The 54,201-nt window shown below is 68.3% G+C and carries 58 protein-coding genes, 1 other RNA gene and 2 pseudogenes (2 of these 61 cut by a window edge); 27 read left to right on the top strand and 34 right to left on the bottom strand.

Features of this window, described 5'->3' with window-relative positions; genetic code table 11:
• The 3 genes in view from ACZ522_RS16735 to ACZ522_RS16725 are tightly spaced (at most 4 nt apart) and all read right to left on the bottom strand, a layout consistent with a single transcriptional unit that may run on beyond the window.
• Nucleotides 1–170, bottom strand: the 5' end (the start) of a protein-coding gene (locus tag ACZ522_RS16735) for an ABC transporter permease (protein WP_379697046.1). 979 nt of this gene lie to the left of the window's left edge; the window shows 170 of its 1,149 coding nt (coding positions 1–170); the start codon lies at nt 168–170; its stop codon lies beyond the left edge, outside the window.
• Nucleotides 167–856 carry an ABC transporter ATP-binding protein gene (locus ACZ522_RS16730; protein ID WP_379697049.1) on the bottom strand — a complete coding sequence of 230 codons (690 nt, stop codon included), beginning with the start codon at nt 854–856 and terminating at the stop codon, nt 167–169. Before ACZ522_RS16730 ends, ACZ522_RS16735 begins: the two co-directional genes overlap by 4 nt.
• A gap of 4 nt (nt 857–860) precedes the next feature.
• A complete protein-coding gene (locus ACZ522_RS16725; protein WP_379697052.1) occupies nt 861–2,303 on the bottom strand; it encodes an NEW3 domain-containing protein in 1,443 nt (480 codons plus the stop codon).
• Between the two features lie 146 nt (nt 2,304–2,449).
• On the opposite strand from ACZ522_RS16725, the gene ACZ522_RS16720 reads away from it, so the two are divergent.
• Together ACZ522_RS16720 and ACZ522_RS16715 are read left to right on the top strand one after the other, a co-directional pair.
• Nucleotides 2,450–4,363: a DEAD/DEAH box helicase gene (locus tag ACZ522_RS16720; RefSeq protein WP_379697055.1), complete on the top strand. Its 1,914-nt coding sequence runs from the start codon at nt 2,450–2,452 to the stop codon at nt 4,361–4,363.
• A 144-nt stretch (nt 4,364–4,507) separates the two neighbouring features.
• Nucleotides 4,508–5,074: a DoxX family protein gene (locus ACZ522_RS16715; RefSeq protein WP_379697058.1), complete on the top strand. Its 567-nt coding sequence runs from the start codon at nt 4,508–4,510 to the stop codon at nt 5,072–5,074.
• Nucleotides 5,075–5,186: 112 nt separating this feature from the next.
• Here the strand turns inward: ACZ522_RS16715 and ACZ522_RS16710 are convergent, their stop codons facing one another.
• The 3 genes from ACZ522_RS16710 to ACZ522_RS16700 form a co-directional block, all read right to left on the bottom strand.
• Nucleotides 5,187–5,414, bottom strand: a complete 228-nt coding sequence (locus ACZ522_RS16710) for a hypothetical protein (RefSeq protein WP_379697061.1) — start codon at nt 5,412–5,414, stop codon at nt 5,187–5,189.
• Nucleotides 5,415–5,493: 79 nt separating this feature from the next.
• Nucleotides 5,494–5,787, bottom strand: coding sequence for a DUF7521 family protein (locus tag ACZ522_RS16705; RefSeq protein ID WP_379697064.1), 294 nt, complete (start codon nt 5,785–5,787; stop codon nt 5,494–5,496).
• Complete coding sequence (locus ACZ522_RS16700) at nt 5,787–6,161, bottom strand: helix-turn-helix domain-containing protein (RefSeq protein WP_379697067.1); 375 nt, start codon at nt 6,159–6,161, stop codon at nt 5,787–5,789. Before ACZ522_RS16700 ends, ACZ522_RS16705 begins: the two co-directional genes overlap by 1 nt.
• Before the next feature lie 134 nt (nt 6,162–6,295).
• Here ACZ522_RS16700 and ACZ522_RS16695 point away from each other — a divergent pair.
• Nucleotides 6,296–6,714: pseudogene (locus ACZ522_RS16695) on the top strand (succinylglutamate desuccinylase/aspartoacylase family protein); the annotation flags it as partial.
• 67 nt (nt 6,715–6,781) lie between these two features.
• The gene (locus ACZ522_RS16690; RefSeq protein WP_379697070.1) at nt 6,782–7,849 is read left to right on the top strand and encodes a flavin-containing monooxygenase; all 1,068 of its coding nucleotides are present in this window, start codon (nt 6,782–6,784) and stop codon (nt 7,847–7,849) included.
• A gap of 97 nt (nt 7,850–7,946) precedes the next feature.
• Here the strand turns inward: ACZ522_RS16690 and ACZ522_RS16685 are convergent, their stop codons facing one another.
• Nucleotides 7,947–8,462, bottom strand: a complete 516-nt coding sequence (locus ACZ522_RS16685; RefSeq protein ID WP_379697073.1) for a macro domain-containing protein — start codon at nt 8,460–8,462, stop codon at nt 7,947–7,949.
• Between the two features lie 108 nt (nt 8,463–8,570).
• On the opposite strand from ACZ522_RS16685, the gene ACZ522_RS16680 reads away from it, so the two are divergent.
• Both ACZ522_RS16680 and ACZ522_RS16675 read left to right on the top strand, forming a co-directional pair.
• Entirely contained in the window at nt 8,571–9,488 is a 918-nt protein-coding gene (locus ACZ522_RS16680) for an inositol monophosphatase family protein (RefSeq protein ID WP_379697076.1), read from the top strand.
• Nucleotides 9,489–9,585: 97 nt separating this feature from the next.
• On the top strand, nt 9,586–9,870 hold the full coding sequence (locus ACZ522_RS16675) for a hypothetical protein (protein WP_379697079.1): 285 nt from the start codon (nt 9,586–9,588) through the stop codon (nt 9,868–9,870).
• Between the two features lie 121 nt (nt 9,871–9,991).
• On the opposite strand, the gene ACZ522_RS16670 is transcribed toward ACZ522_RS16675, so the two are convergent.
• Nucleotides 9,992–10,294: a hypothetical protein gene (locus tag ACZ522_RS16670; protein ID WP_379697082.1), complete on the bottom strand. Its 303-nt coding sequence runs from the start codon at nt 10,292–10,294 to the stop codon at nt 9,992–9,994.
• Between the two features lie 124 nt (nt 10,295–10,418).
• On the opposite strand from ACZ522_RS16670, the gene ACZ522_RS16665 reads away from it, so the two are divergent.
• From ACZ522_RS16665 to ACZ522_RS16635, 7 genes are all read left to right on the top strand, one after another.
• Nucleotides 10,419–10,877, top strand: coding sequence for a copper resistance protein CopD (locus tag ACZ522_RS16665; protein WP_379697085.1), 459 nt, complete (start codon nt 10,419–10,421; stop codon nt 10,875–10,877).
• Between the two features lie 97 nt (nt 10,878–10,974).
• The gene (locus ACZ522_RS16660; protein WP_379697087.1) at nt 10,975–11,109 is read left to right on the top strand and encodes a hypothetical protein; all 135 of its coding nucleotides are present in this window, start codon (nt 10,975–10,977) and stop codon (nt 11,107–11,109) included.
• Nucleotides 11,106–12,176, top strand: a complete 1,071-nt coding sequence (locus ACZ522_RS16655) for a metallophosphoesterase family protein (RefSeq protein WP_379697090.1) — start codon at nt 11,106–11,108, stop codon at nt 12,174–12,176. Before ACZ522_RS16660 ends, ACZ522_RS16655 begins: the two co-directional genes overlap by 4 nt.
• The gene (locus ACZ522_RS16650; RefSeq protein ID WP_379697093.1) at nt 12,167–12,931 is read left to right on the top strand and encodes a DUF7260 family protein; all 765 of its coding nucleotides are present in this window, start codon (nt 12,167–12,169) and stop codon (nt 12,929–12,931) included. Before ACZ522_RS16655 ends, ACZ522_RS16650 begins: the two co-directional genes overlap by 10 nt.
• A 120-nt stretch (nt 12,932–13,051) precedes the next feature.
• Complete coding sequence (locus tag ACZ522_RS16645; RefSeq protein ID WP_379697096.1) at nt 13,052–13,519, top strand: PH domain-containing protein; 468 nt, start codon at nt 13,052–13,054, stop codon at nt 13,517–13,519.
• A 1-nt stretch (nt 13,520) separates the two neighbouring features.
• Nucleotides 13,521–15,236, top strand: coding sequence for a PH domain-containing protein (locus ACZ522_RS16640; RefSeq protein ID WP_379697099.1), 1,716 nt, complete (start codon nt 13,521–13,523; stop codon nt 15,234–15,236).
• Between the two features lie 259 nt (nt 15,237–15,495).
• Nucleotides 15,496–16,194 carry a carbonic anhydrase gene (locus tag ACZ522_RS16635; protein WP_379697101.1) on the top strand — a complete coding sequence of 233 codons (699 nt, stop codon included), beginning with the start codon at nt 15,496–15,498 and terminating at the stop codon, nt 16,192–16,194.
• On the opposite strand, the gene ACZ522_RS16630 is transcribed toward ACZ522_RS16635, so the two are convergent.
• Complete coding sequence (locus tag ACZ522_RS16630) at nt 16,191–16,847, bottom strand: bifunctional 4-hydroxy-2-oxoglutarate aldolase/2-dehydro-3-deoxy-phosphogluconate aldolase (protein ID WP_379697104.1); 657 nt, start codon at nt 16,845–16,847, stop codon at nt 16,191–16,193. The two genes, ACZ522_RS16635 and ACZ522_RS16630, sit on opposite strands and share 4 nt — an antisense overlap.
• A gap of 183 nt (nt 16,848–17,030) precedes the next feature.
• Between ACZ522_RS16630 and ACZ522_RS16625 the strand changes: the two genes are divergently transcribed.
• Both ACZ522_RS16625 and ACZ522_RS16620 read left to right on the top strand, forming a co-directional pair.
• On the top strand, nt 17,031–18,188 hold the full coding sequence (locus tag ACZ522_RS16625) for a S1C family serine protease (protein ID WP_379697106.1): 1,158 nt from the start codon (nt 17,031–17,033) through the stop codon (nt 18,186–18,188).
• A gap of 55 nt (nt 18,189–18,243) precedes the next feature.
• Nucleotides 18,244–19,275 (top strand): DUF7972 family membrane protein, encoded by a 1,032-nt coding sequence (locus ACZ522_RS16620; protein WP_379697109.1) that lies wholly within the window; start codon nt 18,244–18,246, stop codon nt 19,273–19,275.
• A 38-nt stretch (nt 19,276–19,313) separates the two neighbouring features.
• On the opposite strand, the gene ACZ522_RS16615 is transcribed toward ACZ522_RS16620, so the two are convergent.
• Nucleotides 19,314–20,075, bottom strand: a complete 762-nt coding sequence (locus tag ACZ522_RS16615; protein WP_379697111.1) for an ABC transporter permease — start codon at nt 20,073–20,075, stop codon at nt 19,314–19,316.
• The gene (locus ACZ522_RS16610; protein ID WP_379697114.1) at nt 20,072–21,055 is read right to left on the bottom strand and encodes an ABC transporter ATP-binding protein; all 984 of its coding nucleotides are present in this window, start codon (nt 21,053–21,055) and stop codon (nt 20,072–20,074) included. Before ACZ522_RS16610 ends, ACZ522_RS16615 begins: the two co-directional genes overlap by 4 nt.
• A gap of 121 nt (nt 21,056–21,176) precedes the next feature.
• On the opposite strand from ACZ522_RS16610, the gene ACZ522_RS16605 reads away from it, so the two are divergent.
• A complete protein-coding gene (locus ACZ522_RS16605) occupies nt 21,177–22,514 on the top strand; it encodes a PQQ-dependent sugar dehydrogenase (protein WP_379697116.1) in 1,338 nt (445 codons plus the stop codon).
• 21 nt (nt 22,515–22,535) lie between these two features.
• Here ACZ522_RS16605 and ACZ522_RS16600 read toward each other — a convergent pair whose 3' ends face one another.
• Nucleotides 22,536–23,582, bottom strand: a complete 1,047-nt coding sequence (locus ACZ522_RS16600; RefSeq protein ID WP_379697119.1) for a Gfo/Idh/MocA family protein — start codon at nt 23,580–23,582, stop codon at nt 22,536–22,538.
• A gap of 317 nt (nt 23,583–23,899) precedes the next feature.
• Between ACZ522_RS16600 and ACZ522_RS16595 the strand changes: the two genes are divergently transcribed.
• Nucleotides 23,900–24,928, top strand: coding sequence for an aldo/keto reductase (locus ACZ522_RS16595; protein ID WP_379697122.1), 1,029 nt, complete (start codon nt 23,900–23,902; stop codon nt 24,926–24,928).
• A 1-nt stretch (nt 24,929) separates the two neighbouring features.
• On the opposite strand, the gene ACZ522_RS16590 is transcribed toward ACZ522_RS16595, so the two are convergent.
• The 4 genes from ACZ522_RS16590 to cyoE all read right to left on the bottom strand — a co-directional run bounded on the left by ACZ522_RS16590 (nt 24,930) and on the right by cyoE (nt 27,687).
• Nucleotides 24,930–25,343: a hypothetical protein gene (locus ACZ522_RS16590; RefSeq protein ID WP_379697124.1), complete on the bottom strand. Its 414-nt coding sequence runs from the start codon at nt 25,341–25,343 to the stop codon at nt 24,930–24,932.
• Between the two features lie 4 nt (nt 25,344–25,347).
• Nucleotides 25,348–25,578, bottom strand: coding sequence for a SelT/SelW/SelH family protein (locus tag ACZ522_RS16585; RefSeq protein WP_379697126.1), 231 nt, complete (start codon nt 25,576–25,578; stop codon nt 25,348–25,350).
• An 82-nt stretch (nt 25,579–25,660) separates the two neighbouring features.
• Nucleotides 25,661–26,338: a DUF7546 family protein gene (locus tag ACZ522_RS16580; protein WP_379697129.1), complete on the bottom strand. Its 678-nt coding sequence runs from the start codon at nt 26,336–26,338 to the stop codon at nt 25,661–25,663.
• The gene (cyoE, locus tag ACZ522_RS16575; protein ID WP_379699872.1) at nt 26,335–27,687 is read right to left on the bottom strand and encodes a heme o synthase; all 1,353 of its coding nucleotides are present in this window, start codon (nt 27,685–27,687) and stop codon (nt 26,335–26,337) included. The genes ACZ522_RS16580 and cyoE overlap by 4 nt, the downstream gene beginning before the upstream one ends.
• Before the next feature lie 173 nt (nt 27,688–27,860).
• Between cyoE and coxB the strand changes: the two genes are divergently transcribed.
• Entirely contained in the window at nt 27,861–28,670 is an 810-nt protein-coding gene (coxB, locus tag ACZ522_RS16570; protein ID WP_379697131.1) for a cytochrome c oxidase subunit II, read from the top strand.
• An 88-nt stretch (nt 28,671–28,758) separates the two neighbouring features.
• Here the strand turns inward: coxB and ACZ522_RS16565 are convergent, their stop codons facing one another.
• The 3 genes from ACZ522_RS16565 to ACZ522_RS16555 all read right to left on the bottom strand — a co-directional run bounded on the left by ACZ522_RS16565 (nt 28,759) and on the right by ACZ522_RS16555 (nt 30,283).
• Nucleotides 28,759–29,268, bottom strand: a complete 510-nt coding sequence (locus tag ACZ522_RS16565; RefSeq protein ID WP_379697134.1) for a GNAT family N-acetyltransferase — start codon at nt 29,266–29,268, stop codon at nt 28,759–28,761.
• A gap of 104 nt (nt 29,269–29,372) precedes the next feature.
• Nucleotides 29,373–29,804, bottom strand: a complete 432-nt coding sequence (locus ACZ522_RS16560) for an FAD synthase family protein (RefSeq protein ID WP_379697137.1) — start codon at nt 29,802–29,804, stop codon at nt 29,373–29,375.
• Nucleotides 29,801–30,283, bottom strand: coding sequence for a Mov34/MPN/PAD-1 family protein (locus tag ACZ522_RS16555; protein ID WP_379697140.1), 483 nt, complete (start codon nt 30,281–30,283; stop codon nt 29,801–29,803). Before ACZ522_RS16555 ends, ACZ522_RS16560 begins: the two co-directional genes overlap by 4 nt.
• A 139-nt stretch (nt 30,284–30,422) precedes the next feature.
• Here ACZ522_RS16555 and ACZ522_RS16550 point away from each other — a divergent pair, with 139 nt between their 5' ends.
• Complete coding sequence (locus ACZ522_RS16550; protein WP_379697143.1) at nt 30,423–31,307, top strand: fructosamine kinase family protein; 885 nt, start codon at nt 30,423–30,425, stop codon at nt 31,305–31,307.
• A gap of 135 nt (nt 31,308–31,442) precedes the next feature.
• Nucleotides 31,443–33,371, top strand: coding sequence for a DHH family phosphoesterase (locus ACZ522_RS16545; protein ID WP_379697146.1), 1,929 nt, complete (start codon nt 31,443–31,445; stop codon nt 33,369–33,371).
• Nucleotides 33,372–33,377: 6 nt separating this feature from the next.
• Here the strand turns inward: ACZ522_RS16545 and ACZ522_RS16540 are convergent, their stop codons facing one another.
• From ACZ522_RS16540 to ACZ522_RS16510, 7 genes are all read right to left on the bottom strand, one after another.
• The gene (locus tag ACZ522_RS16540; protein WP_379697149.1) at nt 33,378–35,105 is read right to left on the bottom strand and encodes a phospholipase D-like domain-containing protein; all 1,728 of its coding nucleotides are present in this window, start codon (nt 35,103–35,105) and stop codon (nt 33,378–33,380) included.
• Nucleotides 35,106–35,156: 51 nt separating this feature from the next.
• A complete protein-coding gene (locus ACZ522_RS16535) occupies nt 35,157–36,536 on the bottom strand; it encodes a TIGR00366 family protein (RefSeq protein WP_379697152.1) in 1,380 nt (459 codons plus the stop codon).
• A gap of 13 nt (nt 36,537–36,549) precedes the next feature.
• Nucleotides 36,550–37,959 carry a short-chain fatty acid transporter gene (locus ACZ522_RS16530; RefSeq protein ID WP_379697155.1) on the bottom strand — a complete coding sequence of 470 codons (1,410 nt, stop codon included), beginning with the start codon at nt 37,957–37,959 and terminating at the stop codon, nt 36,550–36,552.
• A gap of 116 nt (nt 37,960–38,075) precedes the next feature.
• Nucleotides 38,076–38,852 carry a sulfite exporter TauE/SafE family protein gene (locus ACZ522_RS16525; RefSeq protein ID WP_379697159.1) on the bottom strand — a complete coding sequence of 259 codons (777 nt, stop codon included), beginning with the start codon at nt 38,850–38,852 and terminating at the stop codon, nt 38,076–38,078.
• 103 nt (nt 38,853–38,955) lie between these two features.
• Nucleotides 38,956–40,251 (bottom strand): hypothetical protein, encoded by a 1,296-nt coding sequence (locus tag ACZ522_RS16520; RefSeq protein WP_379697161.1) that lies wholly within the window; start codon nt 40,249–40,251, stop codon nt 38,956–38,958.
• 159 nt (nt 40,252–40,410) lie between these two features.
• Nucleotides 40,411–41,748, bottom strand: coding sequence for a HEAT repeat domain-containing protein (locus ACZ522_RS16515; RefSeq protein WP_379697163.1), 1,338 nt, complete (start codon nt 41,746–41,748; stop codon nt 40,411–40,413).
• Nucleotides 41,749–42,109: 361 nt separating this feature from the next.
• On the bottom strand, nt 42,110–42,277 hold the full coding sequence (locus ACZ522_RS16510; protein ID WP_379697166.1) for a hypothetical protein: 168 nt from the start codon (nt 42,275–42,277) through the stop codon (nt 42,110–42,112).
• 134 nt (nt 42,278–42,411) lie between these two features.
• Here ACZ522_RS16510 and ACZ522_RS16505 point away from each other — a divergent pair, with 134 nt between their 5' ends.
• The 3 genes from ACZ522_RS16505 to ACZ522_RS16495 all read left to right on the top strand — a co-directional run bounded on the left by ACZ522_RS16505 (nt 42,412) and on the right by ACZ522_RS16495 (nt 45,135).
• Complete coding sequence (locus ACZ522_RS16505) at nt 42,412–43,500, top strand: NADH:flavin oxidoreductase/NADH oxidase (RefSeq protein WP_379697168.1); 1,089 nt, start codon at nt 42,412–42,414, stop codon at nt 43,498–43,500.
• 43 nt (nt 43,501–43,543) lie between these two features.
• Nucleotides 43,544–44,626 (top strand): DUF7547 family protein, encoded by a 1,083-nt coding sequence (locus ACZ522_RS16500; protein WP_464391784.1) that lies wholly within the window; start codon nt 43,544–43,546, stop codon nt 44,624–44,626.
• Nucleotides 44,627–44,712: 86 nt separating this feature from the next.
• The gene (locus tag ACZ522_RS16495) at nt 44,713–45,135 is read left to right on the top strand and encodes a winged helix-turn-helix transcriptional regulator (RefSeq protein ID WP_379697174.1); all 423 of its coding nucleotides are present in this window, start codon (nt 44,713–44,715) and stop codon (nt 45,133–45,135) included.
• Here the strand turns inward: ACZ522_RS16495 and ACZ522_RS16490 are convergent.
• The 3 genes and pseudogenes from ACZ522_RS16490 to ACZ522_RS16480 form a co-directional block, all read right to left on the bottom strand.
• Nucleotides 45,132–45,850: pseudogene (locus ACZ522_RS16490) on the bottom strand (TenA family protein). The gene ACZ522_RS16495 and the pseudogene ACZ522_RS16490 sit on opposite strands and share 4 nt — an antisense overlap.
• 72 nt (nt 45,851–45,922) lie before the next feature.
• Nucleotides 45,923–46,816: an ABC transporter permease gene (locus ACZ522_RS16485; RefSeq protein ID WP_379697176.1), complete on the bottom strand. Its 894-nt coding sequence runs from the start codon at nt 46,814–46,816 to the stop codon at nt 45,923–45,925.
• The gene (locus ACZ522_RS16480; protein ID WP_379697179.1) at nt 46,813–47,811 is read right to left on the bottom strand and encodes an ABC transporter ATP-binding protein; all 999 of its coding nucleotides are present in this window, start codon (nt 47,809–47,811) and stop codon (nt 46,813–46,815) included. The genes ACZ522_RS16485 and ACZ522_RS16480 overlap by 4 nt, the downstream gene beginning before the upstream one ends.
• Nucleotides 47,812–47,872: 61 nt before the next feature.
• On the opposite strand from ACZ522_RS16480, the gene ACZ522_RS16475 reads away from it, so the two are divergent.
• Entirely contained in the window at nt 47,873–48,487 is a 615-nt protein-coding gene (locus ACZ522_RS16475; protein WP_379697182.1) for a TetR/AcrR family transcriptional regulator, read from the top strand.
• 12 nt (nt 48,488–48,499) lie between these two features.
• Here the strand turns inward: ACZ522_RS16475 and ACZ522_RS16470 are convergent, their stop codons facing one another.
• From ACZ522_RS16470 to ACZ522_RS16460, 3 genes are all read right to left on the bottom strand, one after another.
• Nucleotides 48,500–48,631: a hypothetical protein gene (locus ACZ522_RS16470; protein WP_379697185.1), complete on the bottom strand. Its 132-nt coding sequence runs from the start codon at nt 48,629–48,631 to the stop codon at nt 48,500–48,502.
• Between the two features lie 105 nt (nt 48,632–48,736).
• Nucleotides 48,737–49,129 (bottom strand): OB-fold domain-containing protein, encoded by a 393-nt coding sequence (locus ACZ522_RS16465; protein ID WP_379697188.1) that lies wholly within the window; start codon nt 49,127–49,129, stop codon nt 48,737–48,739.
• Complete coding sequence (locus tag ACZ522_RS16460; RefSeq protein ID WP_379697191.1) at nt 49,126–50,280, bottom strand: thiolase family protein; 1,155 nt, start codon at nt 50,278–50,280, stop codon at nt 49,126–49,128. Before ACZ522_RS16460 ends, ACZ522_RS16465 begins: the two co-directional genes overlap by 4 nt.
• Before the next feature lie 88 nt (nt 50,281–50,368).
• Between ACZ522_RS16460 and ACZ522_RS16455 the strand changes: the two genes are divergently transcribed.
• The 3 genes from ACZ522_RS16455 (at nt 50,369) to ACZ522_RS16445 (ending at nt 52,603) form a co-directional block, all read left to right on the top strand.
• Complete coding sequence (locus ACZ522_RS16455) at nt 50,369–50,785, top strand: DUF7548 family protein (protein ID WP_379697193.1); 417 nt, start codon at nt 50,369–50,371, stop codon at nt 50,783–50,785.
• A gap of 93 nt (nt 50,786–50,878) precedes the next feature.
• Nucleotides 50,879–51,189, top strand: an RNA gene (gene ffs / locus ACZ522_RS16450) — signal recognition particle sRNA.
• A 118-nt stretch (nt 51,190–51,307) separates the two neighbouring features.
• Nucleotides 51,308–52,603, top strand: coding sequence for an MFS transporter (locus ACZ522_RS16445; protein ID WP_379697196.1), 1,296 nt, complete (start codon nt 51,308–51,310; stop codon nt 52,601–52,603).
• A 120-nt stretch (nt 52,604–52,723) separates the two neighbouring features.
• Here the strand turns inward: ACZ522_RS16445 and ACZ522_RS16440 are convergent, their stop codons facing one another.
• On the bottom strand, nt 52,724–52,996 hold the full coding sequence (locus ACZ522_RS16440; protein ID WP_379697199.1) for a Sec-independent protein translocase subunit TatA/TatB: 273 nt from the start codon (nt 52,994–52,996) through the stop codon (nt 52,724–52,726).
• A 135-nt stretch (nt 52,997–53,131) separates the two neighbouring features.
• Nucleotides 53,132–54,201, bottom strand: partial view of a PAS domain S-box protein gene (locus ACZ522_RS16435; protein ID WP_379697201.1) — the end only. The gene runs 1,564 nt beyond the window's last position; the window shows 1,070 of its 2,634 coding nt (coding positions 1,565–2,634); the start codon falls outside the window, past its right edge; its stop codon occupies nt 53,132–53,134.

The following is a 54,201-nucleotide window of genomic DNA, read 5'->3' as shown; positions in this document are numbered from 1 at the left end:
GTCGCCCCGGCGCGGAGCGTCGTGCCGAACATGCCGAGCGACGCGATGGCGACGACGCCGATGATGATGCCCAACGCCGCCAGCGCCGAGCGGAGTCGGTTCCGAGAGAGGTTGCGCCGGGCCATCAACAGCGACGGGAACCGCCGGTAGAGGCCGTCGAGCCGGCTCATGTGGCGAACTCCTCCGTCGCCTCCTCGGTGAGGCGCCCGTCCACGAGGTTCACCACGCGATCGGCGTACTGCCGCAGTTGGTCGTCGTGCGTGACGGCGATGATGGCGACGTCCTCCTCGACTTTGAGCTCCGTGAACAGTTCGAGGACGTCCCGCCCCGTCTCCCGGTCTAAGTTCCCCGTCGGTTCGTCCGCGAGGAGGATGCGCGGCGAGTTGATGAGCGCTCGGGCGACTGCGACGCGTTGCTTCTGCCCGCCCGAGAGTTGGTCGGGCCGGTGGTGGAGCCGTTCCCCGAGGCCCACCCGGTCGAGCAACTGCGTCGCTCGCTCTCTCGCCGTCGGGTCGTCGCCGAACAGCGTCGGTATCTCGACGTTCTCGACGGCGGACAGCGTCGGAATCAGGTGGAAGTTCTGGAAGATGAAGCCGATGGAGCGCTTTCGCTCCCGCGTCATCTCCTCGTCCGAGAGGTCGGTCACGTCGCGCCCGTCGAGGCTGACGACGCCCTCGGAGGGCACGTCGAGGAGTCCGAGGACGTTGAGCATCGTGGACTTCCCGCTCCCGGACGGTCCCATGACCGCGACGAACTCCCCGGGTTCGGCGGCGAAATCGATCTGTTTCAGCGCTTCGACGGTCTCGGAACCGCTTTCGTAGCGCTTCCACACGTCTGCGAGTTCGATTATCGGCATCGGATTACCGCCGTCTGTACGCGTACGCTCCCACGCCGACGACGAGGAGGAGGGCGACGACGCCGCCGACGAGGAGGGCCGTCCCCGGCAGCGAACCGCCGCCGCCGCTCTGCGCCGGTTCGGCGGGTTGCAGGTCGCGCACGTCCACCTCGGTGCGCCTCGTCTTCCGTTCGCCGTTCGAGAGGTACGACACCTCAAGCGGCACGGAGGAGGCGTTCTCGTCCACCTCCGCGTACACGTCGAACGAGACGAAGTCGCTGGACGGTATCGACCCGACGAAGTACTCCCTGGGGCGGGCGGGCGTGACGTTCTCCGTCGGCAGGACGCGGACCACGACGCTATCGACCTGCGAGAGGCCGACGTTGCTCGTGCTCCCGGAGATGTGGAGTCGCCCGCCTTCCATCTCGTAATCGACGCCCGTCAGTTCCACCGCGCCGGGGTTGGCCGTGTAGTCGAGCGTCGTCGTCGCCTCGCCCTCTCGCCCGCCCGTCTCGTATCTGAGGCGCACGTCGAGGGGGCCGCCGGAGACGCCCGAGACGTTCACCTGCGTCGTCGCGGACGCGTCGGAACCTATCGCGCCCACCGGTCGCCGGAAGACGACGGTCCCGTTTCTGACGCCCTCGACCACGGCGTCTTCGAGGGGGGCGTTCCCGAGGTTCGAGACGTCGGCGACTATCGGCGGCGACGCCCCGGACGCGGCGACGCTGGCATCGACGCGGACGTCCTCGCGGAGGGGGTCGGACCGCAGCGTCGTCGTGTCGGCGACGACGCGCGTGTTCCCGCCCCGCGTCGTGTACTGGAGTCGCGCTTCGAGTTGCGACCGTCGCGCCGACGGCGTGACGGAGACGTTGAAGGTGCGGGACTCGCCCGCGGCGAGTGTCGGCAGGACGCGCGTCGAACTCTTCACGTCGGCGTCGGTTCCCGACACCGACAGGCGGAGGTTCCGAACGGGGGCGTCCTCGCCGTTGGCCGCGGTCACCTCGATCCTGTTCTCCGCGCCGACCACGCCGTCGTCGGCGTCGATGCTGACCTGCGGTCCGCCCTGTCTGACGGTGACGACGACGGGGTACTGCAGGCGGACGAACTCGCCGTCGCTCCGACCGACGACGAACACGCGGAGTTCGCGCGTTCCGGGGTCGTCGAACGACGCGGTGAGGGGGACCTTCATCTCGGCTCCGGGCGGTATCGTCCCGAGGTTCTCCACTCGGGTGACGTCTCTCGTCCCGCCGCGGGTGCGGACGTAGACGTCCGTAATCTCGAACGACGAACCGCTCTGGTCGGCGTTCCTCACAGTCGTCGAGATCGTGAACCGCTCGCCGGGGGCGGGTTGGTCGGGCGACACTGTGACGTTCGAGACGAAGGCGGTCGCCGGTGCGCCGTCTACCGCGCCGACGCCCGCCAACGCGGACGCGACGACTACCGCCGTCAGGAGGAGGGCTCGCTTCATGTAACCTGAGTAATGACTTCGCGCGACGTCTCAAAAGAGTACCGCTGGTATCCGCGGGCGGTGGCCGCGCGCGCCGGTCAAGGCGGGCGTTCCCGTCCAGTGCATCCGCGCGAGTTTTTATGGTAACACGGGACCAGACACGGACAATGCACGTCCGGGACCTCCCCCTGCCGGACCGGATACGGGCCCACTACGAGTCGAAGGGTATCGAGCAACTCTACCCGCCGCAGGCCGCCGCGGTGGAGGCGGGCGTCGCCGACGGCGACCGGTTGGTCGCCGCCATCCCCACCGCCTCCGGGAAGACGTTCATCGCCGAACTGGCGATGCTCACCGCCGACGGGCCCGCGTTGTACATCGTCCCCCTGCGCGCCCTCGCCCGCGAGAAGTACGAGACGTTCGCGGAACTGCCCGGCGTCAGCGTCGGCATCTCGACGGGCGACTTCGACTCGCCGGCCGAGGACTTGGGCGACAACGACATCGTCGTCGCCACCGCCGAGAAGGTGGATTCCGCCATCCGAAACGGCGCGTCGTGGGTGTCGGAGTTGGCCTGCGTCGTCGTGGACGAGGTGCACCTCCTCGGGTCGGACGGCCGCGGCCCGACGCTCGAAGTCACCCTCGCCACCCTGCAACGGCGCGCGCCCGGCGTCCAAATCGTCGCCCTCTCGGCGACGGTGGACAACCCCGAGGACATCGCCGCGTGGTTGGACGCGGAACTCGTCGAGACGACGTGGCGACCCGTCTCGCTCCGAACCGGCGTCTACGCCGAGGGCTCCGTGGAGTTCGACGACGACTCGACGCTCGACTGTTCGCCGGGCGACGTGGGTCCGAACGACGACCGAGACACCGAGGCCACCGCGGCACTCGTCGCCGACGCCGTGGAGAACGGGGGACAGAGCCTCGCGTTCGTCCGGTCGCGCCGCGAGGCCGAATCGCTGGCCGAACGCCTCGCGCGCGAGGAACTCGTCGCCCGGCCGGAGATGGCCGACGCCGTCACCGAGCTAGACGGGACGGAGACGGGCGAGAGACTCGCCGACTGCGTCCGAAACGGCGTCGCCTTCCACCACGCCGGACTCAGGACGGGCCACCGCGCCCTCGTGGAGTCGGCGTTCCGCGACCGGAAACTGAAGGTCATCTGCGCGACGCCGACGCTGGCGGCGGGCGTCAACGTCCCCGCCCGCCGCGTCGTCGTCCGCGATCAGAAGCGCTACACCGGCGAGGAGATGGCGTGGCTCCCCGTCCTCGAAGTCCACCAGATGTGCGGCCGGGCGGGCCGCCCGCACCTCGACCCCTACGGCGAGGCGGTCCTCGTCGGCGACGACCGATTCCGCGAGGAACTGTGGGAACGGTACGTCGAGGCGGGGCCGGAGGCGGTGGAGTCGAAACTCGCCGCCCGCGACGCCCTCCGGACGCACGTCCTCTCCGTCGTCGCCTCCGGGTTCGCCGACTCGAAATCCGGCGTGTTGGACCTGTTGGACGCGTCGTTCTTCGCGCACCAGTCGCCGGACGTGGACCTCTCGGGACTCGTCGACGGCGTGGCCGCCGAACTCGCGGAGATGTCGATGCTGACCGTCGAGGGCGACGCCCTCGCGGCGACGACGCTGGGCGAACAGGTGTCCCGGCAGTACGTCCGCCCGGAGACGGGCGCGCGCATCGTCTCCGGCGTCCGAACCGCCGAGGGGATGGCCGACGAGAACGTGACGGCGCTGACGGCCCTCGAAATCGTCTGCGACACCCCGGACATGTACGGCACCTACCTCGGCAACAGGGAACGGGCGGCGATGTACCGCTTCGCCACCCGCCACGCCGCGGAGTTCACCACCGACATGAACGGCACGGAGAACTTCGAGGAGTGGCTGAGCGCGGTCAAACTCGCGCGCATCCTCCGCGAGTGGGCCGACGGCGAGTCCGTCGAGACCATCGTGGAGAACTACCGCATCGGACCCGGCGACTTGGAGTCCCGAATCGAACGCGCCGAGTGGCTTCTCGGGGCCGCGGACGCCGTCGCGGGCGTCGTGGACGCCGACCCGAGCGTGTTCCGCGACGTCCGGTCGCGCCTCTGACCGCCCTCCTCCCGCGTCTCGCCCGTGCGCCGTGCGAGACGATACCGTGCCATATCCGACGAGAGCGTTTCTAACGCCGTGAGAATCGCCTGTCGTATATATGCCGTCTCCGCGCGTTACTACGGTTGTAAGAGGTACATTACGATGGCAACTTCAACCAACACCCAACTCAGCAACACCTTCGAGAGCACCCTCGGCGGCATGACTGTCCGGGGGCGCGCCCACTCGCTCAGCGCGTGGTTCGTCCTCGCACTCCGTCTCATGATGGGCGTGGCGTTCACGTGGGCCGGCGCGACGAAGATTATCGAGGGGTTCAGCTCGCAGGGCTACCTGGTCGGCGCGACCGTGGGCAACGGAAGCCCCGCGGCGGACCTGTTCGTCGCGATGGGCAACACGCCGTGGTTCGTCGCCTTCCTCGACGTCGCCGTCCCGTGGGGTGAACTGTTCATCGGTCTCGGACTGATCGTCGGTCTCCTCACCCGCCTCGCGGCGTTCTGGGGTGCGTTCATGATGTTCATGTTCTACCTCGGAAACTGGGACATCGCCCACGGCGTCATCAACGGCGACTTCGCCTACATGCTCGTGTTCCTCGCCGTCGCGGCGTTCGGCGCCGGCCGCATCCTCGGCCTCGACGCCATCGTCGAGAACTACGACGTCGGCGGACAGACCCTCGTGGAGAAGTACCCCGCCCTCGACTACATCCTCGGCTGAGATGGCCGACGGACGTAGCGACCCTTCTTCCGAATTCGGTACGAAAATCATACGGGCGACATTTTGACGCGCGATTTGGAGCATCTGAGCGACGCGTACGGCCCCGAGCGAATCAGAACGCCAAGCCCAGAATCCCGAGCAGAACGAAGAGCGCTCCGGAGACGCGGTAAAACGCTATCGCGTACCCGCCGAGCGATATCGGTTCGTCGGTCATCGGAGCGTACCAGATTTGCAGACTCCGCTCGGGCCAGAGCAGGCAGAGAGCGCCGAGAGCCAAGAGGAGGAGGGAGGTGAGGTTCCCGACGCCTCGGAAGAACGCGCGTACGCCGATCGGTATCACGAACGGCGTTCGTTTTCCGGCGGTAATGTTGCTTTCCGAACACGCGTTCGGCGCTGTCCGACGCCGTTCGGTTCGCCCCTCACTCCACGTACAGCGAGTACGTGATGACGGCGAACCCGACGAACGTCAGCACGGAGTCGACGAGGACGCCCATCGCCAAGGAGATGTCGAGGAACGTGTCTATCACGCCCGCGACGAATGCGCCGAAGGTGACGATGCCGAACCCGACCGCTAACGCGCGCAGCGCCGGCGATCTGGTTCGGCGGTACGCCTTGAAACTGAAGTAGGTGATGAGTCCTCCGAGGAGGAGGATACCTGTCTTGACGATTATGAGCGCGGTTGTGACGGCGGGGGATGCGGTGTTGTGTGGCATTATGTCTCCTCCCTGACGGCGGTCCAGATGTCCGCGAGTCGTTCCTCCGGGGAGCGTTCGGTCCGTGTGATATCGACCGAGAGAGCCCGCTCGTCGGTGAGCAGGATTCTGACCTCCTCGAACGCCACCTCGTAGGTGGTGGCGTGGTGACCGTCGGCCCGAATCTCCGTCCCTTCGAGGAGGAGGTTCGCGTCCGTGAGGAGGTCCAACTTCCGATACGTGGTCGAGAGGGGGATATCGCAGTCGTCGGATATCTCACTCGCCGTCATGGGTTCGTCTAGCGTTCTGATGATGTCTCTGGCGTCCGCGTCGTCCAAGGCGCCGAGGACGGAGTCGAGCTCCGCCGACTCGCTCGCGGACTGCTCGCGTGCCATTGAATGGCCGTCGTCAGCGGAGGGTAATAACCGTGGGGATGTCGCTTCCGAAGCGTCGCTCCCCCCGTTCGCGGGCGTTCCGCGAACCGTCGGATTGGCGAACGTTCTTCCCCATCGGGGGCGAAAGCCGGTCGATGACAGACCCGAAGCCGTTCCGCTTCGACACGGAGGTTCCGCCGGGCGAGAAGCGCCACCTCCGCTACGAGGTGAGCGAGACGTACCTCGGCGACTCGGTGGAGATTCCGGTCACGATAACCAACGGCGAACGCGGCGGCCCGACGGCGTTCATGACCGCGGCCCTTCACGGCGACGAACTGAACGGCGTGAAGGTCCTGCAGGAAGTCGCCGCCCGCTACGCCCCCTCCGACGTTTGCGGCACTATCGTCTGCATCCACGCCGCCAACGTCCCGGGCTACCCCGCCCAACAGCGCTACATCCCCATCTACGACCTCGACCTGAACCGCTCGTTCCCCGGGCGCGGGAGGGCAACACCGCCGAACGGATGGCGAACCAGATATACGAGCGGTTTATCCGCCCCTGCGACTTCGGCATCGTGGACCTGAGGGCAGAGTTCCCACATACTACTTAAAATTGCTCTGATTAGATGTAAACTGCTGGACATGGCTTCCGAATCTCAACCGCAGTTCGATACCGTCGTGATTGGCGGCGGTCAGGCCGGTCTAGCCATCGGGTATTACTTACGGAAACAGGATCGAAACTTCCTCATTCTCGATGCCGGCGAGCGTATCGGAGACACGTGGCGCGATCGGTGGGACTCGTTGCGACTGTTCACCTCGGCCCGGAATAGCAGCTTGCCGGGGATGTCGTTCCCGGCATCAGGCGACTATTTCCCTACCAAGGATGAGATGGCCGACTACTTGGCGGCGTACGTCACCGAATTCGACCTCCCAGTACACCTCGATACGAAAGTCGAGTCGCTCACCCGGGACGACGACCGGTACGTGCTAGAAACCGGGTCTGATCGGTTGACTGCTACCAGTGTCGTCGTCGCAACGGGGCCGTTTCACCACCCCCGGATTCCCGCATTCGCTGACGAGCTCGATCCGTCGATCACGCAGCTCCACTCGAGTGACTACCAACACTCAGACCAACTTTCTGCTGGCGATGTCCTCGTTGTCGGTGCCGGGAATTCGGGAGCAGAAATCGCTGTCGAGCTCGCCCGCGCCGGTCGTAGCACGCGGTTGTCAGGTCGTGACACCGGGCACATTCCGTCGAGCGTCTTCAACTCTCGTCCCTTCTGGTGGCTGGCCACTCGCGTGTTCACCGTCGATACGTGGTTGGGGCAGAAGGTGAAAGAGCGCAGTCAGGGACGCGGTGATCCGCTGATTCGTCTCACGCCAGCGGACATCCGCCAGAGCGGAGTCGAACGAGTGGCTCGGGCGGCGGGCGTAACAGACGGGAAGCCGCGCCTCGAAGACGGATCCGTCCTCGACGTAGGTGCGGTGGTGTGGGCGACAGGGTTCCGACCCGATTACGAGTGGATCGAGGTTCCGGGACTGGCTCTTGACGCGAACGGCTACCCAGTTCACGAGAAGGGCGTGGTAGACGACGAACCGAGGCTGTACTTCCTCGGCCTCTCCTTCCAGCGGACACCTGTTTCGGCGACTATCAACGGTGTCTGCCCCGACGCTAAATACATCGCATCACGACTGAACGCTCGTGGGTGAACCGGGATTGAAGAGGTGCACTCTGCTGCGGGTTTCAACAGAGCCACGCTGCGGTAGTAACCCTAAAATCGCATCAGTCACTCTACTGGGCCTCTCGTCACTCCCCGTCGCCGCGAACCTCCCCCGCGACGCGCCGGATCGTCTCGTAGTCCTCCTCGCCGTAGGCGACGAAGCGAACGTCAGAGAGCGACGACGGTTCGTAGTCGGCGAGTTCCTCGGCGATGATGCGCGCGCCCTCCTCCAACGGGAACCCGGCGACGCCGCACCCGAGTGCCGGGAGGACGAGCGACGAACAGCCGAGTTCGTCGGCGCGTTCGAGACTGTTGCGGGTCGCGTCGCGGATGCTCTTCGCCGTGGCCTCCCCGTCGCCGAAGTGCGGCATCGCCGCGGCGTGGATGACGTGTTCGGCGTCCAACTCGTAGGCCTTCGTGACGGCCACGTCCCCCAAGTCGATGGGGCCGTTCCTGACCGCCGCGTCGTTCAACGCCTCGCCGCCCTCTCGGCGGAGTGCGCCCGCGACGCCGGACCCCATGCGGAGGCTCGTCCCCGCGGCGTTGACTAGCGCGTCCGCCGACTGCTGGGCGATGTCTCCCTGAACCACGGTGAACTCCATAGCGGGCGTACGGGCCGACGGACGAAAAATGTCGGTGCGCCGCGGGGTCAGGCGTCGTCGCGTCGCCCCGACCGAATCGCTCTTGCCGTCGCGCGCCCGGCCACCTCTATGGAGGACCACCCGAACGCCGACCGGGACGGGTCGGACGTCGCCGACGCCGACGGACGACGTCCGTTGGGCCGCCGAGATTCCCTCGGCGACGTAGTCGAGCAGAGCTCGACCGCCCCTCGGACACAGTCCGATGACGCCGACCCGACCCTCGACGAACTGGCGACGGTAGCGACGCGGGCCGTCCGCGCGAGCGGCGACTATCTCCGGGACGCGTTCCGCGGCGACGAACTCGACGCGGAGTACGGGACCGACGACGTGAAGGCCGACGCCGACCGCGCCGCGGAGGAGCGCATCCGGTCCGTCCTCCGGGAGTCGTTCGCCGACCACGCCTTCCACGGCGAGGAGTCCGGCCGCGACGGCGACCACCGGTTCCGGTGGGTCGTGGACCCCCTCGACGGCACGAACAACTTCGCGTCGGGGCTCCCGTCGTTCGCCACCGCGGTCTGCGTCCTCAGGGACGGCGAGCCCGTCGTCTCGGCCATCTACGAACCGCTCCCGGACTCGCTGTACGTCGCCCGCCGCGGCGAGGGGGCGACGGTCAACGGCGAACGCCTCGCCGCCGGGAGCGACGTCCCCCTCGACCGGGGCACCGTCTCGTTCGTCCGCGGCCTCTCGGCCGTCCGCGACCCGGAACTGGCGGCCCTCGGCGACCGAATCGAGGCTGCCCTCCGGCCTCGGTGCAAGCGCGTCGTCCAGACGTGGTCGCCGTGCGTCGATTGGGGACTGCTCGCCCGCGGCGGCATCGAGGGCATCGTCTGCCTCCGCCCCGAGGTGTACGAACAGCACGCGGGCGAACTCCTCGCCGAGGAGAGCGGCGTTCGCTCGCACGGACGCGGCGTCGAGGGACTCTACGTCGGCGCGGGCGACGACGCGACGCTGTCGGAACTGCGCGACGCGGTCGAATCCGCCCGGTAGCGACCGCCTCGCGCGACGAATGCGCGTGGGCCGTCGGTCGAACGCACGCGGAGAGACGAACCCGTAAGCGTATAATTACGGCTCGCGAAGGGCGTCTATGGCACCATCCTTCTCGGAGCGAACGCGAGGCGGAGAATCGACCCGCGACGGCGGCGGCGGAAGCGGAGACGGCGAAATCGGAGGCGTCGGAAGCGCACTCCGGTACGTCTCCCTCGGCGTCGCCCTCGGGTTGTTCGTTGCCGGGTTGGCCGCCCGCCGGTACCGCGATCGAGGGGAATCCTCGGCGTCCTCGACGGGGGGGCGGCCGGAGGAGACGGAGTTTTCGGGGTCGTCCGTGTACGTCTGGCGACCGACGCGCGACGACGTCTCGCCGCATCGCTGACGCGGTTCGCGTCTCACTTCTCGGAGTGTCCTGGACGTGCGCCGGTAGACGCCGGGTCGCGGGCGTGGCACGACCCCCGCCGCGCCGAAGAACGTCCCCCGACGCTGACCGAACCCGACGGTTACGGCTGTAGGTTCATCGCCTCGGCGCGTTCGACGGCGAGTTCGGCTATCTCCTCGACGCTCGCCGCCGACTGGTCCGCGAGCACTCGCGTCAGCATCCCGAGTTGCTCGGTGGCCGCCTCCCGGAGTTCGCGTTCGTCCACGTCGTTTCCGAAGTAGTACTCGTTCGCGCCGTTTTCGTGAACCAGCCCGAGGTATATCGAGATCGGCTCTCCCTCCTCGAGGGCGGCGACGGCCCGTTCTCGAACCCGCTCGAACTCGTCGTTCCCGTCGCTACCGTCGGCGTCTGCTTCGTCTGCCATACGCCGTCCCTACCGGGGCCGGATACAAAACAGAACGGGCGTGGCCGTCCGCCCGCGACCCGTCGCCGCGGACGACCGGTCGGAAACCGGTAACGTTCAAACGGCGGCGAACGGAGGTGTCGGTATGCTGGTCGATACCGCCGTCACGGTACTGCACGTTCTCACGGGCGCGTTGTGGGTCGGAAGCGTCGTCTTCGTCGCGGGCGCGATTCTCCCCGCCGCCGTCGGGGGGTCGCTCGACGCCGCCCCCCTCGAATCGCTGTCCCGAACGCTCGTGAGGGGGTCCCGCGGCGCGTCCGTCGTGATGTTCCTCACCGGCGGTCACCTCGCCGGGACGAGATACACTATCGAGACCCTGATAGGAACCGGACGCGGTCACCTCGTCCTCGCCATGCTCGCACTCTGGTTGGCGCTCGCCGCCCTCGTCGAAGTCGGCAACGGGCGACTCTCCGACGGCCTGCAGGAGAAACGCGTTCGAGCGCCCGCCAGAGACGCTATCGGCGTCTTCCGCGCGGCGGCCGTCGTCGGCGTCCTGCTCCTCGTGGACGCCGGTCTGTTGGCTACCGGCGCGTCGTTCTACTGAGTGTACCTGTCACTATAGAGAGAACATACGGATACGACGAAGAACGTATAATCCATACGATATTTTTAACCCCGGAGCGGGCGCATCACCCGACGAGATGCAAGGGGACGACACGCAGCGAACCGACCGGAGCGACGCCCCGTTGACCATCGAACTCCGCGAGTCGGACGGACGAATCGTCGTCCGCCGCGACACCGCGCTCGGAACGTACGAGCGAACCGTCGAGCGATGAGTCTCGACGCGTACCCCGACGACGAGTTCGCGCGCTCGGACTCGGCTCCCGGACCGCTCCTCGCCCGACTCTCGCGTCCGCTCTCCCCGACGCGGACGCGAATCGCCGTCGTCTCGGACCCGCACGTGACGCCCACCGCGTCCGGGACGTGGAAGGCGTACCACCGAACCGAGACGCGACTCCGGGCGGCCGTGGCCGCCGCCGCCGACGCCGACGCGGACCTGACGGTGTTCCTCGGCGACCTGACGCGCGACGGCCGGCCCGAGGAGTTCGCCTGCGCGGACGAGGTGCTCCGGGAACTCGACGGTGAGTGGGTCGCCGTCCCCGGCAACCACGACGTTCCGAAGGCGTGGAACGACTACGAGACGCCGCCCGTCTCCGAGTTCGCCGACCGGTACGCCGCGGGCGCGCTTCCGTTCCGCGTCCGCGCCGGCGGCGTGGACGTGCTCGGGTTAGACAGCGCCGGCGGCGACGGCGAACTCGCCGACTCCCACGAGGGATTGATCCCGGACGCGCACCTCGCGTGGTTGGACGAGACGCTCGCGGACGCCGAGACGCCCCTCGTCACCCTCCACCACAACCTGTTTCACCCGCGGGAGCACACCGGCCCGTTCGCCGACGGCGACTTCTACCAACTGCGCAACGCCGAGGAACTCCTCGAACTCCTCGCGGAGCGGAGCGTTCCGCTCGTCCTCTCGGGACACATCCACTGGCCCGCGACGGCGCGGAAGCGCGGCGTTCGGGAACTCATCGCGCCCGCGACGTGTTCGTACCCGCAGGCGATGCTTCTCGTGGACGTCGGCCCCTCGGGGACCGACGTTCGGATGGTTCCGCTCTCCGGGGCGAACGGGCGCGCGGAGGCGTACGAGTTGGTGCGGGACGGGAACGCCCACGGGCGGAGCATCGCGGCCCACGCCGCCGACGGCGCGCTCGCGGGGTCGAACGTCCCGTTCGCGGACGAACGCGAGCGGGCCCGCTCCGGCGAGAACGTCGCGGAGCGAAGCCCCGCGGCCCATCGGAGGGAGACCGACTACGACGACGTGCCGGAGGGGATTCGATGGCGCTGAGGCGGACGCACGTCGAAGAAGCGAGGGAGTCGCTCGGGCGCGAACGGCAGCGGTGCGTGGACGAGAAGGCGGCGTTCCGGTCGTTCCGCTCCGCCGTCGCGGATGTCCAGCCCTCGACGGCCGCCGGGTCGGCGAGGGGGCCCCTCGGGGTGAAGACGGCCGGTCGGGAGACGCCGCCCTCGCTCGCCGCCGTCCGGAGGGCGTACGAACGGACGGTCATGAACGTCCCCCACTACGAGGAGGAGTACGGCGACGCGTACCCCGAAAGCCTCGCCGCGGAGTTCGGCGACGAGATAGCCGCCGGGATGACCGCCGGGCCGGGGCTCTCGCCGGAACTGCGGGGGGCCGTCGTCTCCGCCGCAGCCAACGCCGTCCGCGAACGGGAGGAGTTCCTCGGCATCTTGGACGAGGAGTTCGCGTCGCTGAACGCCGTCGAGGAGGGAGTCGAACGGGTCGTCGGGGAGCTCTCGTCGCTGGACGACCGACCGCTCTCCGCCCGGTCGTTCGACGAACTCCTCGCCCTCCGCGAGGACGTCCTCGCCCTTCGGGACGGGCTGGACGAACGCGCGCGGGAGCGCCAACGGACGCTCGCCGCCCACCGGCGAACCCTCTCTGGTCTGGTCCCGAGCGTGACGGAGTACCTCTATCACGACGTGGACTGCTCGCATCCCGGACTGGACGCCCTCGCCTCGGCGCGCCGCCTCGTGGAGACGGCGCTCTCCCGCATCGACCGGACCGTCTCGACGACGGCGTGAGGCGGCGCGGGCGGTCGGTCGCGGCCACACCTATTTATCCCGCGAGGGGAAATTCTCGCCCATGCGCACCATCATCGCCTCGCCCGCGTCCCGACAGGTAACCGCCGGTCGCGCACGACGATGACGCGACTGCACCCGCGCGTCCAAGTGCTGTGGGCCGGTCGCTCGGCGATTACCGCGGCGATACTCGGCGGTATCGCCTTCGCCGTCGTCCGCTTCTTCGCCCCGCCGTTTCTCCCCTCGTGGACGCCGTTCGCCGTGGGCGGCACCCTCCTCGTTCTCGGCGTCCTCCTCGCCGTCGCGCGGTACCGGTCGTGGACGTACGAGGTCCGCGACGACTCGCTGTACCTCGAACGCGGGGTGTTCACCCGCGTCCGCACGGTCGTCCCGTTCGTCCGCATCCAGCACGTCGACTCCGCTCGGAACCCCACCGAACGGTTCGTCGGACTGGCGCGAACCGTCGTCTACACGGCGGGGTCCCGCGGGGCCGACGTGACGGTTCCGGGGCTCACGCTGGAGGGCGCGGAGGAACTACAGGAGCGGTTGAAGCGGCTCGCCATCCGCTCCGAAGGCGAGGACGCGGTCTGAGATGCCCGAGCAGCGACTCTCGGCGCTCTCGGTGCCGTACCGCGTCATCCAACGGGGCGGGAGCGTCCTCGCGTTCGTCGCGTTCGCCCTCGCCACGGGGGGGATGAACCTCCCGTTCGTCGGACTCGCCGGTCCCGCCGCGTTGGTCGTCGTCGCCGGCGGCGGCGTCGCCCTCCTGATCGCCTACGAGGCGGCGTACTACCGCCTGTTCGGGTACGACCTCACCGCCGACACGCTGGACATCCACTCCGGCGTCGTCGCTCGTCGGACGCGCGAGATACCGCTCCGGCGCATCCAGAACGTCGATATCTCCCGGAACGTCGTCCAACGAGCGGTCGGCATCGCGGCGGTGAACTTCGAGACGGCGGGCGGGAGCGGAACCGAGGCGCAGCTCCGCTACGTCTCCTTCGAGGAGGCGAAACGCCTCCAGCGGGAACTGCCGCGCCTCAAGCGCGGCGAGGACGCCGAACCGGAGACGCGCGCGCCCGCGGAGGAACTGTTCTCCCTCGACGACCGCGAACTCGCAATCTTGGGCGCGCTCTCGTTCGACTTCCGCATCCCCGGCGCGGTGTTCCTGTTCGCCTCGGGATCCGTCCCGTTCGTCACGTCGCTCCTGCCGGACGCGTTCGGGTTCCCCACCGCCGTCGTCGGCGTCGTCGTCCTCGTCGTCGCCGCGGTTCTCGTCTCATGGGTGGCCGGCGCGACGGTGGCCGTCGTCAACTACTACGGCTTCCGCCTCGTGCGGTCGGAGGACGAACTTCAGTACGAACGCGGGCTGCTCCAGCGGTACGACGGGTCGATTCCGTTCGACAAGGTGCAGACGCTGACCGTCGCGGACAACCCGCTGAAGCGGTGGGCGGGGTACGCGACGCTCCTCATCGAGACGGCGGGGCACGGACCGGGCGGCAGCGAGAACGGCCGCGGGTCCGAGGCGGCGATTCCCCTCGCGCGGCGGGAGCGAATCGACTCGCTCGTGAACGACATCGAACGCGTCGGGTCGCCGGCGTTCGAACGCCCGCCGAAGCGGACTCGCCGCCGGTACGCCGCGCGCTATCTCATCGCGCTCTCCGTTCTCACCGGCGTGCTGTACGCCGCGAACACCGTCTTCGGCGGGATTCCGTGGTACTGGACCGGGCTCGTCCTGCCGGCGATTCCCGTCGCGGCGCACTACAAGTGGAAGCACCGCGGCTACTGGCTCGGTCCGGACCACGTCGTCACGCGAAACGGCGTGTTGAAGCGCGAGACGAAAGCCGTCCCGTACTACCGCATCCAGACGGTCATCGACACCCGGACGATATTCCAGCGTCGCCTCCGCCTCGCCACCGTCACCATCGACACCGCGGGGTCGCTCTCGCTGGGCGGGAGCGACGCCGCCGCCGTCGATATCGACGCCGCGAGCGCCGACCGACTCCGGGACGAACTCGACAGCCGACTCATCGCCGCCCGCGCCGCCCGGCAGGCCGAACAGCGTCGAACGCGGCGGGCCGCCGCGGAGGCGGAGTTCGAATCGGAGGCCGACTCTGAAGGCGAGGGCGAAGGCGACGCCGAGGGCGACGGTGCAGGAACGAGCGGCGTTCCCGAGGGCGACGACGCAGTCGTCGAGAACAACGCGTCGGAAACCGACGGCGCGTCCGGCACCGACGCCGATATCGCGGACGAATCCGACGCCGCGGACGACGACTCGGTCGTCCGGGACGAGACGCGGGGCGAGGAGTAGCCGGCGACTCACCGGCGGTTTCCGAGGGGGTTCTCTGCTCGTAGTTCAGACCGAAGTACCCGCCAGTGTAGCGCGTATCGTTCTCCCTACGGAACCGACTCGGTCAGTTCAGAGGTGGACTCAGCGGACGGGTGGCCTCCATACGGTATCGTGTCCGAGTAGGAGCCGGACGAAGAACCCGCCGGCGACGACCGTTTCGGCGACGGTGATTCTCCGTCGGTGAGTAAACCATTTTTCCCGGTGGCTCGCACCGTCCCGTATGGTCTCGAACGGACTCCGGAGACTGCTGGAAGGTAACGAGCGACACGTACGCGACACCGCCGCCGACCACTTCTCGGGGCTCAGAGAGGGCCAAGACCCCGACGTGGTGACGGTCAGTTGTTCGGACTCGCGCGTCCCCGCCGAGGGCGCGTGGGACGTGGCGGAGGCGGGCGAACTGTTCACGTCGGTCAACGTCGGCAATCAGGCGTGGACGGACGCCGACGGTGAACTCGTCGCCAACGACGCCGTCGGCTACGCCGTCGATTCGCTGGACGTGGACGACGCGGTCGTCCTCGGCCACACCGGGTGCGGGGCGGTCACCGCCGCCTACCGGGCGGTTAGCGGCGAGGGGGGCGACGCCCTGCCGGGCGTCGAACAGGCGATATCCCGACTCGTCCCGTACGTCGAGGCGGCGGCGGAGGAAGGCATCTACGACGAGGAGACGGAGACGGAGACGGGCGAGGCGGTCAACCGCCTCGTCGAGTACCTCGTCCGCGAACAGGTGAAGTTCCTCGTCGAGAGCGACGCCGTCCCCGAGGACGTGACCGTCTCGGGGTTCGTCTACGACTTCCAACGGGCGTACGGCGACGACGACGGGGCGGCGTACCTCGTCTCCGTGGACGGGGAAACCGACGGTGACGCCCTCCGCGAACGCGTGCCCGAGGAGTACGAGGACCGCGTTCGCTCGCTGCTCTAATTCCGAGCAGACTCTATCGCGTCGGTGAACTCGCGGGCCGTCTCCGTGATGGACTCGTAGTCGCCCGACTCGATGGCGTCGGCGTCCATGATGGAACTGCCCGCCCCGACGACGAGTGCGCCCGCCTCGATGAAGTCTGCGGCGTTGTCGATGTCGATGCCGCCCGTCGGCATGATGGGAATCTGCGGAAGCGGCCCTTGAATACTCGATAGGTGCTTCGGCCCCGCCGTGGAGGCGGGGAACAGTTTCACGAAGTCCGCGCCGGTCTCGAAGGCGCGTATCGCCTCCGTCGGCGTGAAGATGCCCGGCGCGACCAAGGTGCCGTGGCGGTTGCTCGTCTCGACGACGTCCTCGTGGAAACTCGGGCTGACGACGAACTCCGCGCCCGCCCGGATGGCCTGCCCCGCCGTCTCCCCGTCGAGGACCGTCCCGGCGCCGACGATAGCCTCGTCGTCCGTGAACGACGCCGACAGTTCGCGGATGAGTTCCATCGCGTCGGGGTTGTCGGCGGTTATCTCGTACGCCGTGACGCCGCCCTCCTGAAGCGCCTGCGCCACCTCGATGACGGTGTCTGCGTCGGCCCCGCGCATCACCGCGACGACGCCGCTCTCGGTGAGTCGTTGCATGTCCTCGTGTACGTCGAGTGCGACCATGTCGTCTCCACCTCCGCCGCGTTCGCTATTAAGCCCCCGGGACCGACGGACGGCACCGACTCGGCCCCCTCGTCCGACCTCCGCATCCGCCGACGGTTCTTCCGTGGCGAGTGTGAACGCGCGACAACCTCTTCACCTCTCGACCCTTACCCGACGTAAGCGACCCCGAGGGTCGTACACCACATGTTCGGAGAAACCGATTACGAGAGGCTGTACCGCGACGTCATCCCCTCCGTCGTCTCGCTGTACGTCGGCCGCCGCGCGCCGAGCGTCGGCGCGGGGTCGGGGTTCGTCTACGACGACCAGCACGTGCTGACGAACCAACACGTCGTCGACGGGGCCGCCGCCGTCGAACTCCGGTTCGCCGACGGGGGCTGGGCGACGGGCGAGGTGGTCGGGACGGACGCCTACACGGACCTCGCCGTCGTCGCGGTGGAGGACCTCCCGGAGTCGGCGACGCCGCTTCCGGTCGCCGGCGAGAACCCCTCGCCCGGCCGGCCCGTCGCCGCACTCGGCAACCCGCTCGGACTCGACGGCTCCATCACCGCGGGCATCGTCTCCGGGTCGAACAGGTCGATGCCCACCTCCGGCGGGTTCGCCATCCCGGACGTCGTCCAGACGGACGCGCCCATCAACCCCGGGAACTCCGGGGGTCCGCTCGTCGCCCTCGACGGCGACGGCGGCTACGAAGTCGTCGGCGTCAACCGCGCCAGACAGGGCGACAACATCGGCTTCGCCGTCTCGCCCACCATCGTCGAACGCGTCGTCCCGGAACTCGTCGAGTCCGGCCGCTACGCGCACTCGTACCTGCGGGCGCGGACGCTCGACGTGACGCCCACCGTCGCGGAAGCCAACGGCGCGGACGAACCCCGCGGCGTCCTCGTCGTGGACATCGCCGAGCAGAGCTCTGCGGGCCGTCGGGGACAATCCGACGACATCGCCGAGCAGAGCTCGGCGGGCCGCCGGGGACGCCCCGACGACATCGCCGAACGGAGTTCAACGGACGGTCGGACGCAGTCCGACGAGACGGAATCGGACGCCCTCAGGGGCGCGGACGACACCCGCGACGTCCGCGGCCAACGCGTCCCCGTCGGGGGCGACATCATCGTCGGCATCGGCGGCAACGAACTCCGCTCGCACGAGGAGTTGATGCGCTATCTCATCACGGAGACGCGCCCCGGCGAACCCGTCGAGATAGACGTGATACGCGACGGCGTAGAGAGGACGCTCTCCGTCACCTTGGACGAACGCCCCTCGCCCGAGGACCGCCGCCGCGAACGTCGCGCGCGGGAGGGCGGGCGCGGCGGCGCGCGCCGCGGGTCGAACGTTCCGGTCCGCTGACCGTCCGTTTCGGGGGCAGAACGCACTTCCCGGCCGCACCGTTACTACGGAACCGATGGCTCAACACCACGAGGGAGAGACGGACGTCCGCCTTCGGTCGTACCGCCGGGCGGCGCGAACAGTTCCGTCGAAGGTACACGAGTGGGTGTTCCTCGACGGGAGCCGACTGGTCTTGGCCGCCATCCTCCTCGTCGTGTTCGGGACGTTCGTGAGCCTCCTCGACTGGTGGTTCAAGGTGAGCCACATCAAACTCTCGCCGGTTTACTACCTGCTGAGCGCCATTTTCGGCGGAAACTTCACCCTCGTGGCCGTCGTGCTCTCCATCAACCAACTCGTCATCTCCCGGCAGTTGAGTGACCTCGGCGAACTCCGCGAGCAGATATCTGAGGCCAGAGAGTACCGCCAGAAGGCCGTGGAACTCACCGCTGTGGACACTGCGCCGGTCACCCCGGCGGCGTTCGTAGAAGTGCTCTTCGAGGGTATCTGCGACGCCCTCGGCGACATCGAACGCCAGCGGGAACGCCTCGGAAGCGAGTTGGACGGGGAGGTCGAGGAGTGGTCGAAACCGCTCGACAGACACGCGGCGTCGGTACTTCGCGGCATCAAGGACAGCGACTCCGAGGTGTTCGGCACGCTCGTGTTGATGTTGGACTCGAACTACTCACAGGAGATGTACGACATCGTCGAGTTCCGCAAGAAACGCGGCGACGATCTCCCCGACGAGATGGAGGAGACGCTCGAGAGACTCGTCGTCCGACTCCAGCAGATAGACGTGGCGCGGCAGTACCTGAAGACGCTCTACATGCAGGTGGAACTCGCGCGCCTGTCGCGTCGCCTCCTGTACGTCGGGACGCCGGCCATCCTCCTGACGATGACCGTCCTCACGATACTGTCGATTACCCCGTCGACCGTCGCCAGCATCGGCCAACTGTCGTTCGTCATCCTCGTCGTTTCGACCGTCGGCACGGCTCCACTGATGGTACTCATCTCCTACGTGCTGCGCCTCTCCGTCGTCTCGGAGCGAACCGTCGCCATCACGCCGTTCACCACGCCGACGCAGGAACAGCCCACGTTCAAATCGCCGTGAGAGAACCGGGAGCCGACGTTCGCTCTCTCGGCGTCGCCTCAGTCCGTCCGCGGAATCGCGTACGCCCCCGCGGCGAAGAACGCGACTGCCAACGCCGTCAGCACGGCTAAGTTGAACAGCGCACCCCCGGAGGCGTCGGCGTACGTCACCGCGCGGACGCCGCGGGCGAAGTACGTCAACGGCGAGAGGTTCACCGCCGGGCGGAACCACGCCGGCAGGAGGTCGGGCGTGACGAACGTCTCCGAGAGGAACAGGAGGGGCAACGCGATGGCGTTCGACGCCGCGATGACGCCGTCTTGGGAGTCGGCGACGCGGCCGATGACGGCACCGAGGCCGCAGAACAGCGTCACGCCGAGGGCGACGAACGGGACGACCAAGAGCGTCTCGGCGGTCAGCGGAAGCGACACGCCGGTCACGAGAACCGTGAGGACGAGAAGCGCCAACGCGGCGAGGCCGATGACGACGACGTTCACAAGCGTCTGTGCCAGCAACCACTCCGCGCGCGTGAGGGGCGTCGTCGCCAACTTCTCGAAGCGGTTGCCCTCGCGGTGGCGGGCGATGCTCGACCCGACGCGCGAGAGTGGGGTGAACAGGACGACGACGGCGAGGTAGCCGGGGACGTAGTAGCCCGCCGGTTCGGCGAACAGGCCGCCGCCGGTCGGTTGCGTCTGCACCAACGCCCCGAAGATGAGGACGATGATGACGGGGAAGAAGAACGTGAAGAACACCGCCGTCCGGCGGCGGAGGAACGAGTGCCACGACGCGAAGAACGTCGAGCGAACGCGCCCGGCGGCGGTCATCGGCGACCACCTCCCGCCTCGGCGACCGGCGCGTCGGCGTTCGAGTCGGCGTCCGCCTCCGCGGCCGCGTTCGGCCGCCTGCCCGCCTCGAACGACTCGCCCGTCAGCGACAGGTAGACGTCTTCGAGGTCCGGTTCCGTCCACGTCAGCGAGTCGAACGCCACGCCCGCGTCGTCCAACGCGCGCACGGCGTCGCCGATGTCGCGGGGCGTCAGACCCTCGAAGATCAGTTTCTCCCCCCGGGTCGAGACGCTGAACCGCCCGTCGGCGAGGGCGGCGGGGTCGGGGTCCGCCGTCGTCTCCACGAGGAGTCTGCTGTCGCCGCCGTGGGCCGCCACGAGGTCGGCGGGCGTCCCGACGGCGACGGGTTCGCCGTCGTTGAGCAAGCCGACGCGGTCCGACAGGCGTTCGACCTCGGCCATCGAGTGACTGGTGAGAAACACCGTCGTCCCGCCGTCGGCGAGCGATTCGAGCAGGTTCCACAGCGACCGCCGCCCCGCGGGGTCGATGCCCGTCGTCGGTTCGTCCAAGAACAGCACGTCGGGGTCGTTGACGAGGGCCGCCGCGACGCACGTCCGTCGCTTCTGCCCGCCCGAGAGGTTCTCGTACCACGCGTCGGCGTCGTCGCCCTCGATGCCGACGTCCGCCAACGCGGCGTCTGGGTCGCGCGCCTCGTCGTAGAGGCCCGCGTAGTAGGAGACGAGTTCGCGGGCCGTCAGGCGACTCGCGGGCGAGAACGACTGCGGGAGGAGGCCGACGCGGGACTCGTCCACCGCCGCCGGGTCGGACCCGAGGACGCTGACTTCCCCCTCGACGGCCGTCGTCCCGGTCAACGCCCGGACGAGCGTCGTCTTCCCCGCGCCGTTCGGGCCGATGAGTCCGAACACCTCGCCCTCGGCGACGGAGAGCGAGACGCCCGAAAGCGCCTCCACGTCGCCGTAGGACTTGCGGACGCTCTCGGCGACGAGTACCTTGTCCATACCTCCGGTTCGGTGTCGTCCGGTGGTAAGGGATTCGGAATCCGGCGCGGAATCGAACGGGGAACCACCCGACCGACCCGCCGGAGGAGGCTTTAATCCGGCCCCGGCCCCAGGTCCGCCCATGGTCTCCGTGGACAGACGGCGGTTCCTCGGCGCGTCCGCCGCGGCACTCGCGGGCGCACTCGCCGGGTGCGGCGGCGACTCGTCTGGGACGGACACAGCGACGACGGACTCCGACGGTACCGGTACCGCCGCCGGCACCCCGTCGCTCGACGACGCGACGGTCGGACTCGAACGCGTCGCCGAGGGGTTCGCCGCGCCGGTGGACCTCTGCGCGCCGGCGGGAATCGACCGCCGGTTCGTCGCGGACCAACCCGGCGTCGTCTGGTCGGTGACGGAGGACGGCCGCGCCGACAGGCCGTATCTCGACCTCCGGGACCGCGTGGTGGACGTGAGCGGCTACTCCGAGCGCGGACTGCTGGGGATGGCGGCGCACCCCGACTTCGCGGAGAACGGCCGCCTGTTCGTCAGGTACAGCGCTCCGAACCGGGAGGGGACGCCCTCGAACTACAGCCACACGTTCGTCCTGAGCGAACTGACGGTGGACCCCGGCGCGGACGACCCCTCGCCGGCGGAGCGAACGCTGTTGGAGATTCCGGAACCGCAACCGAACCACAACGCCGGGTTCGTCGTCTTCGGCCCGGACGGCTACCTCTACGTCGGCGTCGGCGACGGCGGCGGGAGCGGAGACAGCGGGACGGGACACGCCGAAGACTGGTACGACGCCGTGTCCGGCGGCAACGGGCAGGACGTGACGCGGAACCGCCTCGGGAGCGTCCTGCGGATAGACGTGGATAGCCGCGCGAACGATAGGCCGTACGGGATCCCCGACGACAACCCCCTCGTGGGGCGCGAGGGCTTCGACGAGCAGTACGCGTGGGGCTTTCGCAACCCGTGGCGAGCGAGTTTCGACGGCGAGGACCTGTACGTCGCCGACGTCGGCGAGAGCGCGTACGAGGAGGTGAACCGCGTGGAGAGGGGCGGAAACTACGGGTGGAACGTCCGCGAGGGCACCGCCTGCTTCGAGGCCGACGACTGCCCCTCGGAGACCCCCGCAGGCGAACCCCTCGCGAACCCCGTAATCGAGTACTCCCACTCGGGCGACGGCCCCTCGGGCGCGGCGGTCATCGGCGGGTACGTCTACCGCGGCGACGCGGTTCCGGCCCTCTCGGGGGCGTACGTCTTCGCGGACTGGCAGGCGGACGGCCGCCTGTTCGCCGCGAACCCCGACGCCGGGGAGGTTCCGTGGCCCGTCTCGGAGGTGTCCGTCGTCGGGTCGCCGTCGCTCGGTTCGAACGTCCTCGCGTTCGGCCGCGACGGCGAGGAGTTGTACGTCCTCACGAACGAGGGCGGCGTCTCCGGGTCCTCCGGCGCGCTCTCTCGACTCGTCGCGCCGTGAAAAATCGGGTGCTCTCCCTCGTCAGTCGTTCTGAACGGGTTCGACGGGTGATTCGACGTTCCCGTCGAGGCTCGCGTCGACGTCGACGCGGCGGCCGGAGTCGGCGGACTCGTACGCCGCCTCGGTGAGTGCGGTCACCTTCACCGCGTCCGCGGGGGGAATCTGAGACTCCGCGTCGCCGCGAACTGCGTCGAAGAAGTTGCCGAGTTTCCGCTCCGTGAGGTCCTCGAACGACGGTTCCTCGGGCGTCGCCTCGTACGTCGTCCCGTTCTCGGTGACGCGGATCGTCTCGCCGTCGAAGGAGACGGAGCCCTCGGTGCCCCAGACGGAGAGCATCTCGCCGGGCGCGGGCGCACTCCGCCCCGCGCCGGAGACGCCGACGCTCGCGGTCATGCGGCCGTCGTCGCGTTCGAGCGTCACGGCCAGCGCCGAGTTCACGTCCACGTCCGCGCCGCGGGCGTCCACCGTCGCGGCGACGGCCACGGGCGTACTCCGCGTCGCCCACAGGAGCGAATCGAGCAGGTGCGACCCCGAGTCGTAGAGTTGGCCGCCGCCCGACAGCGCCGGGTTCCCGCGCCAACTGTCGCCGACGGCGTCTATCCACACCTGTTCGAGGTGGCAGGTCGCCATGTGCGGCGTGCCGATGCGGCCCTCGTCGATGACGCGCCGAATCTCCCGGAACCGGTCGTCGAAGTGTCGCTGGTAGCCGACGGCGAGGACGCAGTCGCGCGCCTCCGCCTCGCGGGCGAGGGTGCGCGCGTCCGCCAAGTCCGTCACCATGGGCTTCTCCAGGTGGACGTGGACGCCGCGTTCGAGACACGACATCGCGTGCTCGAAGTGGAGGGTGTGCGGCGAGGAGATGATGGCGGCGTCGGCGTCCACGGCGTCCAGCAGTTCCTCGTGGGAGTCGTACGCCGGCGCGTGCAGTTCCGATTCGAACGTCGCGCGGGCGGACCCGGAGGGGTCCGCGCCGCCGACGATTTCGACGTCGTCGAGCGAGTTTGCGATGTGGCTCTCCAGTCTGCCGAGGGAGCCGAGACCGATTGCGACCACCGAAAGATGCGTCATGCCGTCACCGGGGAGTTCCGGAGTGAAAAACGTTCCGACAAGAACGAAATTCTATCTAAATTGAGACACGACCGATCCGAACGTTTCCGTCCTCTGTAATTCGGATCTGACTCCGCTGAGAAGACGGGTGTTCGATTTGGAGATTGAATGCGAGACGGAGGGGTTCGGTTCGAACACTCTCGCCGGGAGTCCCGCGAGCGAACGAAGTGAGCGAGTGGAACGTCGGTGAGACCATCGAGAAGAGAGGACATCGACCGGAGGGAGATGGCCTCGCCGGGAGTGTCACGTTTTTCACCGACGCGTGAGACGTGTTCACTATGAGCCTCAACTACCGACGACTCGGGACGACAGGGACGAAAGTCTCCGAACTCTGCTTCGGCACGTGGCGGTTCGGCCGGAAGACCGGCGGCGTATTGGAGACGTCGAAGGAGGAGGCGCACGAACTCCTCGACGCCTACGTCGAACGCGGCGGCAACTTCATCGACACCGCCAACGTCTACGGCGACCCGAACGGGACGAGCGAGGACTGGATCGGCGATTGGCTCTCGGACCGCGACAGAGAGCAGTTCGTTATCGCCTCGAAGGTGTACTTCGGCTTCGACGACGACAACCCCAACGGGTCGGGCCTCTCGCGGACGCACGTCCGAAACCAGATAGAGGGGACCTTGGACCGACTGGGCACCGACTACCTCGACCTGTACTACATCCACCGCTGGGACGAGGAGACGCCCATCGAGGAGACGCTCTCGACGCTGAACCGTCTGGTCGAGGAGGGCAAGGTGAACTACCTCGGCGCTTCCACGATGGCGGCGTGGCAACTCACCAAGGCGCTCTGGAAGTCCGACGTGGAGGGCTATGAGCGATTCGAGGTGACCCAACCGCTGTTCCACGCGGGCTACTACGAGGACGTGGCCGACTACCTCGACGTCTGCGGCGACCAAGGGCTGGCGGTCTGTCCGTACTCCCCTCTCGCGGGTGGGTTCCTCACTGGAAAGTACGAACGCGCCGACCCCGACGACCCGACGATAGTCGAAGCGCCCGACGGGTCGCGCGCCGACTTCGACGAACGGTTCGACCAGTTTTACCTCTCCGAACGCGGGTGGCACGTCTTAGACGCCGTGAAGGAAGTCGCAGAGGAGGAAGACGCCACGCCCGCGCAGGTGTCGCTCCGCTGGTTGATGGACTACCCCGACGCCACCGTCGTCCCCATCGTCGGCGCGCGCACCGTCGACCAACTCGACGAGAACGTCGGCGCGGCCGAGGTGGACCTCTCGGACGACCAGTGGGAGCGAATCACGAACGCGCGCTACGACGAGGACGGCGAGCTCTGGGGCCACTCCCGGTAACTCAGGCGTACCCCAAGTCGCGGAGGTAGTCGCAGAGGACGTGCGCGTAGAGGACGACGGCGCTGAAGACGGCCACCCCGCCGAGTCCGACGGCCACGAGGCCGAAGACGAGGACGCCGCCGACGACGTGGTGACTGAGGAGTCGCCGGGGGCGGAGCACGTCGTCGTACCCCGCGAACACCTTCTCCTGTTCTATCAGGCCGACTCGCGGGTTCGTCACGGCCAGTCTGAGGTGTCGCCAGTCGCCGACGACGACCCGCGAGAGGAGGAAGTGGTCCAGATCGACGAAGACGCTCAACAGGACGCCGTACGCGACGAACGCCGCGAGGAGGGGGAGCGACTCGGTTCCGACGAGAAGGAGGGCCGCGACGCTCCCGACGACTGCGCCGACGGCGGCGTGTTCGCCCGACTTCACCGTCTCAAAGCGCCTCGCGGACGCGGCGCGTGATGTCGTCCACGTCGTACTCGTCGTCCGCTTTATCCCAGACCGTCTCGCCGTCCACCGCGACGGTCAGGACGCCGTGGTCGCCGGTCACCAGCGCCACCCTGTCGAGCTTCTCGCCGAACTGCCGCAGGAGCGAGTGCTGAATCTCCTCGGCCCGGTCGAGGAAGCCGCAGGGGACGCAGTACTCGATTTCGACGGTCGTCATGCGCGGACGTTCTCCGCGGAGGAAGGTAAACCCGGCGCGACCGAACGGGCGGCGCGGCGGGCGCGACCGACGCCCCCGGCGTTCACTCGCCGCGGCGGAACCCGAACGGTCGCCAGTAGAGCAGTCCCACGGTGACGAGGAACACCGCCGTCGAGATGTCGTAGGAGAAGTCGAACGCCACCGCGGCGACGGCGGACCCGCCGCCGACGACGCCCGTCAGAAGCGAGACGACGATGGGCCACGAACAGGAGACGCACGACAGGAGGCCGAGGAGTCCCGACACCGCGGACCCCGCGGCGTCGATGACGGTGGCGTAGACGAGGTACGCCAACGCGAGGTAGCCGACGACGCGGGCGGGCATGAGAACGACGGCGGCGTACGGCGTCGAGAGGACGGGCGCCGGTCCCCACCCGGGCGCGAGCGTGGCGATTCTCATTCCCCACTCCGCCCCCGGAACCTGTCCCGCGGCGGTGACGACGACGCCGCCGGCGACGGCGAGGAGGGCCGCGTAGCCGACGGCGACGGCGGCGGCCCGACGCCGCGTCGTCCTGTCCGTCGGGGCCACGTCGGTTTTCCAGACGGCGAGGACGCCGACGAGTATCCAGACGAGTCCGTACAGCGCGTACCGCGGTCGGGTGACCGAGATGCCCGCCGCCGCGACGTAGGCGAGAGCGGCGAGAACGAGCGTGTTGGCGAGGAGTCCGGCGAGGAGGAGGTCGTCGCGCGAGGGCCGGGAGAACGCGGCGGAGACGGAGGTCATAGCGCCAACGTGTCCACGACGACGGCGAGAAGCACCGTGCCGAGATAGGCGTTCGAGGCGTGGAACGCGCGGAACGCCGCCCGCTCGCTCTGCTCGTAGTGCAGGCGGACGACGAAGTAGAGGAACAGGCCCCCGAACGCGACGCTCGTGAGCGCGTACAGCAGTCCCAGCGCTTCCGTCGCCGCCAGCACGCCCGCGGCGACGAGCGTCGCCCCGAGGTACCAGAGGATGTGCTTCCGCGTCGTCGTCTCGCCGCGGACGACGGGCATCATCGGGAAGCCGCCGCGCTCGTAGTCGTCCTTGTACGCCAGCGCGAGGTTGTAGAAGTGCGCGGGCGTCCACAGGAAGATGACCGTCGCCAAGACGAGGCCGCCGAGTCCCACGTCGCCCGTCACGGCGACCCAGCCGATGAGCGCCGGGAGCGCGCCCGCCGCGCCGCCGACGACGGTGTTCTGCACCGTGTTGGGCTTCAGCATCAGCGTGTAGACGACGCTGTAGAAGATGATGGCAGCGAGGCCGAGCACCGCCGCGAGAACGTTCACCCACGCGAACAGCGCGAGCGACGCCGCCGCGAGGGCGAGTCCGAACGCGATGGCGTTGCGGACGGGGACGAGGTCGGTGGCCAGCGGTCGGTCGTTCGTCCGCGACATCCGGCGGTCGATGTCCCGCTCGAAGACGTGGTTGAACGTCCCCGACGCGCCGATGGAGAGGACGCCGCCGCCGAGCGTCGCCAGCACTATCTCGGGGGAGAGTCCCCCGGTCGTCGCGCTCGCGAGGGCCATCCCCGCCGAGGCGACGAGACAGAGCAGCCACATCAGCCGCGGTTTCATCATCCGGAAGTACGCGTTCGCCGTCGCCTTCGCGCGGGCGAGGGGGGCGGTCGGAACCTCCGGGCCGTGCGACTCCGCGGGCGGGAGGTCCGGTTCCGGGTGGCCGGTCGGCGACTCCGAGGGGTCGCCGGTCTCGGATTCGAGCGACCATGCCAACGCCGCCACGAGGCCGCCGAAGATGGCCATCCCGACGGCGAGGTGGAGGGCGGAGAGCGTCCCGCCGCCGCCTTCCGTGGCGACGAGAGCGCCGAGTCCCGCCTGCACCGGGTACAACGCGCCGGCGACGAGCATCGGCACGAGGACGCGACGCTCGACGTCGGCGCGGAGGGCGGCGACGAGCGTCACGACGCCGAGCAGTCCGACGGCCACCGCCGCGATTCGGTGGCCGATGGCCACCCACCCGGCGAGCGTCGTCGGCGTGGCGAAGCCGTCACCGCAGGCGGGCCACGCAGTACACGCCGCGGCGGCGTCGGTCACGGCCGTCGTCGCTCCGACGAGTAACAGGAGATAGACGCCCATCGCCGTCGCCGCGAGGAGGCCGTGGACGGTATCGTGTGTGCGAGTCGATTCCACGAGTAAGCACCTGAGAGCGGTTTCGAACGCACTCTATTTAGGACCCGCGCTTTCGCCCGTGGGGGCCGCTGTGCGGGAGTCAGCAACTATTTAGGCCCTTGTTCCTAACCCTCGATAAGATGCGAAAGACGCGCTTGGCGCTCGTTCCTCTGCTCTCGATGCTGGCGATGGCGCTCGCCGCACTCCCCGTCGCGGCGCAACCGTCGTCTAGCGCGCAGTTGATCAACGAGCTGAACGGAAAACTCCTGTACGTGGCAGTACCCATCACCCTGCTCGTGGAGGCCATCCTCCTCTACACGGTGGTGAAGTTCCGGAACAGCGGTAACCCGCTTCCGACGCGGGAGAACCGTCGCCTCGAAATCACCTGGACCATCGCGACGGCCATCATCCTGCTCTTCGTCGGCGTTGCGTCGTACGGCGTCCTCGCGGACGTGACGTACACGCAGGGTTACAACGCCGCGGAACCGCAGGTCGAACAGGGTCAGGGCGACCCCGTGGTCGTCCGCGCAGAAGCGTACCAGTGGGGCTGGGAGATGTCGTACCCGCAGGCGGGTAACTTCACGACCGGCACCGAGATAGTCGTCCCCAAGGACAGGACCGTCATCATCCACGTGACCAGTCGGGACGTGGTACACGCGTTCCACGTGCCCGAGTTGGGCCTGAAGCAGGACGCGATGCCCGGACAGCTCAACACCATCAACACCGTCCCCTACGAGACGGGGACGTACCAAGGCTACTGCGCGGAGTACTGCGGCGTCTCCCACTCGCAGATGTACTTCACCATGAAAGTCGTCCCGCAGGACGAGTACCAGCAGTGGCTGAGCGAGCAACAGAACAGCAGTAGCGGCGGTAACAGCACCAGCACCGGCGGCAGCGGCGGTAACAGCACCAGCGGTAGCGGCGGTAACAGCACCAGCGAAGGGCAGTAACGTAACCGTCCACCCGCACTTTCTTCGGCCGACTCAACGCGCCCAGCGGAGGGTGTCGCATCCTCGATCCGTCGTCCGGCGACTGCGTCTACAGTTCCTTCTTCATCTCGACGACGGTCCCTGTCACCCCCGTAGACTCGTGACCCGAGAACTCGTGGGTGTACTCTCTCACTCGCACGTATCCGCGGGCCTCGTAGAACGAGACCGCGTTGAGCGAGGCCGAGAGCCCGAGCGTGCGGACGTTGTGCGTTCTGGCCCGCCGTTCCAACTCCGAATAGACACTCGTCCCCACGCCCCGGCGAACGGCCGAGGGGTGGACGTACACCCCCGTGACCTCCGCATCTACGTCCGCTTCGTACCCGTCCGGGGGGAGCAGTTTCAACGAACCGAACGCCTCGACTTCCCCGTCGAGTTCCGCGACGATGAACTCTCTCTCGTTTGCCTCGATGGCCGAGACGTAGTCCGCGGACTCGCATCCCTCGGCCCACGCGTCTACCTGCTCTCGGCTGTACGCTCGCGGACCGAGTTCTTCGATAGCACGGTAGTGGACGGTCCGGATAGCGTCGGCGTCGGCGGGGGTCGCGTCCCGAGTCCTCATGCGCGTCTCTCCGCTAGCGGGCGGATTGAAGGTTCGGTGAAGGGCGGTACTGCGACACGCCCCTCGCGTCGGGTTCCGAGACTACGCTGCACGGGTCGACCGCCTCATCCGCGCCGTTCGAGGATGCGGTCGACGATTCGGCCCGTCGAGAGCAGTTCGCCGTCGTACCGCGCTTCGCAGGGCGACGCGCGGGTCACGTCGCAGTCGATGCCGCGTTCCGCGAGGGCGGCGCGGATGCCGTCCTCGTCGTGGTGTTGGTCGTGGCCGAGGACGATGACGTCGGGTTCGATGCGTTCGATGGGGACGAAGATGTCCTCGCGGTGGCCGAGGTGCGCCTCCGCGACCATCTCCAAGGCGTCCACCATGTCCCGGCGTTGCCTGTCGGGGAGGACGGGTTTCGCCTTGTGGGTGACGTTCTCCCGCCGCGCGACGATGACGTGGAGTTCGTCGCCGAGGGCGGCGGCGTCGCGAAGGTAGTGCAGGTGGCCGGGGTGGAGGATGTCGAACGTCCCCTGCGCGATGACTCTCTCGGTCATGCGTCGTCCAGGTCCAAGTCGTCCTCGGTGAAGTCGAAGAACTCCTCGGGGTCGTCCAGTTCCACGTCGAGGACGTCCAAACTCCGTTGGTCGCCGTACTGGTCGAACGCCCGCCAGTCGGTTCGTTCGTACGGCGCGCCGACGATGATGTGGACCTTCCCGTTGCCGAACGTGTCCAAGTCGGCGTCGCTGGGGCGGAGGACGCCGTTCGGGTGGGAGTGAATCGACCCGACGGCGCGCATGTCGTTGGGAATCATGTTCGAGTCCACGGTGGCACTCGTCGGGTCGGACTTCGTCCCCGGAACGATGAGGACGTCCGTGATGACCGTCCCCTGTCGGTCGAGTCCGAGACTCCGTGCGTCTTCTCCGCGCAGGAACCCCATGTACTCGTTGGGGTGCGTTTCGCGGGAGGCCTCGAGTGCGAACTCGAGTGCGTCCTCGGCGATGCCGAGAATCTCTCCCGACCGAAAGAGGCGCATGCTACGAACTCCGGCGCGTCGCCTTCTAAGAGTTGCGGTCCTGCCGACGGCGGAATCGGCAGACGGCATCGGATTCGCCGATCGACCCCCGGCGATTCGGAAGCGTCAGCCTCACCACCGTCACCGTCCGACGGGGAGTATGGCCGCAGACGACGCCCCCGAGACGCCGACGCCGGAGGAGATTCGAACCCGCGTCGAATCGCTGTTCGACGCGCCCGCGACGGACCTGACCGAACTCGACGGCGGGTTCGTCGGAACCGTCTACCGCGTCTCCGTCTCGGGCCGCGACCCCCTCGTGGCGAAAGTCGGGGGCACGCCGCTCACCGTCGAAGCCGAGATGCTCCGGTATCTCGCCGCGGAGTCGCCGATTCCCGTCCCCGAGGTGTTCCACGCCGAGGACGACTTGCTCGTGATGGAGTTCGTCGAGGGCGAGGCGGACCCGACGTTCGGCCCCGCCCTCCAACGGAACGTCGCGGACCACCTCGCCGCCCTCCACGGGGTGACCGCCGACGCCTTCGGGTTCCCGCGGGACACGCTGAGCGGTCCGTACCGCCAGCCGAACCCGTGGACCGACTCGTGGGTCGAGTTCTACCGCGACCACCGCCTCCGCCACTGCGCGGACGAGGCAGTCGCCGAGGGGAGTCTCCCCGCCCCGTATCGGCGGCGAATCGAGGCGTTCGCCGAGGACATCGACGCCGTCCTGACCGAACCCGACGCGCCCGCCCTCGTCCACGGCGACGTGTGGGAGGCGAACCTCGTCGTCTCCGGCGCGGAGGTGCGGGCGTTCTTGGACCCCGCAATCTACTACGGCCACCCGGAGGTCGAACTCGCCTACGTCGTCGGAACGAACGCGTTCGGAGACGCGTTCTTCGACCGCTACCGCGAACGCCGCGGCGTCGAAGACGGCTTCTTCGAGGAGCGACGCCCGGCGTACCGCCTCTACCCGATTCTCGAACACGTCCGGGTGTTCGGCGACCGCTACCTCTCGGAGTTGGACGAGGCGTTGGAGCGTCTCGGCTACTGACCGGCGGGACGCGCCGCCGGGCGCACGTATCGCCGTACCGCCGGCCGGTCCCGCGGTTCAGCGCGAGATATCACCCCGCACCGCTCGTCGGCGTATCATGTAAAGCTTAACACCGCCCGACTACTAGGCGCGACCATGACTCTCGAAAACGCCGGAGATTCCGGCGGCGAGTCGGCTCCGGATTCGGACGCCGACTCGCGACCTGTCGTCTTCGATCTCGCACCGAACTGCACGCTCGACGATGCGGACGTGAACGAGAACTACCACGCCGTCGTCAACGGCGTCGTCGAGTACGGTATCTTCGTCGATATCTCCGACGAGGTGTCGGGTCTCGTCCACGAATCGAACCTCGACCGCACCTACGAGGTCGGCGACCGCCTCATCGTCAGCCTCGACGAGGTGAAGGAGAACGGCGACGTCGCCTTCTCCGCGGTGGACCCCTCCGACTACCGAACCGTCGTCGTCGAACACGAACACGACATCACGCCCATCGCGGACCTCTCCTCCGGCGACGCCGTCCACGTCGAGGGAGTCGTCGCGCAGATAAAACAGACGGGCGGTCCGACCATCTTCCGCATCGTGGACCAGTCCGGCATCGTCTCCGCCGCCGCGTTCGAGGAGGCCGGCGTCCGCGCCTACCCCGACGTCGAACTCGGCGACGCCGTCCGCCTCGGCGGAAGCGTCGAGAACCACGAGGAGAGCCTCCAGTTGGAGGTCGAATCGCTCACGAAACTCGACGGCGACGCCGCCGCCGACGTCCGCGACCGAATCGACGACGCCCTCGAAGCCCGCGCGGAACCCGCCGACGTCGACCCCCTCGTCGAGTGGGACGCCTTCGAGAAACTCCGCGACGACCTGCGCGAGGTGGCGCGCCTACTCCGCCGAACCGTCCTCGAAGGGCGGCCCATCCGCGTCCGCCACCACGCCGACGGCGACGGCATGTGCGCCTCCGTCCCGGTCCAACTCGCCGTGGAGAACTTCATCGCGGAGGTTCACGACGACCCCGACGCGCCGCGGCACCTGTTCAAGCGCCTCCCCTCGAAGGCTCCGTTCTACGAGATGGAGGACGTGACCCGCGACCTGAACTTCGCGCTCGAAGGCCGCGCGCGCCACGGCCAGAAACTCCCCCTCCTCCTCATGCTCGACAACGGGTCCACCGAGGAGGACGTACCCGCCTACGAGAACCTCGCGCACTACGACGTGCCCATCGCCGTCGTGGACCACCACCACCCCGACCCCGAGGCGGTGAACCCCCTCCTGGACGCGCACGTCAACCCGTACCTGTACGACGAGGACTACCGCATCACGACTGGCATGATGTGCGTCGAACTCGCGCGGATGATCGACCCCTCCATCAGCGACAGTCTGCGCCACGTCCCCGCCGTCGCCGGCCTCTCGGACCGGTCGAAGGCCGAGGCGATGTCCGACTACGTCGCTCTCGCCGAGGAGGAGGGGTACGACCGCGAACAACTGCTCGACGTGGGCGAGGCCCTCGACTACGCGGCCCACTGGCTCCGCTACAGCGACGGACAGACCATCGTCAACGACGTGCTGAACGTCGGGTGCGACGACGAGGAGCGACACGAGGAACTGGTCGAGTTCCTCGCCACCCGCGCGGAACGCGACGTGGAACGCCAACTCGAAGCCGCCGAGTCCCACCTCGAACACGAACGCCTCAACAGCGGTGCGCACCTCTACAAGATAGACTTAGACGAGTGGGCGCACCGCTTCACCTACCCCGCGCCGGGCAAGACCACCGGCAAACTCCACGACCGGAAGGTGACCGAACTCGAAGAACCGGTCATCACCATCGGCTACGGGCCGGACTTCGCCGTCCTCCGCTCCGACGGCGTCCGACTCGACATCCCGCGGATGGTCGCCGAGTTGAACGAGGAAGTCGTCGGCGGCGGTGTCTCCGGCGGCGGTCACCTCGTCGTCGGGTCCATCAAGTTCGTCAAGGGGATGCGCGAGGAGGTCATCGACAGCCTCGTCCGCAAGATGGCCGACGCCGACATCGACGAGGAGATCTCCTCGCAGGCGTCCGTCGAAACGGACCTGCAGTAGGACCGCTCAGGCGTCGAACCGAACCGTCTTCTTCGTCACCCACGCCGCGAGCGCCAGCGAACAGAGCGCACCGACGACGAGCGTCGCCGTCGTCTTCGTCTTCTTCCCCCACCGCCCGCCGCCGGGTTCGCTCGCCCGCCAGTCGGCCTCGAACGCCGCCGCGTAGTACGACGCCGGGCCCTCGCCGACGAGTTCGAGGACGACTTCGCGGTTCTCCGTCGCGGCGCGGTCGTTCCAGTTGAGACTGCCGACGAACGCCCGTTCGCCGTCCACGACGGCGCCCTTCGCGTGGACCTTTCCGAACCGCCCGTCCGGACGGGCGACTCTCGCTTCGATGTCGTACCCCCTCTCCCGGAGCGTCTCCGTCCGGTTCACCAGCGCCGCGTTCGCCTCCTCGTCGTACCACGCGTTCGACAGCAGTATCCTGACGCGGACGCCCCGGCGCGCCGCCCGTCGGAGCGCGTCGAAGAAGCGACTCTCCGGGTCCACCCGCGGGGCGAGAACGTCGATACCGCGCTCCGCCCCGTCGAACCGTTCGACTATCGCCGACCCGGCGTTCCCGGGCGCGGTCAGGACGCGCACCTCCCCGACGGCGACGGACTCGGCGGCGGTGGACTCGGAGACGACCCGCCGCGGGAAGTCGCCCTCGACGGGCGAGGAGTCCGCGAACGTTCGCCCGCGCCGGTACTCCCGCCACGGCGCGGCGTCCGCGCCGCCGAAGTCGTGTGCGAACACCGACGCGAGTTCCGCGGCGGTTCGCGCGTCATCGACGCGGACGCCCCACCCGCGGTTCTTCCGGCCGCCGGTCCCGGTGGGTTTCCAGTTCTCCGTCGAGACGAGGGCCGCCCCGTCCGCGACGGCGTACTTCACGTGGTGGTAGTCGAACCGCGCCCGCGGACCGGAGACGACGCGGACGGCGACGCCCGCCCGCGTGAGTCTCGTCAGCGTCTCCGCCTGCCGCGTCGAGACGCCGCCGACGGGGCTCCCCTCCACGAGGACTCGCACGTCCGCGCCGCGGCGGTGGGCAGCCACGAGTGCGTCGGCGACCCGAGTCGAGGAGAGCGTGTAGCCAGCGAGCAGGATTCGCTCGTCGGCCCTCCGGAGCGTCTCGCGGACGACGCTCGGGTCGTCGGGGAGGACGAACGCCGTCGCGTTCGCCGGGCCGGCGGAGACGGGTTCGCGGAGGGCTAACCCGCGCGGGACCCACCGTTCGGTCGTCGCGTTCCAGCGTTCGGCGTCGGGCGCGCGCCCGTACGTCGTTTCGCCTACGACGACGCCGCCCCGCCGGAGGACGAGACGTTCGCCCGCGTTCGACAGGTCGAGGCGCGCGGCGACGACCGGACGGTCCGTCAGGTTCCGCGCCCGCGACGGGTCGGAGGCGACGGCGACGACGCCGGCGTCGGGCGGGACGGAGGCGTTCGATTCGCCGTCCGAGAGCGTCAGATTCGCCGCTCCGCCGGTGCGGACGACGACGAACTCGCCGGTATCGCCGTCCGTCAGGGGGTTCGGGTAGGCCGAGAGAATCGACGGCGACCGACCGGAACCGTCCGGCGTCGACGTCGCGTCTGCCGTCGCGTTCCCTGTCGTCGGCGCGTTCCCTGTCGCCGTCGCACCCGCTGCCGTTCCGACGCCGTGCGAGGACTCGGCGGGGGCGGGCGCGGCGGCGACTGGCGCGACGAGCGAACAGAGCACCCAGCAGACGGCGAGCATCGGGGCGGCGCGGGTGAGCGACACGGCGGGGGTGGCCGCCCCATCCCACTTGAACGCTCGGAGGGCCGGGCGGGGTCAGAAGACGACAAGCAGGGCCGCCACGACGACGGAGACGTAGACGGTGACGACGGCGGCGTAGCGGACGTACTCCCGCCAGTCGAAGCCGTAGACGATCCCGAGGACGCCGACGAACAGGAAGCCGAGCCAGAGGTTCGAGACGCCCGCCCCGTACATCACCGAGACAAGCGAGGGGACGAGGTCCGCGCCCGCGGCGACCACGGCCGGTCCCTGCACGACCCACACCGACCCCGGACTCGGAATCAGCACGCCGACGAGGAGGGCGACGACGTAGGAGGCGACCTGCGTGAACCCCGTCGCCGCCAGCGCGTCGCCGATAGCGGCGTACAGGCCCGCCTCGGACAGCAGGGCGTACACGCCGGCGTACAGCAGAAACGGGATGGCGACGTGGTTCGCCCACCGGGTCGCGTTTCGGGTCTTCGCGACGAACGCCATCGGTCGCTCCTGGACGAGGATGCCGAGCATCATCAGCCCGAACAGGAGCCACAGGAGCGTCAGCCCGCCGCCCGTGGCGAAGTACGCGCCGAACGAAATCGCGCCGAGCAGGAACGTCACGACGCTGATGAGGCGGGACTGTTCGAGTCTATCGGCGACCACCCACTCCTCGGCCGGCGGCGGTTCGTAGTGCGCGAACGACTCCGCTATCGTCCCCTCCAGGAGTGACGTGTACGACGACAGCGGTTCGCGCTCGCTCTCGTCGTCGGGAGCCAACGCCGCCAGTATCGCCGGGAGGGTGAACAGGAACAGGAGCACGGAGACGACGTTCGCGGGGTGGAGCAGGAACGCCGACACGTCGGCGACGAGTCGCCCCTGCTCGGGGTTCACGAGGAAGTTCGTCGTCCCCTCGGCGTCGGCCATCATCAGCGCCCCCGGACTCGACAGGCCGACGTTCGCGACAACCAACGAGAGGAGGGCGGCGGTCAACACCAGCGGGTAGTGGACCCGAACGCCGTTTTCCTCCGCCTCCCGGCAGAGTCGCTGGCCGACGTAGACCGCACCGATGAGGCCGAACGCCCAGTTGACCCACCCCAACAGCACGGCGAGGAACCCCGTCGCGTAGACGACCGACCGCTGGCTCCCCGTCGGCACCGCGCCGGCGAGTCGGTCGAGCAGTCGGCCGACCCGCCGCGATTCGACGACGGTGGCCGACAGCACCCAAAGCAGGATGAGCGGCATCTGGACGGTGAACAGCGCGAAGAAGCCGGTCGCGAACAGTTCCAGTTGCGTCACGGCCGGCAGGTACGGAATCGTGACCAGCAGTGCGAGTACCGCGAGCAGGGCCGCGAGGGTCAGCGACTCGGGGAAGAACTGTCCCATGGCGGGGACGAACCCGTCGTCGCCGTCCGCCGTCGCCGCGCCGGAGGTGTCTGTCGCCATCTCACGACACCTCCTAGAGGACCCCCATCCCCATGAGCAGCGCGCCGATTCCCATCACGATGCCGCTGAAGACGAACAGGACGCCGACGTAGCCCATCATGTCGCGGATGGACAGTCCCGCGATGCCGAGGACGGGAAGCGCCCAGAACGGCTGGATCATATTCGTCCACTGGTCGCCCATGGCGAACGCGACGACGGTCTTGTCGATGGCGACGCCTTGGATGCTCTGTGCGGCGTTTATCATCACGTTCCCGGTGACGACCCACTGGCCGCCGCCGGAGGGGACGAAGAAGTTCACCGTCCCCGCCGAGAGGAATGCCGCGAGGTACCACGTCGTCTCCGTCGAGTACTGCGCGGCGGTCTGAGCGATGAGCGTGGCCAGCCCCGACCACGCCATGATGCCCATGATGCCGCCGTAGAACTGGAACTGGATGAGTATCTGGCTCGCCCCCTCGATGGCGTCCCGGAAGACGTCGATGTAGCTCCGGAGCGTCATGTGGAAGATGAAACCCAACCCGAACATCACGGAGATGAAGACGTTCAGGTTGAACACCGACATGAAGTCGTTCGTGGCGAACAGGTAGCCGAGGTATATCCAGATGAGGACGCCGAGGCTCACGCAGACGGCCTTGCTGTCCAACAGCGCGGACTTCCACCCGGCCTCGCGCAGACGAGTGGGCGGGACGGCCGCGCCGCCGTCCGTGACCGGTTGTTCGGCCTTTCGGAGTTGCTCTTCCGGGACGGTTATCAGGTCCTCATCGTCGTCCGGGGCCATGAGCGGCATGAGGACGACGGTCACCAGCACGACTCCCGCGACGATGACGAGGTTGGCCGGGCTGAAAATCGTCTGCGAGACGGGGATGACGCCGATCTGGCCCGCGAGGAAGTGGTCCGGCGTCGCGACGAGAAGCGGCGCGGCGCCGGAGAGCCCCTGGTGCCACGGGAGCAGTCCGGCGTAGGCCGTCGCCACCAAGAGCGGGTAGTGGACGTCTACGCCCTTCTGTTCCATCGCGATGCCGACTTCGCGCGCGAAGATTGCCGAGGCGATGAGGACGACGCCCCAGTGGAACAGTCCGAACACCATCCCGACGACCGCGGTGGCGAATATCGCCTGCGTCTGCGTCTCCGGAACGTCGGCGACGCGTCGGAGCACCCGCTTTATCGGCGGCGAGTCGGCGAACGCCCACCCGGTCATGAGGGCGAGAGACGCCTGCATCGAGAAGGTGAGGACGTACCAGAACCCCCGGCCCCAGTGGGCCACCACCTCGCCGGGCCCCTTGTTCGTGAAGACGACGGCGAGAAGCATCGTCGCGAACGTGAGCAGGAGCGCGAAGATGAACGCGTCCGGCAGGAAGCGCTGGACGATTCGGCTCGCGCCGTCGCCCAGGCGCGTGAAGAAACTCCGATCCGAAGCGGAGCTCATCTGTCGATCCTCCCCCGATACCGAACCCGGTTAGCTGTCGTTTCCATGAATCGCCACCCAACGGCCGATGTTGACGCGGTAATTTCATAAAAGTTAGTGTATAATTCGGCGGCCGGTCAGAGCGCGAGGTACGGCCCGACGGCGAAGAGGACCGCGCCCAGCGCCACCTTCAATCGGGCCGGGTCGACCAAGTGGGCGATTTTCCAGCCCGCGACGACGCCGACGAGCAGGGGCGTACCGACGAGGACGGCGAGTGGAAACAGGACGTTGCCCTGCACGAAGTACCCCGAGGCGGCGAACGCCGCGATGAATATCGACTGCACCTGCGCGACGGCGAGGGCGGGCAGCATCGGGACGCCGACGAGCACCAAGGCGGGCACGGCGATGACGGGGCCGCCGACGCCCAGGAGTCCGCTCGCGACGCCGAGGCCGAACCCGAGGACGGCGAGGACGACCCGTCCCATCGTCGTCGCCACGTCGAGGTCGTAGACGGGGCTGAGTCCGCGCCGCTCCCGGTAGACGAGGACGACGCCGGTGACCATCGCGACCGCGCCGAGGAGGACGCCGAACAGGTCGCGGGGGACGAACGAGTTCGCGTACGCCCCGAGGAACGCGCCGGCGACGCTGGAGACGCTCAGGATGGCCGCCATCGTCCGACTCCCGCTCAGGTGCATCTCGCCGGAGTACGTGTACATCGCGCTCGCGAGCAGACCCGTGGCGACGAACGTCAGGTGGGCGGTGCCGGCCACCTCCCCCGACGAAATCGGCGTCAGCGAGTAGAGGGCGATGGTGACGAAGATGCCGCCCGGACCGATGGTCGTGATGCCGACGCCGGAGACCAGCGCGATCAGGACGAGGGTCAACTGGAGCGCCGGGTCGAACGGGAAGTTCACCGTCCGGTCACCCCGTCTCTTCGACCGCGACTCCGACCCCGACGACGCCGGAACGGGTCGCTCTCGCCGCCCTCGGGCGTCGGCCGTCGGTCGGCGTCGCGGGTCACCGGTCCATCTCGGGGCCGCTCTCCGGCCGGGCGAGCACCTCGTCGAGCAGAACCTCCGCGATTCGCTCGTTCGTCTCCGGGCTGTAGTGCCCGCCCTCGCCTCGCTCGACGTACAGCGACTCCACGTCGCCGTCCGCCGACAGGTGCCGAGCCACGTCGACGGTTTCGAGCGCCGGGTAGCGCTCGTCGAGTCGGTCCAGCAGGTCGCCGTAGATGGGGCCGTGGTCCTCCTCGTACGCCGCGTAGCGGAGTTGCTGGACCATCACGAACACCGGCGTGAACTCCCGCTCCTCGGCGTACTCGACGAACTCGCCGACGATTGCGGAGAACAGGTCCTCCTTCTCGTCGAACAGCGCCTCGTGGTACTTCACCCGGGGCTGTTCCAGTTCGACGGTCGTCCGGGTCAGGCCCTCGCCGGGGTCGACTCCCGGGACGGAGACGCCGTACTCGCGTTCGACGTCCCGGAGCGCCGCGTAGAGCGCGTACCGCAGGTGGCGGGAGTCGCCGAACAGGGCCGGCGCGTACGGGAACTCCACCAAGTGCGGCTTGAACCAGTGTTCGTAGTGGTAGTCGTGGCTCCGGAGGAACTCCGCGTAGTCTTCGAGGTGGAGGAGGTCCTCCCTCTCGCGGATGGGGGACTCGACGAGTCGCAGTTCGCCGTCCTCCAGCACGTACCGCGGCTTCACCGCGAGGACGTTGCCGAACTCCTGGTAGTGCTTCCAGACGCTCAGGATGCGAGCGATGGACGACGCGGTGACGACCATGAACACGTAGTCGGTCGGGTCCTCGGGGTACCTCCGCTTCAGGCGGAGGAGTCCTTGGTCGAGGCCGTAGTTCCCGCCGCCGTAGTTGCCGACGTGGGCGTCTATCTTCTCGGCGAGGTGGTTCTGGAACGTCTCGTCGTCGTCCACCTCCCGGCAGAAGCAGTACGAGTCGCCGTACGTCGAGACGCGAACGTCCTCCTCCCGGCGGTCCCTCGCGGGGCACACCCGACTCCCGTACTCGTCCGTCGAGTACGTGACCACCGTCCGAACCTCCTCGCCGGGGAGGTGTTCGCCGGTGTCCTTCTGCTTCGTCGTGTTCGGTTGGGGACTCCACCCTAACTCCGGGTCGAAGCTGGTGAACTTCCCCAGCAACTCCCGGTCGACGTCCGGGAACTCCTCCATGACGACCGTGGGGATGCTGTTGAGGCCGCTCCCGTACCGCTTCAGCGTCCGATACGAGACGACTTCCAGCGCGGCCAACGCGGCGGCGACGGCGAGGGCCTTCGCTCCCGTTCGCCAGTCACTCATAGTCCGTCGGTAGGGTTGTGAACGATAAATAATTATGGTCGTCGCGGGTTCGGTGAAGGCGGCGAGACGCCCGGCGCCGTCGATTCGCCGACTTCGGAGTTCTCGCGCGACGGGGCGGGGACCGGCGGTCGAACCGGGGAGCAGAGGTCGGAACGTCGCTTACGCGGTCGGCTTCTCGGTGCCCGCGGCGTCGGACTCGTCGGAGGAGAGCCACTCGGCGGCGATCTCGGCCTCGTTCTGGACGAGGAACGAGCGGTCGTCGGTGTACTCCGCGGCCGCTTGCAGCGCGTCGTCGGTTCCGATTTGGCGAAGCGCCCACGCCGCGGCGGCGCGGACGTTGTTACTCTCGTCGTTCTTCAGGGAGTCGGTCAGCGGCTTCACCGCGCGCGTGTCGCCGATGAGGCCGAGGGCGCGCGCGGCCAACGGGCGCACCGTGTCGCTCTCCATCTCCAGTTTGTCCGCCAGCGCCTGCGTCGCGTCCGGCGAGCCGATTTCGCCGAGGGCCTTGAACGTCACCTTCTGGAGTTGCGGGTCGGAGTCGGCGTCGACGTACTCCGCGAGGGTTTCGACGGCCTCCTCCGCGCCGCGTCCCATCTTCCCGAGCGCTTTGATGGCCTGCTTGTCGCGGCGTTGGGCGAGTTGGTGCATCTCCTCGAACGCCTCGGGGTCGCCCAGTCGGATGAGCGCCTCCATGCAGTGTCGCTCCATGAAGTCCGACTGGAGGCTGTCCATCGCGAGCAGAATCATGTCCACGCGGCCGCGCTTCTCCCACTCCTTGAGTGCGGCCCACTCGGGCGGATAGTCCTTGTAGTGGCCGAGAACGTCGTAGTACCCCTCCGCTTCGAGCTTCTCGTTCGTCTCCAAGTCGTCCCACTCTTGGGCGTCTTCGAGTCCCGATTCCAGTCCGTCGGTCGCTTCCAGAAGCGACGCGATGGTCTCCTCGTCGTCGTCGGCGTCGAGGTCAGCCCGTTCGACGGCGGTGATGCTCTCGTCGAGGGTCGCGATCAAGGCGCTCTCCGACGCTCCGGTGACGGTGAGGGACGCGCCGAGAATCTCGTTCACGTCGGCGGCGAACGACTCGACGACGTCGACGATTTCGTCCTCGCCGCGTTCGGTCCAGCGGGTGTCGGAAATCTTCGACTGCGCGGACTCGATGTCTTCGACGACGTCTTCGCCGTAGGGGCCGCGCTTCGCTTCGAGTTCGTCGCGAAGCTCCGAGAGGGTCGATTCGAGCTCCTCGCGGGGGTCTTCGGCGTCCTCGTCCTCCTCGTCGTCCTCGTCGGATTCCGGGAACTCGGCCGCATCGAAGTCGGACTCGATGCTGTCGAGTCTCGCCTCCACGTCGTCGAGGTCGGACTCGGTTTCGGCGGCTTCCAGTTCCTCGCGCGCCTCTTCGAGGCGCGTCTCCAGAGACTCGGGCGTGATGGCTACCGACTCGTCGGTATCTTCCGCTCCGGACGATTCTTCGGCGGGCGTCTCGTCGTCCCCGTCGCTCATATGCGAGAACTCGGAGCGTGTACGAAAAGAGCGTTTCCCTTCGGATTTCGTGTCCGACCCGAAGGCGAAGACGCTTGGGGCCGTGCCGACCGGCGCCCTACCCATCGCCGCGGGCCATGACACGGTCCCGCGACGGACGAACTCGGTCGTACGCTGGCGGTGAGTACTGTGACGGATGCTGACAGCCAGCGGTCTCTCTTCGTCGGGGACGCACTTGACGGTACCGCGGCGCTTCAGTCGATGCGTCGATGCATCACGGTGTGAGAGTGTGCCCCGCGTACGAACGTTCGCACCTCCGGCCGAGAACGTCCGCTCGGGCGCCGTTACCGCGCGATTCGTCCGGCGCGCCCGGCGTGCGTCGTTACCGTTCGATGGAGACGACGGCGTCCGCGGAGACTGCTATCCATCCGTCCGCGTTCCCTCGCTCGGAGAAGACAGTCCGGTCCGGAGACGTCTGGTGCGCGAAGACGGTGGCGTTCGATTCGTCGGGACCGCTGGCGCCCGAGTCCCAAGCGTCCGTAGGTTCCATGAAGGAGCGATACGGACGCGTCGGTATGAGCGTATTGATTTAGGAACCGTCCCGAAATCTGTCGGGTAACCGTCAACCCCGCGCGAACTTCCGCGGTCGGTAGGGGTTTTGGTGCGTCGCCCGAACGACCGACGATGACCGATTCGCTGTTCACGCCGTTGACGCTTCGAGGGACGGAGCTGCCGAACCGGGTGATGGTGTCGCCGATGTGTCAGTACTCCGCCGAGGACGGACTCGCGAGCGACTGGCACCTCGTCCACCTCGGCAGTCGGGCCGTCGGCGGCGCGGGCGTCGTGATGACGGAAGCCACCGCGGTGTCGCCGCGCGGCCGCATCTCGCCCGGCGACCTGGGAATCTGGTCCGACGAACACGCCGACGCCCTCGCGCCGGTCGCGGACTTCGTCCGGTCGCAGGGGAGCGTCCCGGCGATCCAACTGGCGCACGCCGGACGCAAGGCCAGCAAGCGACCGCCGTGGGAGGGTTCGACCCCGATTCCGGAGGACGAGGGCGGGTGGGAGGTCATCGCGCCGAGCGACGACCCCTACCCCTACGAGGAGGGCGACGCGCCCGAGACGCGGTCGATGACCGCGGAGGACATCGACGCCGTAATCGACCAGTTCCGCTCGGCCGCGGAACGCGCACTGGAGGCCGGATTCGAGATAGCCGAGGTGCACGCCGCCCACGGCTACCTCCTCCACGAGTTCCTCTCACCGGTGACGAACCACCGCGACGACGAGTACGGCGGGTCGTTCGAGAACCGCACCCGCCTCGTCCGCGAGGTGACGGAGGCGGTCCGCGACGTCTGGCCAGAGGAGAAGCCCGTCTTCGTCCGCATCTCCGCGACGGACTGGTTGCCGGACCGCGAGTCGTGGGACGTAGAGCAGTCGGCGCGCCTCGCCCCCCTCCTCGCGGAGGCGGGCGCGGACCTCGTCGACGTGAGTTCCGGCGGCACCCACCCCGACCAGCAGATTCCGCACGCGGGGCCGGGCTATCAGGTCCCCTACGCAGAACGCGTGAAGGAGGCGACCGACATCGCCGTCGGCGCGGTCGGCGGCATCACCGAACCCGAACACGCGGACGCCATCGTCCGGAACGGACGCGCCGACCTCGCCGTCGGCGGGCGGGAGCACCTCCGGAACCCCTACTTCGCGCTGGAGGCGGCCCACGAACTCGGCGAGGACGTCGAGTGGCCCGTGCAGTACCACCGCGGCACGTTCGACTGACGGCGGCCGCCCCTTTTTCTCGGTCCGCGTCGAAGGGCGAGCCATGAGTCCACGACGCGACGACGGCCGCGACGACGCCGACGAACGACGTTCGTCGGACCGTCGGACGGAATCCGACGAGCGACTCGCGGACCTCCTCTCGGACCTCGAATCGACGCTCGGAGACCTCCGCCGGGAACTCGACGCGCGGGGCGGGCGGGGACCGACCGACCGCGAACGCGACCGCTACGGCTACAGACCGCCGGAACGGGGAGGATGGGACCGCGGCGGCGGCCGAGACGGCGAGCGACGACCCGAGGACCGCCGCCGCGGACGGCGCGGGCGGCGGGAGTCGCCGCTTCCGCGCCCGCCGAGCGTCGGCGAACTCCTGCGATTCACCGAGGAGTACACCATCCCCACCGTCGTCGCCACCCTGGAGGCGACCGTCCGGTCGCTCGAACTCCTGCGGCGCGTCCTCAGACTCGTCGACCCGGGGCGGTCGGCGTTCGACGACGCCGACGGACGGGGTCCGTCGGGCCGCCGAGGTTTCCTCGGCGACGCCCGTGACGGCGACCGGACGGCGGTGGACCGACTCGCGGGGAGCCGGATGGGTCGGGACGCCCTCGACGGCGTGGACGCCGCGCTCTCGGAGATGCGAACCGCGCTCTCGGAGGCCGACCTCCCCGAGGACGAGGAGTCGCGCTCCGTCCTCGAAGAGGCGCGCGGACTCGTCGCCGAGATAGAGGCGCGCATCGACGAGGCGGAGCGACGGCGACGCGACGCGGACGGGGAGAGTCGACGCGGCGAGCGAACCGGTCGGGACCCCCGAGACGGAGACGCCCGGGAGGACCGAACGCGGGGGCGGAGCGAGTCGGTCACCATCGACGTGACCGACGAGAGCGAGGGGAGCGACGGCGACGAGGACGCCGCGGAGGCGGAACCCGAAGACGACAGGCCGCAGGTGGACGTGGAGGCCGAGTTGGAGTCGATACGGCGGGAGATTCGCGGCGAGTCGGCCTCGCCCGAGGCGTCGGACTCGGAACCGCCGAGAGGCGAGGACGGAGCGGACGCCGACGGCGAGAGCGAGAACTCCGACGCCGAAGGCGACGAGGGCGACGAGGGCGACGACGCCGACGAGAGTCGGTGACGGCGCTTCAGGACTCGGCCGCGGAGGCGGTTTCTCCGCGGAAACCGCCCGCGCGGGTTTAGGTTCGCGGCCGCCTCTCTCCGTGTATGACCGAGACGCGACCCGGCGGGGGCGAGGCGTGGCAGCGACGGTGGCACGAACTCCACGGCGTCCTCTCGGGGAAGTGGACGTTCCACGTGCTCCGACTCCTCGACGAGGAGGACGCGGGGTTCAACGAACTGAAGCGCCGCCTCGAAGGGACAACGGCGAAGACGCTCTCGGAGCGACTGCGAGAACTCCGCCGCCTCGGGGCCGTCGAACGCGAGGTTCGACCCACCTCGCCGCCGACGACGACGTACTCGCTGACGCCCCGGGGGCGGCGGTTCATCGCCCTCCTCCGCGAGATGGAGTCGATGGTCGATATCGTCCCCTGCGACCCCTGCGAGGGCGACCCGTGCGAAGGCGAGGAGTGCGACGTGGCGACGGTGGACGAACGGGCGACGGCGGCGGCCCTCAGGGACCTCTGTTAACTCGACGAGGCCGACCCGTCGGCGTCGTACGCCGACTCGAAGAACGCGACTTCCAACTCCACGGTCCGGCGGAAGAGCCGTTCGAGTCGTCGTCGACGGCGGGGCGAGGCGGCCTCGCCCTCCCGGTCCAGTTCCGAGCGAAGCCAGCCCACGAACGCCTCGAACTCCTCGTTGGCGTGGAGAGCTATCCACTCCGCGAGGGCGACTCGCCGTCGACGGCGTCGGCCCACTCCAGATACACCCACTCGGCGGGTACGAGGACGGCGAGGGCTTCGGCGTACCCGCCCTCCGCTCCGGCCCGGCGCAACAGGTCCTCGAACGCCCGCGTCGTCGGCGTCGTCTGCGGGTCGGCGTACTCCGCCTCCGGGACGCCGAGCGCATCGAAGGAGCGCTCGAAGTAGTCGTTCTCCTCGGCGGTGAGCGTCCCGAGGAACTCCGCGAGTCGCGCCTTCGACGCCATCGTCGGCGCGTCCCCGAGGGCGTGTCCGAACGTCCCGACGAGCGTTTCGAGGAAGGCGTAATCCTGCACCAGATACCGCCGGAACGCCTCGTCGTCGAGTTCGTCGCGCCCCAGTTCGCGCGTGAACCGGTGCGCCGTCGCGTTCGACCACGCCGGTTCCGCGCGTTCGCGGAGCCAGTCGGTGAACCGTGCCTCCTCGCGCGCCTCGGCGTACGCGCCGTAGGCGTCCGAGACGCTCCCGCCGTCTGTGAACATCACGTCCTCCCGTGGGCGCTTCGGGAATGTATACGTTGGTGGTACTACTCGGTCGTCCGCCGTGCGCTCCGCTCACTCCACCTCCGAACTCGACGCGCGGTTCAGGAAGTAGACGGCGACGGCGCCGAGAACCGCGTCGAGGGCGGCCAGAACGGCGAGGGCTGGGACGAGCGTGTTCCACATGCCGCCGAAGGCCGTCACCTCGACGACGGTCATTACGTCCTGCCCCAGCATCAGGGCGCGCGCGGCGTCCACGCCGTAGGTGATGGGGTTGAGGGCGGCGAACGTCCGGACCCACCCCGGCAGGATTTCCAGGGGGAGGAAGGCGCTCGACAGGAACAGGAGCGGGAACTGCAGCAGGTTCACGCCGATGATGGTGGACTCCTGGTCGCGCGTGACGAGCGCCGTGATGTTCGAGAACGCCGTGAACCACACGGAGAAGACGATGCCGACGCCGACGATGCCGACTGCGCCGAGGACGCCCGTGGCGACGTAGTCGCCGAACGACGCGCCCGTGTCCAGGGAGAGGAGGACGTACCCGAGGACGAGGATGATGGAGGTTTGGACGACGATGCGGAGCACCTCCGAGAGCGACTTCCCGAGGAACACCGCCGCGCGGTGCATCGGCGAGACGAGCACCTTCTCGAACATCCCGTTCTCGATGTCCTCGACGAGGCCGATGCCGGACGTGGTGGCAGCGATGAGCGACGTCTGGACGACGATGGCTGGGACGAGGTAGGTGACGTAACTCACCTCCGCGCCGACGCTCTGGCGTATCGCCCCGCCCGTAATCTGCCCGAACACCTCGGTGAACAGCACGAGGAAGATTATCGGGTTCAAAAGGGAGACGGTCATCACGAACGGGTTGCGGGTGGTCTTCAGCACCCACCGTTTCAGGTTTATCCACGTGTCCCGGAGGAAGCCGTTTCCGGTCGCCTTCCGCCCCGCCCCGGCGTCGGCGCTCATTCGGCCACCTCCGCCACCGCGGAGTCCTCGCCCTTGCCGTCCGCCCCGTCGAGTCCGTCGCCGGTGATTTCGAGGAACACGTCGTCCAGCGTCGGGTCGCGGACGTTGAACCCGACGACGGTGAACCCCGCCTCGCTCAACGCGACGAGGAGGTCGGTCCCGCGCCGCCGGGCCTCCGCCGACCGGACGGTGATGCCCTCGTCGGTCGTTTCGACGGCCGCGCCGTCGAATATCTTCGATTCGGCCGCTATCTCTCGGGCGCGTTCGAGGGTTTCGGCGTCGGGGTCCTCGAACTCGATTTCGAGCACCGCGCCGCCGACGCGGGACTTCAGTTCGGCGGGCGACCCCGAGGCGACGATGGTGCCGCCCCGGATGACGCTGATGCGGTCGCAGAGGTGGTCGGCCTCTTCGAGGTACTGGGTCGTGAGAAACACCGTCGTGCCGCGGTCGTTTATCTCCCGGAAGTAGTCCCACAGGCGGTTGCGCGCCTTCGGGTCGAGTCCCGTCGTCGGTTCGTCGAGGAAGACGATGGGCGGTTCGTGGACGAGTGCGGTGGCGACGTCGAGGCGCTTCTTCATCCCGCCGGAGAAGTCCTTCGCGCGCTTGTCCGCCACGTCCGCGAGGTCCACGAGGTCTAACAGGTCGTCGATTCGGTCGCCGCGGTCGGTCGGCGAGACGCCGTACGCCTCGCAAGCGAAGCGGACGTTCTCGCGGGGCGTCAACTCGGGGTCGATGCTCGTCTCTTGGGCCATGTACCCGATGGACTCCCGCACCGCGCGCGACTCCGTCTCGGCGTCGTACCCGTTGACGGTGACGCTCCCGCCGGTCGGTTTCAGGAGCGTCGTCAGCACCTTGATAGTCGTCGTCTTCCCGGCCCCGTTCGCGCCGAGGAAGCCGAAGAACTCCCCCTCCGGGATTTCGAGCGTCACGTCCCGCACGGCCTCGGTCCCGTCCGAGTACGTCAACTGGACGTGCTGCGCGTCGATTGCGTTCACGGGTTCGAAGAGGAAGTGACAATGCATATACCTTATTAATGAATATTCATTCACCACGACCATGTCGGACCCGTTCCGCTCCGCCGCGGAGGACACCCACGCGGAGATGATGCAGGCAACGTACGATGCGCTACGGAAGCACGGCTACTCCGAGTTGACGATACAGCGAATCGGCGACGAGTTCCCGAAGAGCAAGTCGCTCATCTACCAGCACTACGACGGGAAGGACGAACTCCTCGTCGCCTTCCTGGAGTTCATGCTGGAGCACTTCGAGTCGGAGTTCGAGGCAGAACCGCCGCACGACGCGCGAGAACGACTCCGAGAGACGGTGGACCGCCTCCTGCCGGCGGCGATGTCCGACGAACAGGACGCGTTCGTGCGCGCGCTAACGGCGCTTCGGGGGCAGGCACCGCACGACGAGGCGTTCAGGCGGCGGTTCACCGAAACCGACCCGGTGTTCGTGTCGCACATCGCGGATATCGTTCGGAAGGGCGTCGCGGAGGGGACGTTCCGGGGCGCCGACCCGGAGCGAGTCGCGCAGTTCGTGGTGACGACGTGTCAGGGGGCGGCACTCAGACACTCCACGACGGACGGCGAACTCGACCTGGCGACAACTCGGAGCGAACTCGACGAGTACCTCCGCGTCCGCCTCGGGACGGAGATTCTCGGGGAGTGAACGGGCCGTCGGTCACTCGTTGAGTTTCCGTCTGGCCCCGTCTATCGCCAGCGTGATGAGGAGAAACAGAACCGCGACGGCGAGCGGACTTCGCCACGACTCGACGCTCCGAAGGTACTCCCACCCGAACAGGACGAGAAACACGACGAGGGCCTGTCCCCCGCACGTTCGGGGAGCGTCCGACGGTGTCCATGTCCCGGAGTGCGGACTACGGGCGTATCGAATCCCCTCGATTCGGTCGGCGGGGGGTCAGACCGGTTCGAACCGGTAGCCGTCCCACTCCTGACTCTCCCTCTCGCGGATGCCCGCGTCGGGGTCGCGGAGTTCCTCGCAGTAGACGGGCCGCACCTCGTCGCCGATTTCGACCGCTCCCTCGTCGGCGGCGTTCGCGACGGTGAGTTGCCCGATGGCGCGGACGGGTTCGCCCTCGACGTCGAACTCGACGACGGCCAGCGAGTTCGGTTCGCGGACGCCCGGCGGCGTCGCCGTCGAGGTGGTCCACGTGACTACCTCGGCGGTGTACTCGCTCAGATCGACGGTTCCGACGGGTTCCTCGCCGTCCGGGCCGACCGGGTGGCCGGGGTAGGTGATGCTGCCGTCGGAGTAGCGGTACGCCTCCATCGGGGGGTTCTCGTCGCTCATCGTCGTGCCTCCATGATGGTCGTGGTGACGCAGTTACCGAATCCGCCGACGTTGCAGGCGAGGCCGACGTCCGCCTCGACCTGTCTGTCGCCCGCCTCGCCGACCAACTGCTTGTAAATCTCGTACGCCTGCGCGACGCCGGACGCGCCGAGGGGGTGGCCCTTCGACTTCAGGCCGCCCGAGGTGTTGATGGGGAGTTCGCCGTCGCGGTCCGTGACGCCCTCCTCGACGGCCTTCCAGCCCTCGCCCTTCTCGAAGAAGCCGAGGTCCTCCGACTGGAGGAACTCGAGGATGGTGAACATGTCGTGTAGTTCCGCCACGTCCACGTCGTCGGGGCCGAGTTCGGCCATCTCGTAGGCGATCTCCGAGGAGTTGACGACGCCGCCCATCGTCGTCGGGTCCGCGCGTTCGTGGACGACGTGCGTGTCCGTCGCGCCGCCGATGCCGGAGACGACGGCGTACTCGTCGGTGTACTCGCGGGCGACGGACTCGGGGCAGAACATCAGGGCCGCCGACCCGTCGGTGATAGGGCAGAAGTCGTACAGGCGGAGGGGGTCGGCCACAACGGGCGACTCCAGCACCGTCTCTAAGTCCACCTCCTTCTGGAACTGCGCGTGGGGGTTGTCCACGCCGTTCTTGTGGTTCTTGACGGCCACCCTCCCGAGGGCCTCCCGCGGCGCGTCGTACGTGTCGAGGTAGAGGCGCGCGGTCAGACCGGCGAAGGAGGGGAGCGTGACGCCGTGTTTGTACTCGACGGGGTGCGTGAGGGAGGCGATGACGTCCGTCGCCTCCGCCGTCGAACGGTGCGTCATCTTCTCGCCGCCGACGAGCATCGTCATCTCCGAGGCGCCGGAGGCGACGGACTGCCACGCCGCGTAGACGCCCGCCCCGCCCGAGGAGGACGTCTGGTCGATGCGGGCGGTGTAGGCGGGAACCGCCGCCAAGTCCTGCGCGAGAGCGTTCGGAACCCCGGTCTGTCCTTCGAACTCTCCGCTCGCCATGTTGGAGACGTAGAGGTGTTCTACCTCGTCCGGCGCGACGCCCGCGTCGTCGAGACAGGCCTGTCCGGCCTCCGCGAGTAACTCGCGTATCCACGCGTCGCGTTGCCCGAACTGGGTCATCGACGCGCCGATGACTGCTACGCGTTCCATACTCCGAAACTACCGGCCACCCGTTTACCGATTTCCCTTCCGATCGCGTGTCGAATTCTTTAACAAAACAGCGTTCCGACGGCCGACTATGAACACCGAGTCCGTCGCGTCGGCCGTCGGCGCAGTCGCCTGCCTCCTTCTGGCCGCCGTCGTGTTCGCCCCGGCGCTTCTCGTCACGCAGTCGGGCGTCGGCGTGGCCGCCTACTACGCCGCCGGGCCCGTCGGCGTCTCCGTCGTCGGCTTCCTCGGGTTGCTCGGTGTCGTCGTCTTCCTCGCCGGCAGGGAGGGCCGAACCGACCCCGCCACCGTCGCCGGACTCGTCGTCGTCGTCGGCCTTGCGATGCTCGGGTTCGCCCTGCTTTGGGCGGTGTCGATAGACCCCAACCTCGTGTTCAGCTTCCCGGCCGAGTACGCGTGGATAGAGAACCACCGCTGGGCCGTCGTCGCCGTCGCCGCCGTCGTCGCCGTCGCCGGCGGCGCGTACGCGCGAGGGACCCTCAAGTGACGCACCGTCGGTGGCGTTCTCCCGCCTCCCCGCCGTCCGCCGATTGAGGCGACCCCGAGTCGAAAGCCCCTTATGTGGCGACCGGATAGGTAGAGGTGGACTAGGTCGGGCAGCCAGGCCCTGCCCATTTCCCGCAATTTCGGCCTTTAGCGGGGACCGAAACCGGGGGCGTCCGGTCAGACCGGCGCGGGCCCCGGGAGCCAACGTCGAAGCCTCGTCCTTCGGGGACAGCGGACCGCGGAAGCCGACCGCAGGGTCGGCTGCACGCGGTTAATCGGTGATACCCCGCCAGGCGCGGAAGCGAGCAACGGACCGCCGAACGTGCGTCGCTCGGAGGATCGCGGGGTGGAGGAGGCAACCGGGACTACCCGTGCCGGAACGCCGGGCAAACCCGTCGTCCACACTCATACCTCATCGACACTACCGCCCCGAGCGACCGGTCTCTCGCGACGAAACACCGCGTAGCCTTCCCGTAGGGTGTGATTTATACCAAACAACCCCGTTTCGATTCGAATACCGACGATGGGCTCGCGAGGCGGCGGAACCGTGGCGCTCTTCCGCGACCGAGAGTTCGCGGCACTCGCGGGAACGGCGTTCGCGCGGAGTCAGGCGTACTCGACGATACTCATCGCACTGGCGCTCTACGCCGAGCAGTTCGACACGACGGGGTTCGTCGAGGGACTGTTCGGCACCGCCTTCGCCATCGTCCAACTGCTCATCGTCCTCCCCCTCGGGCGGAAGATAGACACCGGCAACGCCAAGCGCTATCTGCTCGCCGGCCTCGCCCTCAACGTCCTCGTCTTCTTCGGCTTCACCCTCGTTCAGAACTCGACGCACGTCATCCTCGTGCGGATGCTTCAGGGACTCGGCGCGAGCATGCTCTGGATAACCGGTTCGACGGTCGTCGGCGAGATCAGCCCGGAGGACGCCAGCGGTCGGTGGCTGGGCGGGTACAACCAGGTGGCGGCGTTCTCCAGTCTCGCGGGCGACGTGGTGGGCGGTTACCTGCTGTACGCATACGACTTCGCGCTGACGTACGCCGTCCTTAGCGCCGTCACCGTCGTCGCGTTCCTCCTCGTGTGGCGCTACCTCCGGTCGAACCCCGGCGGGACGAAAGACCCCGAGGAGGCGACGGGCGTCGAGACGCTCCGCGCTCTGCTCGGTCGGCCGATGATTCGCTCGCTCGTCTTCTTCCGACTGGCGTTCAGCGTCGGCAAGATGGCCGTCATCATCTTCCTCCCCATCTTCGCCCGCGTGGAGTTCGGCATCAACGCCTTCGCCATCGGTTGGATCCTCGCCGGCGGAAAACTGACGAAGACGCTCGCGCAGGGGTACATGGGCGATCTGACCGACCGCCTCGGCGGGAGACACCGGTTCGTCGCCGCCGGCGCACTCCTCTACGGCGTCGGGACGGCGCTCATCCCCCTCGCGCTGTTCTTCGAGGGCGTCGTAGAGCCCATCACGTTCTCGGCGTTCGGCGACACCCAACGGCTCGGCGGCGCGTTCTTCGCGCTGTTCGGCGCGTACGGCCTCCTCGGCGTCGCCGACAGCATCCGCCTCCCCGCCAGCATGGCGCTGTTCGTCGAGGAGGGCGAGCAGTTCGACTCCGTGGCGTCGAGCATGTCGCTTCGCTCCACCTCCTGGAAGGTGGGACAGGTGGTGGGGCCGGTTCTCGTCGGCACCATCAAGGACTTCGTCTCCACGACGGCGGCGTTCCTCACCGCCGCCGGCTTCATCCTCGTGGCGACGGGCGTGTTCGTCGCGACGTACTACCGGTTGGAGAAGGCGGAGGCGGCGTCGCCGACGCCGGGCGACTGACGCGACGTACCCGTCGCCGTCCGGACGCCTCGTCCGTCGCTCCCGCGAGGCCGTCGGCTCGCGGGGATACCGCGTTCGAGAGAAAAACGAATGCCGCGTCGCTGTCGGTGTGAGCGTCGTTCAGGCCGCGGTGGTGCGGTCGGTGTCGTCCGTCTCGCTCTCCGTCTCCGTCTCCACGTCGTTCTCGGCGTCGTCCGACGTCGCCGTCGCTTCGCGGAGTTCCGTCTCGATGTCTTCGCGTCCGCGCTTGAACTCGCCCATCGCCTGTCCGGTCGAACGCGCGAGCTTCGGCAGTTTGTTCGCGCCGAACAGCAGGACGACGATGAGGAGCACTATGAGCATCTCCGGTCCGCCGGGGATACCCGGGAACAGGGGCACGAGGCTGTATGTCATCGAGCGTTCTACGGGCCGAGGCGTTATCAACTTGTCAGCCGCGTCTCGCCAGCCGAGAATCGGGTGGGGCGAGGGATACAGGCCTCTTCCGCCCCGATTTCGCCGTTTAAGCGTCTCGGAGTCGCGGTCGCCGCGTCACCGACTCGTCACGGGCCGGTCGGCGAGCAACTGTCGGAACAGCGTCTTCTCCGCCTTCCGGAGGTGTTGGTGGAACGTCGGCGCGCTCACGCCGAGCGACTCGGCGACCGCTTCGCCCGAGCTCTCCCGAGGCCACTCGAAGAATCCGGAGTAGTACGCCGTCTCCAGGGCGTTGCGCTGTCGCTCCGTCAGCGTATCCGTGAAGTCCTGTCGCAGGCGGTCTCGGAACGCGCCCTCGACGGACACCATCCGTCGGGCGACCAACTCGGCGTCGGGGTACGTCTCCCGGACGATGTCGATGACGCGCCTGACGTCCGTCGAAACGGAGAGGTGGACGGTCAACTCGAAGTCCCCGTCCACCATCTCGGCCGACTCGACGTACCCTCCGAGGGAGGCGACGGCCGACTGGATGGGCTGTTCCGAGAGGTACAGCTCGAACCGGTCGGGCGAGGAGTCGCGCTCGAACGTCGTCAGCGACTGCCAGTGGGGCACCTCGTCCACGAGCGAATCGAGCACGTCGAGGACGTCCGCGCTGGCGACCCCGTACTCCAGATACGTCCCGTCGTCGAGGGGGACGGTCCGGTCGATGCGGAACACGCCGTCGGATGGGAGCGTCTCGCCGTACTCGCCGAACGGGTTCCGAACCCGGAACTCGACTTCGACGGCTTCGTCGCTCATGAGCGCCTGTTTTCGCTCGTTGGCCGCGATGGCGTGACCGACGATTTCGCCCACCGGACCGAGCGCGCGCCGTTCCTCCTCTTCGAACGCGTCCTCGCGGTCGGCGTACACCCCGATGAGTCCGTACGTCGTCCCCTCGTACTCGATGGGGACGGCCGCGACCGACCGATAGCCGTACTCGTGCGCGAGGTGACGCCACGGTGCGAAGTCCTCGTCGGTGAAGGCGTCGTTGACGACCTGTATCTCGCCGGTCCGCACGGCCCGACTGGCCGGACCGCTCTCCTCTAACGTGTTCAGCGACCGGGCGTCCGAGAGGTCTATCTCGTCGACGTAGCCCTCGACCCCGACTTCGACGCGAGGGGTGAGTTTCCCCCGCCTCGGATCGACGC

The organism is Halopelagius fulvigenes, assembly GCF_055398025.1.
Note: the sequence above shows the minus strand (reverse complement) of the source record. Positions and strands in the feature narration are given on the sequence as shown.

Coding starts and splice junctions, on each gene's coding strand:
- ACZ522_RS16460 (WP_379697191.1), bottom strand. CDS start 50,280: ATGGAACGCGTAGCAGTCATCGGCGCGTCGATGACCCAGTTCGGGCAA.
- ACZ522_RS16535 (WP_379697152.1), bottom strand. CDS start 36,536: ATGGCGACAGACACCTCCGGCGCGGCGACGGCGGACGGCGACGACGGG.
- ACZ522_RS16495 (WP_379697174.1), top strand. CDS start 44,713: ATGACCGAGACGCGACCCGGCGGGGGCGAGGCGTGGCAGCGACGGTGG.
- ACZ522_RS16440 (WP_379697199.1), bottom strand. CDS start 52,996: ATGACATACAGCCTCGTGCCCCTGTTCCCGGGTATCCCCGGCGGACCG.
- ACZ522_RS16520 (WP_379697161.1), bottom strand. CDS start 40,251: ATGAGTGACTGGCGAACGGGAGCGAAGGCCCTCGCCGTCGCCGCCGCG.
- ACZ522_RS16680 (WP_379697076.1), top strand. CDS start 8,571: ATGGAGGACCACCCGAACGCCGACCGGGACGGGTCGGACGTCGCCGAC.
- ACZ522_RS16645 (WP_379697096.1), top strand. CDS start 13,052: ATGACGCGACTGCACCCGCGCGTCCAAGTGCTGTGGGCCGGTCGCTCG.
- ACZ522_RS16635 (WP_379697101.1), top strand. CDS start 15,496: ATGGTCTCGAACGGACTCCGGAGACTGCTGGAAGGTAACGAGCGACAC.
- ACZ522_RS16630 (WP_379697104.1), bottom strand. CDS start 16,847: ATGGTCGCACTCGACGTACACGAGGACATGCAACGACTCACCGAGAGC.
- ACZ522_RS16580 (WP_379697129.1), bottom strand. CDS start 26,338: ATGACCTCCGTCTCCGCCGCGTTCTCCCGGCCCTCGCGCGACGACCTC.
- ACZ522_RS16585 (WP_379697126.1), bottom strand. CDS start 25,578: ATGACGACCGTCGAAATCGAGTACTGCGTCCCCTGCGGCTTCCTCGAC.
- ACZ522_RS16610 (WP_379697114.1), bottom strand. CDS start 21,055: ATGGACAAGGTACTCGTCGCCGAGAGCGTCCGCAAGTCCTACGGCGAC.
- ACZ522_RS16720 (WP_379697055.1), top strand. CDS start 2,450: ATGCACGTCCGGGACCTCCCCCTGCCGGACCGGATACGGGCCCACTAC.
- ACZ522_RS16705 (WP_379697064.1), bottom strand. CDS start 5,787: ATGCCACACAACACCGCATCCCCCGCCGTCACAACCGCGCTCATAATC.
- cyoE (WP_379699872.1), bottom strand. CDS start 27,687: ATGGGCGTCTATCTCCTGTTACTCGTCGGAGCGACGACGGCCGTGACC.
- ACZ522_RS16700 (WP_379697067.1), bottom strand. CDS start 6,161: ATGGCACGCGAGCAGTCCGCGAGCGAGTCGGCGGAGCTCGACTCCGTC.
- ACZ522_RS16715 (WP_379697058.1), top strand. CDS start 4,508: ATGGCAACTTCAACCAACACCCAACTCAGCAACACCTTCGAGAGCACC.
- ACZ522_RS16615 (WP_379697111.1), bottom strand. CDS start 20,075: ATGACCGCCGCCGGGCGCGTTCGCTCGACGTTCTTCGCGTCGTGGCAC.
- ACZ522_RS16685 (WP_379697073.1), bottom strand. CDS start 8,462: ATGGAGTTCACCGTGGTTCAGGGAGACATCGCCCAGCAGTCGGCGGAC.
- ACZ522_RS16620 (WP_379697109.1), top strand. CDS start 18,244: ATGGCTCAACACCACGAGGGAGAGACGGACGTCCGCCTTCGGTCGTAC.
- ACZ522_RS16605 (WP_379697116.1), top strand. CDS start 21,177: ATGGTCTCCGTGGACAGACGGCGGTTCCTCGGCGCGTCCGCCGCGGCA.
- ACZ522_RS16675 (WP_379697079.1), top strand. CDS start 9,586: ATGGCACCATCCTTCTCGGAGCGAACGCGAGGCGGAGAATCGACCCGC.
- ACZ522_RS16505 (WP_379697168.1), top strand. CDS start 42,412: ATGACCGATTCGCTGTTCACGCCGTTGACGCTTCGAGGGACGGAGCTG.
- ACZ522_RS16650 (WP_379697093.1), top strand. CDS start 12,167: ATGGCGCTGAGGCGGACGCACGTCGAAGAAGCGAGGGAGTCGCTCGGG.
- ACZ522_RS16565 (WP_379697134.1), bottom strand. CDS start 29,268: ATGAGGACTCGGGACGCGACCCCCGCCGACGCCGACGCTATCCGGACC.
- ACZ522_RS16730 (WP_379697049.1), bottom strand. CDS start 856: ATGCCGATAATCGAACTCGCAGACGTGTGGAAGCGCTACGAAAGCGGT.
- ACZ522_RS16655 (WP_379697090.1), top strand. CDS start 11,106: ATGAGTCTCGACGCGTACCCCGACGACGAGTTCGCGCGCTCGGACTCG.
- ACZ522_RS16600 (WP_379697119.1), bottom strand. CDS start 23,582: ATGACGCATCTTTCGGTGGTCGCAATCGGTCTCGGCTCCCTCGGCAGA.
- ACZ522_RS16555 (WP_379697140.1), bottom strand. CDS start 30,283: ATGCGCCTCTTTCGGTCGGGAGAGATTCTCGGCATCGCCGAGGACGCA.
- ACZ522_RS16500 (WP_464391784.1), top strand. CDS start 43,544: ATGAGTCCACGACGCGACGACGGCCGCGACGACGCCGACGAACGACGT.
- ACZ522_RS16670 (WP_379697082.1), bottom strand. CDS start 10,294: ATGGCAGACGAAGCAGACGCCGACGGTAGCGACGGGAACGACGAGTTC.
- ACZ522_RS16465 (WP_379697188.1), bottom strand. CDS start 49,129: ATGAGCGACGAGAACCCCCCGATGGAGGCGTACCGCTACTCCGACGGC.
- ACZ522_RS16725 (WP_379697052.1), bottom strand. CDS start 2,303: ATGAAGCGAGCCCTCCTCCTGACGGCGGTAGTCGTCGCGTCCGCGTTG.
- coxB (WP_379697131.1), top strand. CDS start 27,861: ATGCGAAAGACGCGCTTGGCGCTCGTTCCTCTGCTCTCGATGCTGGCG.
- ACZ522_RS16625 (WP_379697106.1), top strand. CDS start 17,031: ATGTTCGGAGAAACCGATTACGAGAGGCTGTACCGCGACGTCATCCCC.
- ACZ522_RS16665 (WP_379697085.1), top strand. CDS start 10,419: ATGCTGGTCGATACCGCCGTCACGGTACTGCACGTTCTCACGGGCGCG.
- ACZ522_RS16475 (WP_379697182.1), top strand. CDS start 47,873: ATGTCGGACCCGTTCCGCTCCGCCGCGGAGGACACCCACGCGGAGATG.
- ACZ522_RS16455 (WP_379697193.1), top strand. CDS start 50,369: ATGAACACCGAGTCCGTCGCGTCGGCCGTCGGCGCAGTCGCCTGCCTC.
- ACZ522_RS16550 (WP_379697143.1), top strand. CDS start 30,423: ATGGCCGCAGACGACGCCCCCGAGACGCCGACGCCGGAGGAGATTCGA.
- ACZ522_RS16560 (WP_379697137.1), bottom strand. CDS start 29,804: ATGACCGAGAGAGTCATCGCGCAGGGGACGTTCGACATCCTCCACCCC.
- ACZ522_RS16485 (WP_379697176.1), bottom strand. CDS start 46,816: ATGAGCGCCGACGCCGGGGCGGGGCGGAAGGCGACCGGAAACGGCTTC.
- ACZ522_RS16690 (WP_379697070.1), top strand. CDS start 6,782: ATGGCTTCCGAATCTCAACCGCAGTTCGATACCGTCGTGATTGGCGGC.
- ACZ522_RS16515 (WP_379697163.1), bottom strand. CDS start 41,748: ATGAGCGACGGGGACGACGAGACGCCCGCCGAAGAATCGTCCGGAGCG.
- ACZ522_RS16530 (WP_379697155.1), bottom strand. CDS start 37,959: ATGAGCTCCGCTTCGGATCGGAGTTTCTTCACGCGCCTGGGCGACGGC.
- ACZ522_RS16595 (WP_379697122.1), top strand. CDS start 23,900: ATGAGCCTCAACTACCGACGACTCGGGACGACAGGGACGAAAGTCTCC.
- ACZ522_RS16545 (WP_379697146.1), top strand. CDS start 31,443: ATGACTCTCGAAAACGCCGGAGATTCCGGCGGCGAGTCGGCTCCGGAT.
- ACZ522_RS16510 (WP_379697166.1), bottom strand. CDS start 42,277: ATGGAACCTACGGACGCTTGGGACTCGGGCGCCAGCGGTCCCGACGAA.
- ACZ522_RS16445 (WP_379697196.1), top strand. CDS start 51,308: ATGGGCTCGCGAGGCGGCGGAACCGTGGCGCTCTTCCGCGACCGAGAG.
- ACZ522_RS16660 (WP_379697087.1), top strand. CDS start 10,975: ATGCAAGGGGACGACACGCAGCGAACCGACCGGAGCGACGCCCCGTTG.
- ACZ522_RS16640 (WP_379697099.1), top strand. CDS start 13,521: ATGCCCGAGCAGCGACTCTCGGCGCTCTCGGTGCCGTACCGCGTCATC.